Here is a 56,060-nt window from a genome sequence, read left to right as displayed (position 1 = left end):
CAATTTCTTTTGCTTTTGCATGCGTTCCTGGTTGTTGGTCTTCGTAAATATACACTTGTTGGCCTGGGCCTACCAATTCACCTAGTACATAACCGGTTGCTACCCAGTCGCGAAGTGATTGATAACTTGGTAGTGAGTCGTTATGAAAGTGGTTTTTGGCCCAGCAGCGGGCTTTCATTAATTTAGGCTTTTTCATATGTCACCTTCCTCTCGTTTGGCTGTGTGTTTTTTACTGTATGTCTACGATTATAAAATTGGCGTATGCGGGCCCGTTGTTGGGCTACGCTGTGGCGTTTAAATTTGTGCATAAGTGACTAGCTTTAGTTGTTTAAATACATCGCTTACATATTTAGCCTGGTGTTTAGCATCGTCGAGAGCGTTGTGGGGTTTACCGGTAAATTTATTCGATTTTTTAGGGTCGATTCCTAGTAAGCGCCGGCCAATATCAACAACAGTACGGACGTCGCGGTCGTTACTAAAATGCCAGGCTTTGGTCATTTTGGTTGCGGTGTAGGCGTTTGATAAAATAACGTTGTCGAATGTGGCACCATTACCCCAAATAATACGGTTTTTATAGCCTTCAATTTGGTATAACCAGTCGTTAAGTTCGAGTAGGGCGTCTTTTAATGGCATGGTGTCTTTGTCATTAAAAATAGCGCGGGCTTCGTCGCTTTTTTTCATCCACCATTTAAGGGTTGCGCCGTCTACTGTGCCGTATTTCATAGCATCTTCTATGTCGATGACTTGGTAAAATTCTGCACCAATGTTGCCTGTGATTGGGTTAAAGAATACGGCGCCAATAGAGACGATGACCGCGTTTGAGTGCTGGCCTATGGTTTCTAGGTCGAGCATTACGTCGTTTAGTTCTGTGTTCATGGTGGTTCCTGTTATTCCCATGGGACTAAGCCCAGTTGTTTACGTTTGTCGTTCCACTTTTTAACTAGCTGGCAGGCTTCTTGTTGAAGCTTTTTGTTAGTTAGTAAGCGGCTGATCTCTTTTTGGTCTTTGGCTTTAAAACTGACCAAGGTTTCGAGCGTTGCTTGCTCAAAGCTGTTCATTAGTCGGCACGGTTGTATTTACGGCCGCAATAACAACAATGGGTAGCTATTATAGAAACATCGTTTTTACGCAAATTGCGGGCGTGTCCACCACCTTTTTTTGGTGCTCTAAATTCGATATTTATTTTTGGATTCACTGGTGAAAAATCACCTTCACTTAAAATAAAAACTTGGTTTTGCCAATGCACTTTAATATCAATAGCGCCTTCAGGTATTGCTCCCGATTCAGTTAAATGATTTTTAACGCGTTCTAAATTTTCAGTGAAACAGTTGCATGTATCTTTCATAGTGTTTGCCTTTCAGTTCAGGAATATATGGGTTTTATTCAGTGCTAGTCGTTACTGTTTGCGAGTGCTTCAAGGTCTTTTACGTCTATTTTCCAACCTCTCGCTTTTGCGCGGCGTAGCCAGTTGCCGCAATGTTCTAGGGTGGCTTTGGTTGGGCGCAGGCCACCTTTTGGGGCTTCGACTAGTTCTGCTTCGTCGTCATTGTTTAGCAGTATTAACCCGCCGCGGCCACTTTGGTGTAAGTAGAGTAGGGGCGTTTGTTGTTCGTCGTGCCCTTCAACCATGCCGCCTAGGTGGTATGGGTAGGTTTGCACTATGTCGTTACCACTTCTGTAAATTTGGTTTATTGATGCAACATCTAAGCGGTTTTCAAGTTCAGCTATTTGTGCTTTTAGTTGCTTAGTTAGCTTGCGCTCATCTTGGTAGTAGCGCTTTTGCTGCTCAGCTGCTAGGCGCTGGCTTTCAAGGCGCTCTTTATAGCTTTTAATTTTGTCGCGCAGCTTTTTAGGTGTGCCGGCTATTTCTTTAAAGGCATTGAGCATAATGGTTAAATCTTGATTTTTGGTTAATGCCTGGTCGCGTTCTCGGTTTGCTTGCGCCAGCTTTATTTCGGCATTTTCTGTCTTTTTTAACAATACAGCCGCGCCTTGCTCGTAGTCTTTTACCAAGGTGGTTAGTTTGTCGTTTTGTTCTTGTAGCTGGTCGACTTCGGTGACCATTTGATCAAACTCGGCTACTTCTTGGTTGTATGCACCGACAAGGTTTTCAATTACATCGACGACTGATAAAGGTTGGTTACTCATATTCATTATCCTGGTGTTTAAATAACTTCAGTTCGGCCCACTCGTTGAGTGAGCTGTCAGAAATTACTGGTTAAACTCATTACTCTAGGGCTTGTTCAATAATTAGCAGTGCAATGAGTGCGATTACCCAGAGCATTGCGATTAGGTTTTTCTTTAGTGTTTTCATGCGGCCTGTATTGTTTTTGTTGTGCGGGTGTTTTCAATTAGGCTTAAAAATGCTTTGGTCATGCATAAGTCGCGACGGGCGCTGGCATTTAGTGCGGTAGTCGCTAATACCTGGTTGTTGTGAGTATTTACCAGCATGATTACGCAATATTTGGTGCCTGATTCATAAATGCGCAGCTCTTCGCCATTTAAACGCTGGTTTATAAAGTTGATACGTTGCTTTAGTTGGTTTATTACGAGTGCTGTAAATACGTTTAGCATGGTTGTTCGTCCTTTTATCCTGTTGTGTTGTTGGTTGCTTACGGCAACCACTCGGCTGGGCTAGTTGGGCAAGTGCGCGCCAGCAGGTTGTGAAACTTTTACCCTGAGTTATGCCGCGGTTGGCGGTGGCTCAGGGTATGGGTTATTGGCCGCTTTTAGCTGAGGTATCACTAAATGAAATGGACTTACCTGTTGTGCTTGTTTTAGCTTGTGAAGTAACGGGGTCGTGGCGGCGTTATTTCGGGCTGTTGGGAATAAAAATACTTTGGTCATGGGTATTCTCCTTGTGCCGTTAGGCTTCTAGTAAGTCGTTTTGCAGCTCACGCATGCGGCGTAAGCGGGTGGTGCGAACTGTTCGGGCTACCCGAATAGTTCTAAAACTGCGCTCTAGGTCGTTATTTGCAGTACTTATTAGGCAAAGCAGTATGCATACTGTGTAGCGCAACACGCCTTGCTTGATTGCTTGGTGTACCGTTTGGCGCATGGAATGGGTGTTAAATTTAAAGCTGAGCTCGTTACATGCCTGGCGAACGGTACACAGCTTTACGCCCAGCACGTTGGCTATGCTTTTTTGTGGTAGGCCTTTAGCTACCAGTAACAAAGTACGGGCTTGTTGGGTTGGTAAACGAGAATACGGCTTGGCATTAACGTGCATATCGTCAAGCTGGTATCCGGTTTCTGTGCGAATTGTGTTCATGGTGGCTCAAATAACAAATTGATTTGTTATTTAATTTACTTGTAGCTTTGTTTTTAGTCAACTAAATAAAACAAATAAATTTGTTTTATTTTAAAGTGACTTTAATTTAGGCATAAAAAAACCGCCGTAGCGGTTTAGTTATAAACTGAATTATAAATATAATAGTTAGTGAGATGCTATTTTGTAGACTAACTCTGTAGATGAACTTGACTCAATAATTATTCTATAATTTTTAAATCGTATTTCTTTTGAATCAGCAGGGTATATAAGTTCTTGCTTAAATGCTTGCTTTGCCATATTTTCAAAAGTGTACTCACGGTAGATAAAATGTAGCCCATTAGAGCCTTTGCCTGTAAAAATTAATTCGTGATTTATATATCCACTTTCAGTAAGTGGCGTCACACTTTCAACAACAGTAAATTTAGTTGTATCAGGAGTCATTGTGTACGGAGAGCCACCACCCACGGGAGAGCTCCAATAGCTAGCGCTGGCCATTGTATGATCCCAAAGTCCATTCTTATCAATTCCAAAAGATAAGTGACTGCCAGGTACAGCGATCATCCTATTCCCACTTTCATTGACTCCGACGATTTGAAATTGATCTCCTATATTTGCATGTAAGGCAATTGCGACGTTAGCTAAGCCTCCTGTCAGCTGAAAACTATTTGATGGTGTTACCCTCTTTTTTTCTATGTATGCTTTATACGCTTTCCTTGTCAGAACAGGGTCTCCAACATAGCTAGATGATGTTTCATCTAATTTATAGCTTTTGAAATCTATCGTAGTCACTTTGCCAGATTCAGGTGGAAGAGCTGTCATACTATTGGTACAACCAGATAGCAATATAGTAAGCGCAATTACTTTTAAGTATTTCATAAACCGTATTTCCTTTTGGTTATTAATGATATGTATTTAAAGACGCTTACGGTAACTACCAATTACCACACCACATATTACAGCGTCGGGGAGCATTTCAATTATAGGGTTTGGCCAGTTTGGGTTTAATGCTTTTAAGTATTTTTGAGAGCCATCAATAATTAGCTGCTTAAATGTAGCTTCGGTATTGCCGTTTTGACGCACAACTACACATGAGCCATTGCGGGCTTCAACTTCAGGATCAACAAATATTATTTCACCATTAATAAAATCGGGTGACATAGATTCACCATGAACTTCGAGTGCATAAGTAAGTTTGCTATGCTTTTCAGGACATGGATAAAACTCTTCTACATCGCCTAAGTGAATATCTGTCCAATGACCAGCTTGTATCCAACTAATCAATGGAATACTCGATAGTACTTTATAATTGGGTAATACATTTTCTGGGTCAGCCTCCATTCGACCAATGCCTTTTTCTAACCAATCAGCAGATATATTTAGAACTCTGGCTATAGATGCGGTATTACCTGACTTTTGAGCTTTACCAGAACATAAATATTGAATTGATTGCTGACTAACACCAATTTCACTGGCGAGTTTTGATTGAGCCATCCCTCTTGTTAACAATGCATGTTTCAGACGTTCGCCTAAATTATTCATATCAAACCTAATGAAATTTTAATAATTATAATGTTACAAAATAATTTGTATTGTGTATCCACAAAAATACATGTTGCAAAATAACAAAGCTGTTTGTATTATTTGTGCCTAACAATTATTTATAGAGATGAATTATGAACTCTAACTACCCAGCTTTAGAGAAAGCAATCAAGATCGCTGGTGCGCAAACTAAGTTATCAAAAGCAATTAATAGTTCTCAACAAAATATCTCTTACTGGCTAAGAACAGGCAAAGTTGCACCTGATAAAGTGATTCTTATCGAAAAAGTAACGGGAGTTTCTCGCTATGAACTTCGGCCTGATATTTATCCGCTTGAGGAAAGTAAGCGCGCTGCTTAATTTTGTGGTTTTCATGAGGTTTGTTCCTGTGTTGTTGTGTGGTTAATTTTAGACCAATAACAATAAGGGCATGCAGAGCGTGTGATATATGTTTTTTTATACAGGTGATTTATGGCGGTTAAAAATTTAAAGGTTGAGCTATCGGTTGATAATTCTGAGTTGCAACAAGCGATAGCGGGGTATGAATTAATACTGACAAAATTACCTGAAAATATTTTTGCCGATCCCATCAAGTATTTTCTTGGCTTCCTTTTCCGCTTGGGCTTGAAGCTCTCCGTATGTAGAGGCTGCACCACAGCCGGCACACGTAACTTGGTCGTTAGGTTTCGGTCGAGCTGGATACTCAAAATCTTTGCTGCCACAGGCAGTACAAATTAACTTTAATTTATCTGACATGGTTTTGCTTCCTTTTTTTGGTTTGTTGGTTTGGTTACTGAACATACTAATTTAAGGGAGCGCTTTAATACAACAACACAGGAATAATAACAATGCAGCAAACAAGTTTGCAGGATTTACAAGATGCGTTGCAGTACCTTGACCCTAGTTGCTCACGCGATGAGTGGGTTAAAGTGGGTATGGGTATTAAAAATGAGTTTGGTGATACAGGCTTTGATGCGTTTGATAGTTGGAGCGCTGGCAGTGAGCAATATAAACCGAGCGATATTAAGAGTACATGGCGCAGTATTAAGGCTGGCGGCGGTACGACCATTGCGACTGTTTTTAAAATGGCGAAAGATAATGGTTTTGTTATGAAGCGTGAACCGGTATCGCCGGAAGAGCAAGCCAGACTTAAAAAGGAATTTGCAAAACGTGCTAAAGCGCGCGAAGCGCAACAAGAAAAAGAAGAAGCTGAGCGCCAGCGTTGGCAGGGGGTAATTGCTGATTTTTCCAAATTATTGGTTGAGCAATTTACTAAACCGGTTAACTCTAATAAATATTTGGCTACCAAAAAGGTGGCCAGTTTTGGTTTAAGCAGCTTTAAATGTGCTGTTATTGTGATTTTTAACCCTGACTTTACGACTGAGGCAGTAACGGGGGGTAAAGAGATTAAACAATTTTTTGCTGATTTACCTGATAAGGAAACCCGCGATTTTAGTTTTTTACATTTTAAGCGGGGAGATTTAGTGATGCCGTTAATTGATATTAATAAGGCGCTTTGGAATGTTCAGGTTATTAATGAGCAAGGCACTAAGTTGTTTTTAAAGCATGGCCGTAAGGCTGGACTGTTTCATTTTATTGGTAAGGCGAGCAGCTGCAATATTTTGGCAGTGTGTGAGGGTTATGCTACTGGAGCCAGTATTCATATGGCGACTAATTGGCCGTGCGCTGTGGCACTGGATGCGGGTAATTTAATGGCGGTGGCGACTGAGCTTAAACACAAGCTTACTGATAAAACATTTATATTTTGTGCTGATGATGATGCTAATACCAAGGGCAACCCGGGTGTAACCCTAGCTAATGATGCGGCAGCTGCGGTGGGTGGTTTGGTTGCTATACCAGACTTTGCTGCTGTTGTTGATAAGGCGGCATGATGGCGGGGTGCACTTTAAACGATTGGAATGATTTACATGTTAGTGCAGGGCTTGATGCGGTTAAAACACAGCTACTTAGTGTAGTTAACAAACCGAGTGCTAATGATGGTAAAAAAGAGGGGATACCGGCGCCGAAAAACGCTGACGCGCGACAGCGTTCAGTGGGGGATGAGCAGTGGCAAGCTCATTTCCAAAGAACTAATTCGGGTATGCCTCAAGCGAGTATTAGTAACACTAAGCTGGTGCTTGAAAATGACCCTGCTTTTGAGGGCGTTTTGGGTTACTGCGACTTTAGTTACCGTATTATTAAGCGTAAAAAGCCACCTTTTAAAATGGGTAAACCGGGTGAGTGGACCGATACTGACACTGAGCGTTTACGTATTTACCTTTCTGAAACCTATGGGTTTACGCCAAGAGCAAGTGATGTGATTGGTGCTATTGTTGTTCATTCTGAGGAACATGCTTTTCATCCTGTGAAAGAGTATTTAAATGCTGTTAAGTGGGATGGTACGCCTAGGGTTGCTGCGTGGTTACATACTTATTTAGGTGCTGAAAATACTGATTATACGGCTATGGTTGGAACATTCTTTTTGGTGTCGGCAGTTGCGCGGGTTATGCGGCCACCGGTTAAGGTTGATTCGGTGTTGATTTTGGAAGGTTCGCAGGGGTTGGGTAAATCGACTATGTGCCATAACTTATTTGGTGATTGGTTTACTGATACCCCTATGGCGCTTGGTGAAAAAGATACGTTTCAGCAGATGCAGGGCATGTGGGGTATTGAATTGGCTGAACTTGATTCGTTTAATAAGGCTGAAAATACGAAGGCGAAACAGTTTTTTGGTTCGCAAGTTGATAGGTACCGACCTAGCTATGGGCGTATGGTGCAGGAGTTCCCTAGACAATGTGTGTTTGTGGGTACCACTAACCAAGATAGGTATTTAAAGGACTCAACAGGTAACCGACGATATTGGCCTGTGATGTGTACGAACATATGCCAGGATGCGATTGCCCGTGATAGGGACCAGCTTTGGGCTGAGGCTTTACATTTATTTAATGAGGGTATGCCGTGGTGGCCTACTGATGAGTATAAACATTTGTTTGAAGAGCAGCAGGAAGATAGGTTTGATTCTGATGTATGGGAAGGGCTTATTTATGATTGGTTGCTTAAAAATATGCGTGGGGATTATTCGCTGGCCGATATTATGACTGAGGTACTTGGTATGGATCCTCATGCTATGCGTCCGCCTGAACAAAAGCGTGTTGGCCAGATTATGCATAGGCTTGGATTTACTAAGAAGAAAAAGCGTGTTGATGGTAAACGGCCTGCGTTTTATGTGCCGCCTGAGGGGTTTTGGAATGCTAAATAAGCTTTTTAGTATGACCATGACCAGTAGCGGTGACCGCTGCAAGGTGCGTGGTTGTTGGGTTGGTCATGGTGGTCACGGTGGTCACGGTATTTTTGCGCACACATACGCGCGCGGGTGCGAGCGGGCACGCGTGTTTTGTACTTCTATTTATATGTTTGTTCTTGTGTATGTAAAAACACTATGACCAGTATGACCACTATGACCAATACAGTAATAGCAAGGGTTTCAGCGGTCACGGTAGGTGGTCACAGTAAAAATAAGGGTGACCAAGATGTTTTATTTAGTTTTTTGGCTTTAACGGGGAATGATGATGCAGTTAGTTACGACTATTGATGATTTGCTTAATGAATGGGGTGTTTGGTCTCAGGCTGGCTTAGGGCTTACGCTAAGCTCTGCATCGAACGATGTCATTACCGCGATTGATGATGATATGGGTTTGTTGATAGACCAGGCTGTGGCCATGCTAGGCCAGTATGCGCCAAAGACTAAGAAGGTAGTGATGATGAGCTACCGTTCGCAGCTGAGCACTAGGCAAATAGCTAAAAATTTAGATATTGGTGAAACGAAAGCAAGGCAGTTACTGTTAAGTGGTGCGGCTTGGTTAGAAGGTCATTTAATGGCTAAAGGGGTTTTAATTAAAACTGCAGCATAGTAAATTTTTATGTTGAATTAAGGTATTCGTAGTTTGATACAAAATATTTGCATAAATATGGGTACTGTGTTAGTAATTAATTGTGGTGGCAAATTTTATACATATGTGTACAATTCGCCGCAATTAATGGAGGAGTCATTATGTTTTTCTCACTATCAGGTAATGGTCACTTTAAAAAAGAACAGCTTGAAACTGTTAATATTGATAAAGATGGGATTGTAAGCCTGAATCATCAAAATGATGTTGTTAAAGCTAAAATTAAAGAACAGATCCTTAAATTAAAGCAGTTAAACGACGAGAATAAAAAAGTTAATAAGTAAAAGGATTTTATGGGTGCCTTAGTTTTAGGGGTTGTGTTGATACTAGGGTACTTTTACCAAAGCTATCATCCTCATCGTCGACTTCACTTAGTTAGAAGTGCTGGATATCATATCTACTTTAAAGCTGGCTTATCTGGCTTGGCTTTTGTCTTACTAGCAACTATCACATGGTTAATTATCGATTTTTTTGATCTTCCGTCTAGTTTGGTAGATAGAGTTCAAGATAAACCAGAATTAACGTTTTTAGAGCAGAGCACTTCCTATTGGGAAGTAATTAAAGCTGTTGTTATTTTTCTAATCGCATTTTTATATTGTTCAATAAATATTTTGTTTTGTATCTGGCATTCAAGTAAACAAAATGTTTATAAAGAACTATCAAGAATTGCTAATGATCTTGAAATGCTAATTGTTAACTCGACTATCGAAGTTAAACCGATACGAGTGGAGCTAGATTGTGGGAAGGTATATGTTGGCTTACCCGAAACACCTGATTTTGAGTCTGGCGAGATTAAATATATTACGTTATTGCCACTTTTGAGTGGCTATGTAGATGAAAAAAAGAAAATTGTTTTCAACAACAATTATTACTTACATTATGAAGAGTATTTTGATGATGAGAGCGATGAAGAGTCTGAACATAATAGTATTAATGACTTTTCTATAGTTATACCAGTAGATGAAATAGTAGTTGCAAGCCGCTTTAGCATTGATGCGTTCATTGCGTTTAGGAATGCTAAAGAGTCTGTATTGACTGGCCCACTTAACCCTAATGGGTAATTTATAAAAATAGTTTGCAATTGCGCGCGCAATAACTATACTAATTCAGGTAAGCTTAGCAAAGCTGCATCATAAAGCCCGAGGTTAACACCTTGGGCTTTTTTGTGCCTGCTTTTTGACCCTTACATTCCTGTTGTTGTAACCCGCTTAGGTTTTTGCCTAAGCGGGTTTTTTGCTTTGAGGCCTTAAATGAAAGTTAACAAACTATTAGCTGCTGGTGTTACGGGCGTTATTGCTCTGGCTGGTGTGATGGTTGCTGAATTTGAGGGTGAGGCAAGAACAGGTTATGTGGATCCTGTTGGTGTGGTTACAGCTTGTTTTGGACATACCCAAACGGCTGAGCTTGGAAAAAGCTATACAGAGAACGAATGCTTAAACCTGTTTGCTATGGACTTAGGTGATCATAATGAGCAGTTACTAAGAGCGGTTAAACAGCCGCTTTCTATTGGTGAGCATGCCGCTTATTTGTCGTTTCATTACAACGTGGGTGCTGGGAACTTTCGCAGTAGTACGTTGCTTAAGCATTTAAATAGGGGTGAACGCTTTAAGGCATGTAATGAATTACCCCGTTGGGTTTATGCTGATGGCCATAAGTTAGCTGGCTTAGTTAAGCGCCGAGAGCTGGAGCGACAATTATGTTTGAGTGAGTTAACTAATGCTTAGTTTAAATAAGGTTGTTTTTGTTGGCTTGGCTAGCATGCTGGGTTTTGCAGTAGTTAAGTATGTAGGCCTTGAGTCTGACTTAACTAAGGCGCTTGATGATAATAAGCAACTTAAAGCGTCTGTTCAAAGTTATAAGACTCATGCTGAATACTTAGCTAATAGCCTGGCAGATGCTAATAAACAGAATAAGCAATTACTTAAGGAACGTGACTTACTCGCTAGATTAAGAGCTGATCACCAGCAGCAGCTCACTTCTATTCAAACTCAACTTCAATACTCTACTGCGCAGCTTGATGCGTTAAGGCTTTCATCTGATGAGACAACTAAGAGCTGGGCTAATGATTGCGTGCCTATTGCTGTTATCAGCGTGTTCAAGTACGCAAGAGTTGAAGCCTGTAGTAAAGACGGTGGTTCAGACTAAATATGAGTTTGTGCTGATGCCTGATGAGTTTATACAGCCATGTAATGTTGTGGCTCAGGTCATTGATGATAATGCATCACACAGCCAGTATACGGCTTATTTAGAGTCGGTGATTGGTAAATGTAATGAACAATTATTAAGAGCAAGAAGTTGGAATAATGCGAATAGAGACTAGTGATATAGCTATGCAAAAAGCAGTAAGTGCAACGACTTACAGTGCAAGCTTAGGCACAGCAGCTGGAGGGATTTTAAGCTTGAACGAATGGGCCATATTACTGGGGATTGTATTTGCTGCGTTAACGTTCTTAGTTAACTGGCGGTTTCAGCATAAGCGTAATGAGCGTGAAGATAAAAAGCATGAGGATGATAGAGAGTTCCATCGTGCAAGAATGGAAGCGCTACAACAGAGCGACCAATCACAACTGCTATGCCAGGATAAGTTAAATGGCAAGTAAGCCGGGTTCTTGGTGTAGCAAATGCCGTAAAGTACACAAGGATGAACCTTGTCCTAAGCGTATACCTTTCGGCCGTAAGCGCGCTGGTAATAAACAGTCAGGTCGAGGAGGCCGTGTGTGGCAACGAACAAGAGAGTTTATATTTCATCGTGACAACTTCTTATGCCAAATATGTAAAGCCAAAGGTGTCTTAACTTCAGTTGAGTTACATGGTGCTTATCATGGGGTTTGTGATCACATGATTCCGCTTAGTCAAGGTGGCGATGACCGGATAGATAACCTGCAAACAATTTGTCAGTCTTGTGATAAAGAGAAGACATCAGCTGAATCAAGACACAGCATTGACCGGGGGTAGCTAAAGTTTAGCGCTACCCGCCGAACACCGCCCCCTCAATTAGATTTTTATGCGGGGCAGAAATGAAATGAAAAAACCCACTTATAGAGATTATTTGGTTAATTATGGCAGGTAGATACCCAGCAGTCGCAGAGGACGTAACTAATAAAGTTGTTAAGTTCCCTAATGCTGCTGAAAACAAGGAAATTAGTGATAAAGACGCGAAGAAGATCGCGATCAAATCGCGTCCGCGTGGTATGTCAAAGGCTGAGCAGCAGGTATGGAATAACGATATGCCTGAATATGTAAAGATTAATCGCTTCAAGCCTCACTATGTTCGATTTTTTAAAGAGTACTGCATTGTAATTGCGCGCATGGAAGCGGCTCTTGCTTACTTAGAAGAGCACGATTGGAAATATACAACGGAAGGTCGTAACGGTATTCAACATAAAACTAGGCCAGAGGCCAGCCAGTACAATGATGATTGGCGCAAACTAAATAGCTTGATAAATCAAATTGGCGGCAGCCCTGCGACAGACCAACGATTTAATAATTTACAGCCTGGCTTATTTGATGATGTGTATTAAGTGAGTTTGATAAATGCAAAACCGTAGTGATTACCCAACATTTCATCGTGATCATTTAGCTGACATTGAACAATATGCATCAGACGTACTCAGTGGTAAGCGCCCAGCTAATAAATATGAAATTCTAGCTGTTGAGCGTGAAAGCCATGACTTAGCAAGAGCGGCTAGTAAAGACTTTCCGTATTACTTTGACCCGGAATCAGCACTTAAAGTTATTTGGTTTTTAGAAACTTTTAGCCACGTAAAAGGAAAATGGGCCAGAGCAAAAGGCCAAGAGGGGTTGCTTAGCCTAAGTGGTTGGCAAAAATGGATTACAGCGCAAGTATATGGGTGGAAACATGTAACCACTCACCGCCGCCGTTTTCGGACCGCGTTTACTTTGGTACCGCGAAAAAATGGTAAATCTACATGGGTTGCACCTATTGGTTTATACATGCTGGCTAATGATGGCGAGCCAGGTGCCGAAGTTTACTGTGGTGCTACTACACAAAAACAAGCCAACGAAGTATTTCAGCCAGCTAAAAAAATGGCATTAAAACAACCCGTATTCAGACGCCGTTTTAATATTGAATTGTTTGCTCAGCAAATAGAAAAAACAAACGATGGCGGCAAGTTTGAACGCTTAATTGGTAATCCGGGTGATGGTGGCTCGCCTAGTTGTTATTTATGTGACGAATACCACGAACATGACGATGACGACCAACGCGATACGATGATCACCGGCATGGGCGCACGAGAACAACCACTTGAATGGATAATATCGACAGCTGGTTCTAACTGGTTTGGACCATGTGGACAATACCAAAAAGAATGCCAAGAAATACTTGAAGGTACCCGTACCGACGAAACTGTTTTTGCCATGATCTACACCATTGATAAAGATGACGACTGGCAAAGCGAAGAAGCACTGCGCAAAGCGAACCCTAACTTTGGCATATCGGTTGAAGAAGAGTTTCTACTAAACCAGCTTTCAAAAGCTAGGCAGTCAGCCCGCAAGCAAAACGCATTTAAAACTAAACACCTAAATTTATGGGTGGGTGCACGCGAGTCCTGGCTAAATATTGAAGATTGGTTAGCTGCCGGTGATTTAACGCTAGATATAGAGCAATTCACAGGTGAAGAATGCACAAAAGGCGTCGACCTTTCTGAGTCAGACGACTTAACCGCCGATGTAACCTGCTTCACACGGCCAGTAAACGGTAAATTACACTATTACTTTTTTGCTAAAACCTACGTAACAGAAGCAAAGGCTAACGAAATAGACATATACCGAGACTGGGTTAACCAAGGGCACTTAATTGAATGTGAAGGTACCAGCATAGATTACGACGAAGTAGAACGCGCTATCGAAACCGATAACGAAAACTACCAAGTAACCGGCTTATTTTACGACCCAGCAGGTGCAGCACCAATAGCACAGCGGGTACAAAACAGCACTGGTATAGAGCCCATTAAAGTATCGCAAAATTACACCAACTTTTCGCCAGCCATGCGCGAGTTTGAAAACTTACTCAGGCAAGGCCGTATACACCACAATGGTGATCCAGTTCTTACTTGGTGCCTTGGCAATGTCATAGCCAAAGAAACCATGGACGGTAAATATATCCGCCCAGTAAAAGAACATAAAGACAACAAAATTGATACCGCAGTCGCTAAATTACTGGCCTTCATAGGTTCATGGCAACCTGAAGAAGACGACGGTTCTAACCAAGAGTTTTTGGAATTCTAATGTTTAAAATCCCGTTTTTAAGTCGTAACAGCAGCAAAAGTGCACCTGCAGTTAACAATACTGCAGAGCAAAACACAGCAATGCAGGATATAAATAGTTTATCTGACCTGTTTGGCGTTATGCCCTCACTTGCAGGCCCCGCGGTTACGCCTAAAACATCAATGAAAGTGTCGATAGTATTTGCCTGTGTGCGCTTAATTGCCGGCGCAATAGCACAGATGCCCGTACATATTTTTGAACGCAGTGATAACGGCGATAAAAAACGCCTTGCTAACCACAATTTAGCCAGCCTTTTTAACCTACAGCCCACAGCAGTATGGAGCGCCGCTGCTTTTTGGGAGTACATAGTGGCCAGCATGCTGTTGCATGGCGATGGTTACGCGGTGTTATTACGCGATCGCAACGGCGACATAGAAGAAGTTTTACCCATTAGTCCCGTAGGCATGAACGTAGTAAATAACAACGGCCGGCTAAATTACTTTTTTACACTAGATGGCATCGCCCGCGGCTTTGACCAAGACGATATACTGCACTTTCCTGGCTTTGGCTTTAACGGCCTTAAATCAATGTCGGTTATTCAGTGGGGCGCGTTTAATAGTATTGGTTTAGAGCTTGCCATGGAGCAACACAGCGGCGAGTTCTTTAAATCAGGCTCAACGCAACGTGTAGCCGTGGTAAAGCAAGGTAAGTGGGACGAAACACAAAAAGACTCATTCAGAAACGCATGGGTTAAAGCCTACGGCGGCATTGAAAACTCAAAATTCCCACTCGTGCTTGATAACAGTACCGATGTAAAACAGCTTAGCGTATCAGCAAAAGATTCACAGCTGCTTGAATCGCGTGAATTTCAAATTACCGACATAGCCCGTGCATTTGGCCTACCAAGTTTCATGGTAAACCAAGAGCAAAAATCAACATCGTGGGGCTCAGGTATTGGCGAAATCGGTTTATCGTTCTTGCGTTTTACGCTTGGCCCACACCTAAACCGCTTTGAGCAAGAGATAAACCGCAAACTGTTTTTAAACAAACCCATGTTTGCCGAGTTTATAGCGGCAAATTTAATGCGCTTAACGCTTAAAGACAGAAACGAAGCATACCGCCAAGCCATTGGCGGCTCGCNNCAGGGGCCCGGTTGGATGAGCATAGACGAAGTGCGTAAGCTCGAAAACCTCCCCGAAATGGGTGGTCGCTACGCATTGCCATACGACCCTATTGCCAATAATCAACAAATGGAAAACGAATCATGAATAACAGCCGCAAACTAATGCAGTTAGTTAAAAATAACTGCCAAAACCGTGACCAAGTTGGTTATCAAGTAAAGCAGCAATCACCACTGGCCAATGCAGGCGAAAGCCGCCCCGCATTTTTAATTTACGATGTAATCGATCCATGGTGGGGCGTATCTGCCGAAATGATAAAACGCGACTTGCTTAGCATTACTGATGCAACCGACATCGATGTGTATATTAATAGCCCAGGCGGTGACGTATTTGAAGCCACCGCCATTTACTCAAGCTTAAAAGCGCACCCAGCAAAAATTCATATTCACATCGATGGCATCGCAGCCAGTGCCGCAACACGCATTGCCTTAGCCGGCGATACTATCGAAATTGCTGATTCAGGCTTTTACATGATCCACTATGCCTGGACACTAGCACTGGGTAACGCACAAGAAATACGCGACACCGCCGACATGCTTGATAAAGTCGACAACACCATAGTAAACGACTACGAAAAGCGCACCGAAGCAGGCGAAGCACAAGTACGCACCTGGATGAAAAACGAAACCTGGTTCACCGCACAAGAAGCCCTAGAACATGGCTTTGTAGACAGCATTATGCAAGATACACCAAGCGAGCAAACCACCAATAAAGCGTGGGACTTAACGTCTTATCAAAACGCACCAAAACCACAACCACCGCAAGATAAATTTGTGCAGCGTGAACGGCTAGAACGATTTGCCAACATGCTGCTAACTACTGGCTAGCTCCGCTGGCAACACTATTTAAAGCACCTTAGGGTGCTTTTTTGTACTTAAAATTGAGGAAATTAAATTATGTCTATCCAACAAAAGCGTGAGCAGCGAAAAGAGTTAGCTGTAACCCTAAACCAGTTAGTAACGGATCACCCAAAAGACGAAGCGTGGGGCGATGACAAGCAAAAAAAATACGACGACCTCGTTAATAAAATCGATGCACTTGATGGTGACCTAGACCGCCAACAAAAAGTACTCGACTTACAAGCAAAGTCAAAGCAAACCATTCAAGACCGTGCCGATAAAAACGGTATCTCTGCTGATGAAGCTGAGCATCAAATTCACCAAGAAAAAGCCGCTTATGCATCCTGGTTGCGCGGTGGCATGTCAGCACTTAATGAAGAGCAACGCAGTGCAGTACAAGCACGTATCGACAGCCCTAAAAACGCTATGAGTACAGGCCAAGGCTCAGAAGGCGGTTATTTAACCGCTGACGAAATCGCACCCGGTATTTCACAAGCGCTTAAAGCGTACGGCGGTATGCGTGAGCTGGCAACCGTAGTGCCCACAGCAACCGGCTCTACTATTCCATGGCCTACTGCTAATGCAACGGCTGAGCAAGGTGAATGGTTAGCCGAAAATACAGAAGCTGGTGATGAAGACACCACCTTTGGTGTACGTAACATCGATACACACATGGTCAGCTCTAAAGTTATTGCGGTGCCGTTCCAACTACTGCAAGACACGCAATTCGACCTAGAAAGCTATATAAATGAGCAAATAGGCATGCGTATTGGCCGCACCTCAGAAGATGCGTTTATAAATGGGTCAGGCACCTCAATGCCGCACGGTATTTTAGCCGACACCACGGCAGGTAAAGTAGGGGGCTCAGGGCAAACATCTATTATCACTTTAGAAGATTTAATTGACCTAGAGCACAGCGTTGATCCGGCTTACCGTCGTAGTGCGCAATGTGGCTTTATGATGAACGACTCCACAATCAAAGTCGTTAAAAAGCTTAAAGATACACAAGGCCGCCCACTTTGGTTACCCGGTATGGAAGCCTCAGAGCCTAACACTATTTTAGGTAAACCGTACGCCACTAACCAACATATACCCACCATGGCGGCTAACGCTAAGTCGGTTTTATTTGGTGATTTTTCTAAATACATTGTGCGCGATGTATCGCAAATGTTGTTCTTCCGCTTCACTGACAGCGCATACAGTCGCAAGGGCCAAGTTGGTTTCTTAGCGTTTATGCGTACCGGTGGCCGCTGCATTGATGTGGGTGGTGCTGTTAAGTACTACCAAAATGCAGCCGCTTAATTGATGCTCCTCTAGCCCCTTAACCGGGGCTTTTTTATTTAAGGAATATAACCATGGTAGCTAAAAAACTAATCACCGCACGTGTACTTGTTGCATGTGTCATTGCAGATCACCATTTTGAGCCAAATGCACTCGTAAAAGGCGATGCAGAATTACTAAAACCGTTAATAGACGTCGGCGAACTAGCCTATGACAAAGCCGCTATTGATTACTGTAGTAAAGAGCTAGAAGTTGACACTGTTGATCTTAATGGCATCGATGAAGCCGCTGATAGCAACCCTGACGACACCGATAGCAAAGAGTAAACAGAATGAAAATGCTCCGAAAGTTAATACAAGCGCCAAGTATAGAGCCAATCACTGTAGAAGAATTGGCAGCACATACCAATGCTGATGATGATCACCATGATTATTTGCAAAGCTTGGTGCCCAGAGCGCGTAAACGGTTTGAACAACGTAGTGGCCGGTTATTAGTAGAACAAACATGGCAATTTGCATTGCCAAAGTTTTGCAACGAAATACACCTGCCTTTTGCGCCGCTTCGGAGCATTAATTCAATTAAATATATTAATAACTTGGGGCAGTTTGTCACACTCGATTCAAGCGACTACCGAGTTATTGAGCATGGTTTAACTGCCACAATCACCCCTAAATTAGGCGGTCGGTGGCCAGCAGTGGGGTTTAAAATAGCCGATGCGGTACAAATTGAATGCGTATTTGGTCATGGTACCCTCACAAATGAGGGTACCAGCATAGATAACGAAACACTCATAGACCAGGATAAGTACGACCTAGCAAAACAAGCCATTTTGGTATTAATTGCCGACTGGTTTCGTAACCGCGAAGACACCGCACCGGTGCAGCTTTACGATATGCCTAATGCCTTTAAAGCCATTGCAGATGAACTCGCGGTTGAACTGTTATGAAATCGCTCCCAGCAGCTAAATACAATTGCAAAGCCAGCTTTGGCACGGGCATAAAATCAAATGATGGCTACAACACCACTAGCCATCAGCATGCGTTTTATAAGTGGGTAAATATACAAACCGGTGCAGCGAAAGAACTCGAGCAAAGCGGCCAGTTAATGGGCGAAATCACCCATACAATTACCTGCCGTTACAGCAATAAAATAATCGCAACTCACCAAATTAGTTATAAACAACGGCTATTTGAAATCATTGGTACACCCGTAAATCAAGACTTTGCCAATGTACAAACCATTATTGCCGTTAAGGAGCTCACCCATGCTTAATACAGGTATCGATATATCGGGCCTTAAAGAAATGGAAAAAGCGTTGCTTGAAATAGGCAAAGAAATCGGCGCTAAAAAGGCCAGCGGTTTAATGACCAGTGCAATAAGAGATGGCGCTATTAAATATCAACAAGGCATGCAGCGCAATGCACCAGAGTCAAACGTAGCCCGCGTGGTTAAAACCAATCAAGGCCAAAAAGTTGAAATCCGCCCAGGCTTTTTAAAATCACGCATTAAAGTTAAAGCCAGTACTAATCGCCAAGGTAAAGAAACACGTCGCTTTGGTAAAGGGGTTGTATCGCTAGTGCGTGTGGGCGTATTTAAAGTGCCTTACATAGTGCAAGTTGAATATGGCACAAACACGCAAAAGGCTAATCCATTTATTCGTCAAGCCTTTAAAAAACGCACCAATCAAGCGGTGGTAGTTATTAACCGTGGCTTAGCTAAACGCATCAATTTAGCGCAGCGCCGCATTGCCAAAAAGAACAAACCAGCATGATAGAAAACAGCATACGTACCAAGGCACTCGCATCATCTGCATTAACGGCTTTAATTGGCAATAATCTGCATTTTACTACCGCTCATAACTCAGACGATAACTATGTTTTGCTCAGTGTGATCACCGACGAAACGCCTATTGAAATACACATGGAAGATAACCAAAGCGAAGCACTCATTCAATTTGATTGTTATAGCAAAACGCCAGCAACCGCTAAAGCCATAGCCAAAGAGCTTGCCACCATTTTTAACAAACAAGGCTTTGTTGATGGTGTTGTAAATGTGCAGTTTGCGCTAAAGCAAAACCGTATCCCCGACTTTGACACCGGCTCGCATTTATACCGCGAGTCATACGAATACATTTTTAAGTATCACACCATAAATAACGAGGTTTAACATGCCAGAACCAACACCAGTAACTACCGCAGCCGCTGATACGGTTGACTCTCATAAATCCACACTACAGTTTTGTACTACGGGTATCGGTGAGGTTGATGCACTGCTACCAGGGCTCGACATTATCCCACAAATTAACTCGGGCAAAGTGTACGAAGACGACACTGACATAGCAGCGGCTAACCGTTCTTACAGCGAAAAGTGCCTCCCCGAAGATCAAGATTGGGAGCTCACATTTCGCCATAAACCTGCTAACACAGAGCAAAAAGCCTTTTGCGATATGGTAAAAGCAGGTACACCCATTGCAATAAAAGTGACGCGTGCCAGTGGCGAAGTGCAAGACGCAGTGTATTTACCACACGACTATTTTAGTGGTGAATCGGGTAAAGACTCAGGTAAGCAAATGTTTGCCTGTATTGGCAAGCTGCAACAAGTGGTATTTTCAACGTTAGCGGTGGGAGTGTAAATGATTACTGCAGCACAAATAATGGCGGGAAAGCTACCTACTTCCTCCCGCGAATTTGATATTGAAGGCGTAGGTAAAATAGTTTTGCACCGTCTTCCCGCCATCGATGAAGTAAAAGCCAGAGAGCTGTTTACCGACAAAGATGCCGACCCCAAAAAGCTTGAAAAAATGGCGCAGCGCAATACCTATTATATGCTGCATGGCAAATTTGACGATAAAGAAGCCGCCAAACTGCCTAGTTTAATCGATATGCAACAGCTAGGTATGATCCACACCACAGGGTTGTTTTTCACCAACCTCGCTCAAGAAAACCTTGAGGCGATTGAAAAAAACTAAAACAGCAACCTGAGTTACAAGCGCTCTGCAATTTAGCAGATAACTTGGGTTGCTCACTCTACGATCTGCATAAACGCTTATCTGCTGATGAACTGGAACTGCGCTTAGTCCATCAAGGCTTAAAAATGGGCCTGACATTCGACAGAAGCGAACAACGAAAAATTGAATACGAGCAAAAACGCCGTGAAACCGAAGCGTTTTTAAATACCTGTCCTTGGCGTAAACAAAAGAGAAATTAACACATGGCATCAATTGCAACGCTCACTATCGATTTAATCGGTAAAAGTGGGAAGCTGACTGCTGAGCTCAATAAAGCCAATAAACAAACCGCATCATGGGCTGATAAAACCCGCAAAATGGTGGGAGGGAGCGCTAAAGTAATGGCGGGGTTTGGTGTTACAGGCGTCGCCGCTTTTGCTTCTATTTATGCAAAAAATGCTGAGTTTATTGATCAACAAGCAAAAACAGCTGACCGTCTAGGTATAACCACGCAAGCGCTTGGCGGGTTGCAACATGCTGCTAATTTATATGGCGCCTCAAACGAAGAGCTAAATAAATCACTGCAAACCATGCAAAAAAACTTAGGCCAAGTGGGGCAAACTGGCACCGGTGAGGCTAAATACGCTCTTGATGGTTTAGGCTTATCGGTTCAAGAATTACAAGGCCTCGCGCCTGAAGAGCAATTTAAACTCATTGCCGACAAACTTAAAGGCGTTGAAGACCAAAGCCAAAAGGTGTACCTAGCACAAAGCTTAATGGGTAAATCGGGCGCTAAGATGATCAACGTCATGGACGCCGGCGCTGATGGCATAACCGCCATGATGGCAGAAGCCGACGCGCTGGGCATGACCTTCGATCGCATTGATGCCGCCAAGGTCGAAATGGCAAACGATGCATTCGATAAAGCGCAAAAAACCACCCACAGTTTTGGCCAAACACTGGCAATAGAAACAGCGCCGATCATTGGCGCGCTATCTGACATGTTTGTTGAGTCAGCAAAAGAAGCCGGCGGCTTTGGCAAATTTGCGCAACAAGCAATTACACAGGTTGCAAGTGGTGTTGGTGTTATGGCTGATGGCATACAAGGTATAAATGTGCTCTTTAAAGGCGCTAAAGTTGTTGCTATGGGCTTTTCTTGGGCACTTTGGGAGGGGTTAGCATTTGTAGTAAATAAAGGAATTGTGCCATTTGCTAATAGTGTTACCAACGGCCTTTTATATCCAATTCGTAAAGTGCTAGAGCTTTCACAACATATCCCTGGTATTGGCGATTATGCAAAGTCGGCATTAGCTCAATTGAATCAGTTGGGTAAAGCAGAGGGATTTAAAACACTCGATAGCATTGGCTCCCAAGCTTTAAAAAATTTAGCGCAAGCACAAGACGACTTTCACAACGCAGCCATGGAGCCAATGCCCTCAGAGAAAATAAATACATGGATTAGCGATGCACAAAAAAAATTCCAAGCCGCAGCAGAAAAACAAGTTGATAACGCTAAAAAGCCAGGACTAAGTGATTTACTGCTAAAAGATGATCCTGAGGTCGTTGATGAAAAGTCGCAAAAGTTAATAGATGCGGCCCGTAATCAATACCAACAAATATTTGATGCCCAGCTACAGCAAGATGGCAAAGAAGTAGAGCTCGAAAACCGTCGTTTTGAACGTAAGCAACAAGAAATGGAACGCGAATTTCAGTTACTGCGTGATAAAAACCTCATCACTGCTGAAATAGAGGCCGAGTACACCACCGCAAAAGAGCAAGCACTAGCACAACATGAGCAAAATATAAGCCTGATTAAGCAAGAGCAGCTAGAAGCCAGAAAAGAGGCAGAACGCTTACATCAAGAGCAATTAGCAGAGCAGAATAATGGCTTTTGGACTAATTACATGGAGTCTATTAGAACCACTGCAGAAAACACCGACCAACTATGGGCAGATACACTCACTAATTTTAGTCAAACCATGTCGAGCAACATTACTCAGGCTATTACCGATTGGCAGGGCTTTGGTAATTTAGTGAAAAACATAGCATCTAGCTTTTCAAAGGCCGTTATTCAATCGCTTGTTGAAATTGGCACGCAACGTTTGGTGTTATGGGCCTTAGAAGCGACGTTAGGCAAGGCCTCTGGCGTTAGTTACTTAACTCAAGTAACAGGGCAAGCACAAGCGGGTGCCCACCTTGCTGCTATTAATGCCTTTGCTTCTACAGCAGCCATACCTATTATTGGCCCAGCCCTAGCGCCGGGCGCAGCATTGGCTGCTGAAGCAGTAACGCAACCATTAGCTGCAGCAGCAACAGCAGCAGCCGCAGGAACCTTAGCTTCATTTGATGGCGGTGGGTACACATGGGATGGCCCACGCAGCGGCGGCCTTGATGGAAAAGGCGGCCAGTTGGCCATGCTGCATCCCCAAGAAACCGTTGTTGATCACACTAAAGGCCAAAGCCTAGGCTCAAATGTCACTGTAAACGTGATTGAAGATGCATCCCGTGCAGGTTCACAAAGCCGTAGTGGTTTAAATGGTGAAGACGTCATAAACATATTTGTAAGTAATATCCGCCAAGGTGGCGATGCATCCTCTGCACTTGAAAGTACCTATAGCTTACAACGCCAAGGGATATAAACGTGTTAGTAAAATACCCGAAAGATTTAAAACTGCCACTCGTTTCAAGCCATCGTTTATCGCAAAACTCAAACTTATTACGTACAGACATGGCAAGCGGCCGCGCAAGGCAGCGCAAACGTTTTCAGTCAGTACCCAGCACCATGAGCGCAACGTGGAAGCTAAATCCGTATCAAGCACAGCTACTTGAAGGCTTTGTAACGCACGGCGTTAACGATGCGGCGAACTGGTTTTTAATGCCAGTTCTCACCCCACAAGGACTGATAGAACATGAAGTGCGTTTTATTAAAAGCCCCTTAGAGTCATGTACCTACAACGGAGGCTTTTGGAACTACAGTGCCAATATTGAGATAAAAAAACGACAAGTTGTGAGTGAAGAAGCAACGGTAAATCAGTTGCTTGCCCCAAACACGGCTGAACAATTTATTAACGGCGTTGCAAACGCTTTAGACATTTACCAGGAATAATCATATGAGTAATTTTTTTAGTTTAGTGACAGAGCTTGAAACGTTATTAGGGCAGTTGAATACAATTTTAGCGGGAGCTGATGATGAAACTGTAGAAGTGAATGGTGTCAGTAAGGATAGTATTTCAAAAGCAATAAAAGATAACTTTGCTTTTATTCAGGCAATGGTTCAAGGACGCCTTACTTATGAAACAAAAGCTGCGTTAGATACTGCTGGCGCACCACCTAACGGAGAGTTAGCAGAAGTTTGGAATGACTCAATTCCTATAAACAACGGCCTGTATGGATGGGGGGGATCTGCTTGGGTTAAAAGTGAATTTAACAGTGCCTCAATAACGTTTGATAAACAGGATAATTCTAATTCGGTAACTCCAAACGCCATTTGGCGATTTGTAAAAGATGAACTTTTAAAAGTAGATTCAAAAAACCTTGTAAATAAAGAAGAAATTCGTGCTGGACGTTATTATAGCCCAGCAAGTAATCGAATTAATGGCTCTCCGCAATACCGTATTAGTGGGTTTGTGCCTGTTGAAGAGGGTAAAACGTATATTCAATCTGGTGGCAACGGCATTGGCGCGGGTGGTTATTTCTCAGCCCCCGCTGATGATTCAGCAATCTCAGATATACTGAGCAACCCATTCACCGTTCCAACAGGTCAAGGCATTAAATTTGTAGCAATAAATATTACAAGTGATGGTGATGCTAATTTTGATAATACATTTCAAATCGAAGAGGGATCAACTGCAACTGAATATTCAGAATACAGCCGTAATATACCTCTAAGTATTCTGGAAGACTCTAATCAGTTAGTGAAGTTTGATTTTGTAGAAAAATTTATCAAGTCTTTGTCATTAAACTTATTTGATAGAAACGCCATTCAATGGAGCAAACGCTTTTCTCCCGGAGGAAATAAGCTACAACCTTTAGACACAACAAAGTTGGTTGCAACTGGTTTTATACCTGTTGAAGAGGGAAAAACTTATGCCATCGGCGGCCAAGCATATAATGCTAAATATTTAATAGATTCAAAGGTTGGCTTTTTTGTATCAAGTAGTAGCATAACTGCAATTAATGATTTATCTGATTTTAAATTAACAGAAACAGATGACCAAAATTACGTGTTCACTGTACCAATTGGATTCAATGCTAAGTTTGTAATTTTAAACTTAATTGCAACAGATGATTTTCCCTATAGCGAAATCAAAGGTAACATCCAAATCAACGAAGGAAAAACACCTTTAAATTACACAGAATACAAAGAAGTAAATACACTTAAGCCAGAATCCCTGCCACCATTAAGCTTATTTTCAGATGGCCAATTTATTTTCGAAGTTGGTAGCCATAACTTAATTAATCCGACACTTATTGATTATGAATACCGTTATTCTACAGGCGAAAAAAGCTTTAAAATTGATGTTTTAGGTATTGCTTGTACAGCAGCAATACCGGTAAGAGAGGGAGAATGGTATGTGGCTTCTGGTGACGCAATATATGGTCAAGGTGGTTACTTATTAGGCGAAGAAAGAATAACCTCGAATATCATTGATAATATCACATTTGTAACACCTGTATCCGGAATTGGAAGAGCATTTCAAGTACCTCTTGGTATGGGCATTACCCATGTAGTTTTGAGTTTGCATAAAGAAAATAATCAAGCATCAAGTAAGTCTTTAAATGGCCAAGCTCAGCTTGAAAAAGGAGAGGTACCTACGAACTATGAGGAATACAATCAGAAGACGACGATAAAAGAAGACTACTTACCGTCACAAAGTAAAGCGAAGTTAAGCCAATCTATTGATCAAGAAGCTTGGTTTAAGTTTATTGAAGCCGACGCAGGAAGTTACTTATCTGATAAGTTGCCAGCTTTCAAGAAACACTGGTTAAAACGAGATAAAGATTTGGTTGTTGTAAACACTGGTACATCCTTAACAGCCCGTTCAGTAGAGCATTGTACAAATCACTTTGAAGCTAAATTTAGACCGCCATTGATGCATAGCAATAATTTCGCATCACATTTTTGGGATAAAATTCGGTGGGATTTGCAAGAGTACCGTCGATATGACAGTGGTTTTTTTGTTGAAAATGGTGAGTTTTCTTTATCTTCAAATTTACCTGAATGGGATGATGGGCCATATCGACATGGACTAACCAAATACTCTGCTGATTTAGAAGCCTCTATTGCATTTGATGTTCCTATTGATGCTTGGCAGTTTAATTTTATTTATCGAACAGATACGACAGGAACTGAAACTGCGATTGTTTCTATTGCCGAGGGTGATGGAAAAATGGAAGTACTTACCGACAATGATGAATGGGTTGAAGCAAATGGCTTTGTTTTTTCAATGCGAGAAGAAGAGCCATTATTACGCAATGTTAGCGTTCCGAAAGCTAGTGACAACACATATGTTAATAGAAGTATAGCATCTAAAGGTAATACTACTTATCAAAAAAGATTAAAAATGCGCTGTAAATCAGCCACCTTTGATAGCCGAGGTGAAGTGAAAAATATCACTATTACTAATAGTGGTGCCGGAGGCCGTTTTTTATACTGGGGTGTTGAATGGTCACCAAGACAGTACATGATAACTTATATCAATGCAGCTAGAGGCAGTCACAACACCCAAGCTGAAAACACTCGCGGATTACCACGTTATGCAGATAATGAAGTATGGGGCTTTAAACCAGATTTAATGTTCTTTGAGTTACCTATCCATAACGATGGTGCTGCTGGTAGTAATAGCTATAGCACAGCTGACTATTGGGGATGTTTAACGAACCACTATGTGTTTGATGAAAATTATGAATTAAGCATGAAACAGCGTGCCGCGTACTTTGGCTTAGAACCAGAATTAGCGATGTTCACCAGTTCAATTTCATGGAATTTTGGAGGAATAGCTGATGATGGTTCGCTTAAATACAGCGAGCAAGGAGATGGCACAATATTAACCGCTTTGGATAAGTTCACATTAGCTCATCAGTGGGTTTTGGAGAATCATCCAGAGGCTGTAAGTATAAACGCTGCCGCGAGATGGGTTGAAGCAGGAATCGCCATCCACGGAGACTTAAAGGAAGCAACGGTCGCTAGCGGAAAATCCGGTAACACCTTCACAAATGAAGGTAGCCACTGGAATGATACTGGTAGCCGAATAATTGCTAAAGCAGTGTTACCAATAATTAATTTTGAGATCTAGTCTTATGAGCCAAGTACTCCAACGCGTTTACGCCAGCGCTCCGACTAACGACCTGCCAATCCACACATTAGAGCTTCAGGCTGATTCTTTATGGACATTAAGAATTTGTGACGGCTTTGATGATGTAACGGCAGGCATTGAAGGGGGTGAAATGGTGCCATTTTTAGCCAGCGGGATGGGGGTTTCGCTCCCTACCCGCGGGGTTAAAGGACGCCAAGACTTACAATTTCAAATTGATAATGTCACTGGTGAAGCACTCTCTAAAGTAACGCAAGCGATTAATGCTGGTGTGCCAATTGCCGTAATTTACCGCGTGTATACGGCAAGTAATTTAACGCAGCCAGCTGAACCTGCCGTTGAAATGAAAGCGGTGGATGTTCAGGCCACTGCGCTAAGTTTAAATGTAGTGGCATCGTTTAACGATTTAGTTAATAAAGCATGGCCTAAAAACCGTTACACTCCATCCATTGCCCCAGGGCTCAAATACTTCAGTTAATTATGAAACACATAAATGATTACTTAAGCGTACCCTACGTTGACGGTGGTCGAGATATGGGTGGCCTCGATTGTTGGGGCCAACCGCGACTTGTGCTGCACAACGTATTTGGCAAACCCTTATTTAAATCGTTTGGCCATGTAAGCCCAGACGATAAAGCCCACCTCACTAGCTCATATGCACAGATAGTTGACCAGTTTAAACCTTGCGCAGCTAAAGAGCAGGCGATTGCATGCGGCTTTAGAGGACAAAATTTAATACATATGGGGTTATGTGTAGTTGTTGATGGGCAGTTGCAAATACTGCATACCTCACGGAAAAAAGGCCCGTCAATTGTAACAATCGCAGATTTTAAACGGTTATTTTTTAAGGTTAAGTTTTATGAGTACACAGGTTGAAATTAAGGTTTACCCCAATAAGTTAGATAAAAAATTATTTGAAAGTTGTATAGGTGTGGTGGGGCAAACATTAGATATCTGGTTAAAAGAAAGCGTCCCAGCGTATGATGATCGCGAACAACCGTTATTTAGTGCCGCTGTAAATAGCAAATACTTACCACCTTCTGACTGGCCTACATACATATTTAAACAAGGGGATAATATAAGCTTAACTGTAGAGGCAAAAGATCCTGCAACAATTGCCTATGCCATTATTGCGATTGTGGCGGTGGGTGTTGCTATTTACACCGCCAACCAAATACCCGACAACTACAACTCAACCACGCCCGATGGCAGTAGTATCTATGATGTAAATACACAGGGAAATAAACCACGGCTAATGGGTATTATTCCCGAAGGTGCCGGCCGTCATTTAATCTATCCTGATTACTTAACCATGCCACGCCGTGAATACATTAATAACGAGCAGTGGCTGTATTTAATGTTAAGCGTTGGCAGTGGTGAATATGAAATACTGCCCGAAGAGGTGTTTATTGCTAATACTCCAGTAAAAAGTTACACGGGCGATGTGTTTTATGAAATATTTGGCCCCGGTGAAGATGTGAGTGGTCATGAAGGCCATCGTAATGTTTATACATCAAGCGAGGTGGGTTCAACATCAGGGAGCACTGGTATCGAGCTAAAAGGGCGAGTAACCAGCGCCGGTGGTAGTGAGTCAAGCAAATATAGCTATTCATTTTCAGCAAAAGAAGTGGTGGTTCACTTTGAAGAATACGAACCTGAAGTGGGTAAATGGAAACACAAATCGCACTTACCGTTTACGCTAGGTGAGATCATAAAAGTAGAGGGGGCCAGCAACGTTGAGAATGATGGTTATTACGAAATTATTACCAAAGATATTGACGGCAGCGAGCTTAAAAAGCTGGATGGTCAATACCAAGAAGATACCACATGGACGGGGTTTACTCCCGAAGCGAATACCTATGCCAAGGTTTACACCGAAGATGGTGGTGGAGATGGCGAATTTAACGGGCCGTTTTTTGCGGTACCAGAAGGGGAGGTGACCGACCAATTATGGCTTGATTTTTCCTTGCCGCAAGGTTTGGGCGAGCTTGATGATCAAGGCAATTTTTTAACACGCTCAGTGAACCTGGTAGTTGAGTATCGAGCTGAAGGCGCACTTGAGTGGATTCAAGCACCCGTGATTTCATTTTCTGGCAAAACGAATGATCAACTGGGTAAAACTATCCCTATTAGTTTATCTGAAAAAATCCGCCCAGAAGTGAGAGTAAAACGCAGCACCGCGGCTAATGATGATACCCGCATTTATGACGATGTGTATTGGACAGCCTTAAAAGCAGAGCTTGAAAGCGCCACAACATACCAAGGCATGACAACCCTTGCAGTAAGAATACGCGGAACCAATAATTTAGCGGGTTCGGCCGAAAACAAGTTTAACCTTATTGCTACGCGTGTGTTACCCGTTTTTGAGAATGGCGCTTGGAGCGCACCAAGGCCAACCACCGACATTGCACCATTTTTTGCGCATGTAATAAAAAGTGCAGGGCATGGCGATAGTAAAATAGGTTTAGACGCACTTGAAGCACTGCACCCTATTTGGCAAGCCCGGGGTGATGAGTTTAATGCGGTATTCGACAGTGAAAGCACTATGTTCGAAGTAATAAAACGGGTACTGGCTGTCGGGTTTGCTGAGCCAACCATTGATTATGGTCAGATCACCCCTGTGCGCGACCAAAAGCGAACTATCTATAAACACATGTATCAGCCAGATAATTACATAGGCATGTTAAAGCGCTCTATAAAATTGATTGATGATGACGAACCTGATGGTATCGAAGTCGAATATTTCAGTCCAATCACATGGAAATCTGAAACAATCCTATGCTTATTGCCCGGTGATTTAGGTATTAATCCCGAAAAAATAAGAGCGTTTGGTATAACCAGTCGCGATAAAGCCTACCAATTTGGCATGCGTAAACGCCGTACACGCCGCTATCGCCGTACACGCTTTGACTTTAAAACAGAAATGGACGCACTCAACTCACGCTACCTAGACTACTGTGCCTTAGCTGACGACATACCAGGCTTTGAACAAACAGGTAGAGTACTTTTAGTAAATGGCCGCTCAATACTTGTTGATAACGATAACTTAAATTGGCAAACAGAAGAGTCACATATTCTGGCCCTCAGAAAACCAGACGGCACATTATCCGGCCCATATAGCGCAACACCAGGCACAATACCTAATGAAGTGATCATTAACGCCGATTTAGACTTTACCCCAGTATTTGATGGCTCAATAGAACCTCCTTTGTACATGTTTGGTATTAACGAACGTTGGTGCAACGGCGTCTTGATTAGAGATATAAAACCATCATCCACAGACAAAGTCTCAGTGACAGCAGAATTAGATGATGCTAGGGTTTATTTAGATGATGATTCTTTAGCAATGTAAATAACGACAGAGGATGTGTTATGAGTGAACGTGAAAAAAACCTTAAGCTACTTAATGATATGAGCGAAAAACCAGGAGGGGGGCAAGCTCTCAGAGTCGCTTTGCATTCTGCTAGTAGTTTGATACCAGGTTTGAGTGGTTTAGCTGCAGGTACAATCTCCCTTCAGGCAGAAAAAGAGCAACAAGCATTTAATGATACTATTGTTGGATGGAGTAACTTAGCCGATGATGAACTATCATCAATTTCTTCGAAGTTAAGAGAGTTAACAAAAGAGCCTTCAGAAGCGAGCCTTGCCTTGTTGCTTGGTCAAATACTAGGTGATCAGCTTTCAATTTCTCTTTTTCAGAATGAAGGGGCTTCAGTACCAGTCATATTAAACGCTAACACTGTTGCTGAGTTAGAACCTTATATTGAGCGAAACTTTATAAAAATAGAGCCTACAGGGTCAATTTGCTCAATGGGTGCTGGAAATAGAGTCGGTAACCATATAGAAGAATTGAAGAGGCCTTACGGACAAGGAAGTGGCTTTATAGTTAGTGTAATTAAAAAATGAGTACAAGCCGCTGATAAGCGGCTTTTTATATTTATTCCACCTATTGAACATTCCGTTCAAAATGAGAGCAATACCTATGCGTATCAATATGCCGATAATATTGTAGTCAATAGTCAATAGTCAATACAGCAATTTACGTTAATAAAAATACCGCCACTATAATTTTTAAATATCTGGTTAGTAGAGTCATTTAGGTTTTTTATTACCTAAGCATATACGCCGTATTATACAAGTTTGATTTTAGCTACAGCTGAGTCGGTAATTGGTAGGACTAATAAATATTTCTAATGCCTAAAAGAGTGTTTTTGAGTAGCGGTAAAAATTAATAATACAAACGTAATACAAATCAAATACAAATGGATTTTTAGAAGTTGGCTTTGGATTTTATGTAAGTGCAAGATATTAAAGGGGAATGAATGGTCGGTATGGAGAGATTCGAACTCTCGACCCCTGCCACCCCATGACAGTGCGCTACCAAGCTGCGCCACATACCGATTTGTATGCAATAGTACGTGTATTTTTTTAAAAATCAATAAGCGATTGTTTGTTTGGGTGTTTATTACGCAAGAGACCTAAAAAGACACTCTTGCGGTATATTAATTGGCTAGTCTTTATTTAACCACTTTTTGATCGAGTCATACATCTCATCGCGTATTAATGGCTGAGCTTTTTTGTTAGGGTGTAAACTATCGTTTTGCATTAGCTCAGGTTGACCAGCAACATCGAGCATAAAAAAGTTCATTAAATGCGCATTTGTCTCTTCGCTAACGCGCGAGAAAGTGTCTGTAAACATTTTACTGTAACGCGGGCCGTAATTAGGGGGAATGTAAATCTCCATTAAGGCGGTCATCGCATTAGCTGCTTGGCTTTTTTGAATAAGAGACGTTAAGTTAGTTTGCATTTTTTTGACAGGAAAACCACGTAAACCGTCATTAGCACCTAGCTCAATAAGTACATGAGTGGGTTCGTATTGCTCAAGCAATGTATCTAAACGGCGTAGGGCTCCACCAGATGTTTCGCCACTAATACTGGCGTTGATAAGTTCAATGTCGGCTTGTTCGTCATCGTATTTATCTTGTAACAATTTTACCCAGCCTTCTTCTTGTTGAAGTCCGTAGGCTGCGCTTAAACTGTCACCGAGTATTAAAATCGTGTTGTCGGCTGCTGCGCTCAGCGGTTTGATAACTAAAAATAAAATGAATACTAAACGAAGGATTGAATGAGTCATATGTCAGCGCTTTCTCAATTAAATATAATTCAGGTTAATGGTTTGTCTAAAGTAGTCTCTACCTTTGAAGGTGAGCTGCCCATCCTCAGCGACATCAGCTTTAATGTCAAGCATGGCGAGTCTGTTGCTATTGTTGGTACGTCGGGCTCTGGTAAATCAACGTTACTCAGTTTATTAGCAGGGCTGGATACCGCAAGCAGCGGCGAAATATTTTTAGATGGCGAGCCATTACACAATTTAGATGAAGAAGAGCGTGCTGCACTGCGCGCGGCTAAAATTGGATTTGTGTTTCAATCGTTCATGTTAGTACAAAGCTTAACTGCACTAGAAAACGTTATGCTACCAGCAGAACTTGCTGGCGAAAGTGATGCAAAAGAGCAAGCAATTGCTTTGCTTGAAAAAGTAGGCTTGAGCCATCGAATTGATCATTACCCGTCGCAACTCTCTGGCGGTGAACAGCAACGTGTTGCTATTGCGCGAGCATTTATTGGTACGCCTAAAATATTGTTTGCTGATGAGCCTTCGGCTAATTTAGACAGCAAAAACGGTAAAATGATTGAGTCGTTATTATTTGATTTAAACACGCAACACGGCACTACGCTTATTTTGGTGACTCACGATGAAGGGCTTGCACAAAAATGTGAGCACATTATTCAAATAGAAGCGGGCTTACTGGTAAAAAGCCAAGTAGAGGACGTTGCTAATGTGGGTTAAGTTAGCGCTTAAGTTATTTTCGCGAGAATTTCGCCGTGGTGAGCTAACAGTTATAAGCGCAGCTATCGCCCTTGCTGTTTTAACCGTGCTTACACTGTCTATGGTTACTGAGCGAATAGGGCAAAGTATTGCGCAAAAAAGCAGTGCTTTTATTGCAGCAGACCGTGTACTTGCAAGCGATCATGTTCTCGACACTGCTTTTATTACTAAAGCACAGAGCCAAAATTTAAAAACGGCGCAAATGGTGTACTTCGACACTATGTTGTTTGCCGATGATGAAATGCAGTTTAGCTCAGTAAAAGCGGCATCTAATGCGTACCCGTTAAAAGGGCAGTTAAAAGTTAAAGATACCTTAACAGGTGAAACTAAGGTTGCTAATAGCGGACCAACGCCTGGTAATGTGTGGCTAAGTGAATCAGTATTTTACAGTTTAAATATTGATATAGGCGCGCAAGTAGAGCTTGGCGCTGCATTATTTAATGTTTCAAAAGTTATTGTAGAAGAGCCTGACGCGCCATTTAATGTATTTTCGAGCAGCCGTCGTGTGCTTATTAATATTGACGATGTGGCAAAAACCGAAGTTGTGCAGCCAGGTAGTCGTGTTTATTATCGCCAACTTTATGCAGGTAGTGAGGCCGATATAAATAGCTTTTACGAGTGGCTTAAACCACAAATGAAAGAAAACCAACAATGGTACGGCGTTAAAGACCGTCAATCACCTATTTCAAATAGTTTAAACCGTGCAGAGAGCTTTTTATTACTTGCCGGCCTATTAGGTATTATTTTAGCCGCAGTGGCTATAGCCGTTTCAGCAAAACGTTATTGTGAACGCCAATACGATCCAGTAGCGATGATGAAAACGCTAGGCGGTAGCCGCTCAATGATCCGCAAAATATACATGCTCCATTTATTGCTTGTATGTGCAATGGCGGTAAGTATTGGGCTGTTAATTGGTTATGGCTTGCAAGAAATAGCAACAAGTTACTTATCAAAAAGTATGGGCACAGAGCTACCTTTAGGTGGCTTTAAACCTTGGCTGGTGGCTATAAGCACTGGCGTAATTTGTGCCGTTATGTTTTCTATTAAACCGTTATTTGATTTATTTGATATTCCACCGCTTAGAGTGCTGCGCCGTAACTTAGGTGACAAATTGGCAGTTAGTCGTGTGCATTTAGGAATGAGTGCGCTAACCGTGTTTTTATTAATGTGGTTATTCAGTAACAACATAAAAATAACGCTTATTTTGTTTATATCAACACTTGCGCTAATTGGTGTGTTGTTTTTGATATCTAAATTAATATTTGGTGGCGGTCGAAAATTAGGGCTTAAGCCAGGTAACAGTTGGTCGCTTGCAATTGCATCTATTCAAAAGCGTGCAAATGTGAACGCGGTACAGTTAATTAGTTTTTCATTAGCGATTAAATTACTGCTGTTTTTAGTGGTACTTAAAAACGACATGATATCTGATTGGCAATCGCAACTTCCTGCCGATGCGCCTAATGCGTTTTTAGTTAATATTACGCAAAATGAGCTTGAGCCAATTAATGAGTATTTAGCTCAAAAAGATATTCAGGTATCAGAGTTTTATCCCACTATTCGTGGACGCGTAAATGCGGTAAACGGCGAGTTGGTAGCACGTTCTGTATCGCTGCAAGACAACGAGAAAAAAGACGAAGAAGCACGTGCAGGTATTGGCCGCGAGCTAAACCTTACATGGCTTAAAGATGTGCCTGACCAAAATGAAGTAACACAAGGCACGTGGTTTGGTGAAAATGCGATGGCTGAAGCCTCAGTAGAGGAGTCGATGCTTGAGCGTTTAGATGTTGAGATAGGCGATACGCTTACATTTTTAATTGGTTCGCAATCGTTCGACGCTAAAATTACCAGTGTGCGCAAAGTTAATTGGGCCACGCTTAAACCTAACTTTTTTATTATTTTAAGCCCAGATGTACTTGCAGATTTTCCGGCGACGTATATTTCGTCGGTACGTATAAACCCAGATCAAAAGCGTGACTTTAGCCAGTTATTGCGTACTTACCCTACTATTACAGCGATTGATATTGACAACTTTGTTAAGCAAATACAAACAACTATTTCGCAAGTATCACTCGCCATTGGCTTTGTACTTGCCATTGTTGTGCTGTGTGGCGCGCTTGTACTTATATCGCAAGTGCAAGCTAGTTTAGGTGAGCGTATGCAAGAAATTGTAATACTGCGAACACTTGGCGCTAAAAGCCGATTGATTAAAAACGCGACCTTGTACGAGTTTTTATTACTCGGCGGTTTAGCTGGCTTAGTGGCTGCATTTTTTAGTGATATAGCGCTTTTAATTGTGCAGCAGCAAATGTTTGATTTAGCAGGTAAGTTACATCCGCATATATGGATTATTGGTCCGGTAGCTGGCGGTGTATTTGTGGCTGGTTTAGGCTATTTAATGATTGCCCGAACACTTAAACAAAACACCCAAGGATTAGTGCGTGCCCTAGGGTAAGTTTAAACTAACACGCTCCTGCAAATGCCCACCTAATACGTGGGCATTTTTGTTTTTCTTTGTACTGGTAATTTATACAGTGCTCTGGCATTATTAGCGTAATTTAAAAATAATAACAATGGAGCGCTGTTTGGCCATCATTTTAGGGATCGATCCTGGTTCACGTTTGACCGGATATGGCGTTGTTGCCCACCAAGGTTCTAAATTTACATACTTAGGCAGTGGTTGTATTAAGTTAGCCGATCATCCTTTTCCGGTTAGGCTTAAAATGATCTATCAAGGCATTACACAGCTTATTGAGCAGTTTTCGCCAGAAACCTTTGCCATTGAAAAAGTATTTATGGCGCATAACCCCGATTCAGCTTTAAAGCTTGGCCAAGCTAGAGGCGCGGCGATTGTTGGCGCTGCAATGGCCGACTTACCCGTATTTGAATATTCAGCTAGGCAAATTAAGCAAGCAGTAGTAGGTAACGGTGGCGCTGATAAAACACAAGTGCAGCACATGGTAAAAAATATTTTAAAACTACCCGGTACGCCACAGGCCGATGCAGCTGATGCACTTGCTATTGCGATTTGCCACGCTCACTCAGAACAAAATTTAATTAAACTAGCGGGTAGCGCAAGCAAAACCGTTAGAGGACGTTTAAGGAAATAACTATGATAGGCCGCTTAAATGGTATTTTAGTCGAAAAACAGCCACCAGAAATATTACTCGAAGTAAGTGGTGTCGGTTACGAAGTACAAATGCCAATGACCTGTTTTTACGATTTACCAAAAATTGGTGAAAACGCGATTGTTTACACCCACTTTGTAGTGCGTGAAGATGCTCAATTATTATTTGGTTTTAATAATAAAGTTGAACGCGCCTTGTTTAGAGAGCTATTAAAAGCAAATGGCGTTGGTCCAAAACTTGGCTTAGCTATTTTATCGGGCATGTCGGCAAAGCAATTTGTAAGCTGTGTAAATAACGAAGACTCAACGTCGCTTGTTAAATTACCGGGTGTAGGTAAAAAAACAGCCGAGCGTTTAGTACTCGAAATGAAAGACAGATTAAAAGATTGGGGTAATGATTTATTTACGCCATTTAGTGACAGCGCGGTAATAGAGCCGATGAGCGATGCGACAATTGCTAATAATGCAGCCGATGATGCCGTATCGGCATTGGTTGCGTTAGGTTATAAATTGCCACAAGCGCAAAAAGCAGTAAAATCGATAAGCAAGCCCGATATGTCTACTGAGGTTCTTATTAGAGAATCTTTAAAATCAATGTTGTGAGTAACCCATGATTGAAGCGGATCGCTTAATTGATGCGACTGAAAAAACAAATGAAGACTCTATAGATCGTGCAATAAGACCAAAACTTTTAGCCGACTACAGAGGCCAGCCTCATGTTAAGCAGCAAATGGAAATTTTTATTGAAGCTGCCCGAACCCGTGGTGAAGCGCTCGATCATTTATTAATATTTGGCCCACCAGGGCTTGGTAAAACCACGCTTGCAAATATTGTAGCCAACGAATTACACGTAAGTATTAAAACAACATCCGGCCCTGTACTTGAAAAAGCAGGCGATTTAGCTGCGTTACTTACTAATTTAGAAGAAGGCGATGTACTGTTTATTGATGAAATACACAGGCTAAGCCCGCAAGTTGAAGAAATACTGTATCCAGCAATGGAAGACTACCAGCTTGATATAATGATTGGTGAAGGCCCAGCTGCGCGTTCTATTAAATTAGACTTACCTGCATTTACGCTTATTGGTGCAACCACCCGAGCAGGATCGCTTACATCGCCACTACGTGACCGTTTTGGTATTGTGCAGCGATTAGAGTTTTATTCTGTAGAAGATTTGTCGCACATAGTAGGGCGCTCTGCACATTATCTTGGTTTAGAAATGTGTGACGACGGCGCAACCGAAATTGCACAACGTTCACGTGGTACACCACGTATTGCAAACCGTTTATTACGCCGTGTACGCGATTACACACAGGTAAAATCTGACGGTACAGTAAACGCCGAAGTAGCTAAGCAAGCGCTTGATATGATTGACGTAGATAAAAGTGGTTTTGATTATATGGATCGCAAATATTTACTCGCCATAATTGAAAAATTCATGGGCGGCCCAGTAGGACTCGACAATGTAGCTGCAGCTATTGGTGAAGAGCGTGAAACAATAGAAGATGTAATAGAGCCGTTTTTAATTCAGCAAGGGTTTATTCAGCGTACTCCGCGTGGGCGAATAGTGTCTGACAGTGCATATCATCACTTTGGTTTACTTCCTAAAAAAGACTAGCCTCATCATATACATTACTTGCTGTGCTTTATTGCGCAGCAGGTAATTGACTTAGTATCCCTTTCTTTCAAATATTTATACGGCTGGTATTTTACCCAAAATCTCAGCACACTGTTGCAAATGTTATTTCAAAATACTTATACGCTTTATAGTTAACTGTTAATTCACAGGGCGTTAAGACTCGCGAAGCTATCCTGCGTACCATTCAAACTAGTAACCGAATTACTTATTGTAAAATAGGTAGGGCAATTATTAGTTTATAAATAAAGTATGTAGCGCACCAAATTGCAGGCAAAAAAAAGCCCGCAAAAAATGCGGGCAAACAACAAGTTGAAGGAAGTAATCCAGGGAACTACGTTTTACTGAATTTGGTTTTATCCAGAAAGAGTAAAACAATGTAATACGATAAAATATCCTATTACTAAGAACTTGGCTTAATGAAACTATCTCATTCAGTGCGCTAGTTCGGTATGGGAGAATAATACGTAAGATCACCTTTTTATTCAAACTAGAAAATTTGTATTTTCAGATTAGAAAAACTAATTCGGTGAATTTTATTGTTGTTTGAATCTTGCGCGTTAATTAATCGTTAAATTTATAAGTTAATGAAATTTCTAGCTTAAGTAATTTCTTTTGATGTGGCTCGGTATTAGTTTTACTGTTATGTGAAGGTGAGGCTTATAGGTTTTGAGTGTTTATGCTCTTATTTTGAATAAACGGCGCATTTTATGACGTTTTACTTATATATTTACGCATATTTATAGTTAGCGAGTTTATTTAAAAGATTAAATAAAATACTGAGGCAAAGGAAAATGCCAACTAAAGCTGTTTTTTAACGTTTTTTGTTGCCTATTCATAGCAATACCGTTGTCAGCTTGAAATGGACTAGATACACTAGATGCAACTTTTGACCGTATAAACGGTCATATTTACACAAATTAACCAATTTGCCGTATTTTGAAATTACTTAGGAGTTTAACGTGGGATCAGGGCTTAATTTTTTAGACCTAATTTTAGAAGCAAGCTTGCTTGTTCAGTTAGTGATGTTAGGGCTAGTTGCCATGTCTGTAATGTCGTGGACAATTATATTTCAGCGTAAAAAAGCAATATCAGATGCACTATCAAATGCTAAGAAATTTGAGCAAAAATTTTGGTCTGGTATTGATCTAAGTAAATTGTATAACGAAATATCGTCACGCAGCGGTCAGTCTCAAGGTATTGAAGCTTTATTTACTTCAGGCTTTAAAGAATTTGCTCGTCATAAAAAGAATACATTTCAAAGTGCGAGTATTGTTATGGAAGGGACGCATCGTTCTATGCGTGTTGCGCTTTCTCGTGAAATTGAAAAAATTGAATCTAGCTTATCGTTTTTAGCAACGGTAGGTTCTATTAGTCCGTACATCGGTTTGTTTGGTACAGTGTGGGGTATTATGAATGCCTTTATTGCACTAGGTGAAGTTAAGCAAGCTACATTACAAATGGTAGCACCCGGTATAGCAGAGGCACTTATTGCGACTGCTATGGGTTTATTCGCGGCAATTCCGGCTGTTATTGCTTATAACCGCTTTTCAAACAGTGTTGAAAAGCTTGAGTCTCACTATATTAACTTTATGGAAGAGTTTGCTAATATTTTACACCGTCAAGCAGCTACACAAATAGAGGCACAAGCGAATGTATCAGCGTAAAAAGCGCCGTCCGGTCGCAGAAATTAATGTAGTACCTTACATTGATGTAATGTTGGTATTACTTATTATATTTATGGCAACAGCACCGCTTATTACACACGGTGTAAAAGTTGATTTACCTAAAATGGAAGAGTCTGATTTAGTTGATACTAAAGATACTCCTCCCATTATTGCTTCAATTGATGCAGAGGGTAAATATTATGTAAGCGTAGGTACTGATCCTGAAGAGCCTATGGAAGCACTTGATGTTGCTGCGGTTATAAAATTACAGTTAATGAAAAACCCTGACGTGCCAGTCATGATTAAAGGCTCGGGTAAGGTGTCGTATCAAGAAGTATTATTACTAATGGATTTTTTGAAAAATGCAGGCGTACCATCAGTAGGATTAATGACTGAATCCTTTGAGGGGAAGTAGCTGTATGAATAGTTCAGTAGTAAAATCGATAGTACTTCATTTAGGAATTGGTGGTTTTTTGTATGCGTCTGCAAACATTCATCCGCCAGCACCTAGAGTAATGGAAGTAACGCTTAATTCGGCTATACCTACGCCAGATAAAGCAGTATCAGCCGTTACAGTTGATCAAAAACAAGTTGAGCAAAAAATTGCTGAACTTCAAAAGAAAGAAAAAGATAAAAAAAGTGCTGAAGACAAACGTATCCGCGATTTAGAACGCAGAGCGGCCAATGCACGTAAGCAACGCGAATCTGAATCTAGGCATATTAAAAAGCTAGAGCAAGAACGTAAAGCTAAAGAAAAAGAAACAGCCGAGGCGCAAGCACAAGCTAAAAAAGCACGTGCCATTGAGCAAAAAGAGCGCGCTAAAGCTAAGCAAGCCGAAAAGCAAAAGCAAGAAGCTGAAAGCGCAGCAAAAGCTGCTGCTGATAAGCGTAAAACCGAAGAAGACGCACTTAAAAAAGCAGAAGCTGAACGTAAAAAACGTGAAGAAGAAGCAAAAGAGCGTGCAGCCGAGGCAGAACGTAAACGCCAGCAAGCAATGCAAGAGCAAATGTTACAAGAGCAACTTGCCAAAGAGCAGGCTGCCCGTAGTAAAATACGTCAACAACAAGTGGTAAGCGAAGTTGATAAGTACCGTGCATTAATTATGGCGCGTATTCAGCAAAACTTATTGATTGATGAAAAAATGAAAAACCAACAGTGCCGAGTAAATATTCGTTTAGGTTTTAATGGTTTAGTAACGCAAGTTAAATCATTAGGTGGCGATAAGTTGGTATGTGAAGCTGCATTAAGAGCAGTGCGCATGGCCGACACATTACCGGTATCTAAAGATAAAGACGTATTCGAACAACTTAAGAATATTAATTTAACAATCAAGCCAGAATTTTAAAGGAATGATATGTTCAACAAAATAAAAATAGCCTGTTTAGTTTTACTGTTTGGGTTTGTGGGTGTTGCTAATGCAGCACTTGAAATTGTAATAACTGAGGGTGTAGACGGTGCAAGGCCCATTGCTATAGTACCTTTTAAGTATCAAGGTGTTGGCCCGATCCCTGAAAAATTAAGCAGTGTTATTGCTGCCGATTTAATGCGCAGTGGTAAATTTAAACCTGTAGATGTAGCGCAGATGCCACAACAGCCAACCAAAGATAGCGAAATTGATTACGCATCTTGGGTTAATAAAGGTGTGGAAGCGATATTAGTGGGCGAAGTTGAGCAGCAAACTGATGGGCGTTACTTAGTGCGTTATGAGTTAGTTGACGTGATCCGCGGCCAAATTACCGGTGGCAACACACAAATGATGAGTAATGGTAAGCTAGTTAAAAGCCAAGATCATATTTTGGAAGCGCGTGAAAGTGTTATTGGTGAAAGTGGTTTTCGCCGTTACTCTCATCGAATCAGTGACGTTATTTATGAAAGATTGACTGGTGAAAAAGGCGCATTTTTAACTAAAATTGCCTATGTAATAGTACGTGATAATGACCCTAAGCCTTATCAGTTAGTTGTTGCAGATTATGACGGATTTAATGAGCAAGTATTACTTCGCTCAAAAGAGCCTTTAATGTCGCCAGCGTGGTCACCAGATGGTACTAAGTTAGCGTATGTAACGTTTGAAAACCGTCAAAGCCAAATTTACATTCAAGATATATACACAGGTAAACGCGAAATAATAGCAAGCTACCGTGGTATTAATGGTGCACCGCAGTTTTCGCCAGATGGTAAAAAGCTATTGTTAGTGCTTTCTAAGGACAAGACGGGTGCAACAGAAGTTTACATGCTTGACCTAGCTACACGTAAAGAAACACGCTTAACAAATCACCGTAGCATAGATACTGAGCCATCTTGGCACCCTAATGGTCAAGATATTGTGTTTACATCTGAAAGGGGTGGTAATGCTCAGATTTATAAGTTAAATTTAAAAACAGGTAGGTCACAACGACTCACCTTTGATGGTGATATGAATCTTGCTGGTTCAATAACACCAGATGGAAAAGAATTAGTGATGGTTAACCGTACCAACGGGCAGTACCATCTTGCTAAGAAAGAGCTGGCTACAGGCGCGTTCCAAGTATTAACGAGAACACGCCTAGATGAATCACCGAGCATAGCGCCAAATGGTTCGATGATTATATATAGCACGCTTCATAATAATAAACAGGTACTTGCGCTAGTATCGATGGACGGCCGCTTTAAGGCACGGTTACCTGTGCTAGACGGACAAGTAAAGGCACCAGCTTGGTCGCCATACTTACAGTAATATTACTGGTTTACTCAAAATAGGAATCTACTCAATGCAACTTAACAAAATACTTAAAGGCCTGCTAATTGCTGTGCCAGTAATGACATTAGCAGCTTGTAGCTCATCTTCAGATATTGATGAAGGTGCTGCAAACCAATCAAATCAAGGCGTTGTTGAGCAATCAACTAACACTGATACAGTTGAAGTAGCTACAATCTCTCCTGAGCAACAAGCAGAAGAGCAACTTCGTCAAAAGTACGAAGCACTTCGTCAAGAGCAAGTAATCTACTTTGATTTTGATACTGCGACAGTTGAAAGCAAGTACGCAGACTTACTTCGTGCACATGCTGAGTTTTTAGTTCAAAACTCATCAGTTAAAGTACTAATTGAAGGCCATGCAGATGAGCGCGGTACTCCAGAGTACAATATTGCACTAGGTGAGCACCGTGGCCAAGCAGTTGAAAAATACTTATTAAGCTTAGGTGTTTCAGCTAGCCAAATGTCAGTGGTAAGCTACGGTGAAGAGAAGCCAATGGTTAAGTCTCGCACTGAATCAGCTTTCGCTAAAAACCGCCGTGCGGTACTAGTTTACTAAGATAAGAGATATTATGAAGCCGAAAATTATTTTGGCAGCCATGATATTGAGCGGGAGCACCCAGTTAATGGCTGCTCCCGCTCCTGTTTCAGAAGCTGCGAGTTCACAATCAAGTATTGAGAAGCGATTAGCGTCGCTTGAGAATATGATGCAACAGCGTAACTTTTTGCAGGTTGAGTTACAGCAACAGCTTAACTTGTTACAAGACGAAGTAAGCCAAATTCGAGGTGTAACCGAAGAGCAAAGCTACAAGCTTGAAAAAGTACTGCAGCGTCAGCGTGAGTTGTATCAAGAAATTGAAAACCGCGTGAGCCAGGCTTATACACAGCCAGCAGCAGCTCCCGCAACTGATTACACGCAACAAAGCAATGCACAGACCTATAGCAGTGACTTATCTGAAAACGAAGCCTATGAGCGCGCTGTTGCGTTAATAATGAAAGATAAACGCTATGACCAAGCGATTCCTGAATTTCAAACGTTTTTAACTACCTACCCAAACTCTGTCTATGCGTCTAATGCGCATTATTGGTTAGGGCAGTTGCTTACTATTAAAAATGATGGTGTAAAAGCAGTAGAGCACTTTAAAGTCGTTGTGAACGAATTTCCAAATTCTAATAAACGTCCAGATGCAATGCTAAAGTTAGGCACACTTTTACAAGATCAAGGTTCAGCGGCGCAAGCACAAAAAATATTGAGCGATCTTATCAATCAATACCCAAGTACAACCGCTGCAAAACTAGCAACTGATCGTTTAGGAAACTAAAGTTCACTAGCGATTAAATTTCTAGTTAGGGCGAGCAAACTACATGGAAACTCTCGAAGAATCTTGGATTTGCATGTAGTTTGAGCACAAACGGTTTAATTTTGTGCATCTAGACATAAAAACTTAAAAAAAGAGACAATTTCGGTTGCACTCATTTTATAAATAAGTATTATAAGCGCCCGCAGCAAACGAATGGTTACCCCACTCGAAATGCGACAAAAAGAGCGGGTTATTAGCTCAGTTGGTAGAGCAGTTGACTTTTAATCAATTGGTCGATGGTTCAAATCCATCATAACCCACCATTCTTTGAATGGTCTTTTATCGGCGGATTTACGTAGAATACTAAGTTGTTATAAAACGCAACGTCAGAGCGGGTCATTAGCTCAGTTGGTAGAGCAGTTGACTTTTAATCAATTGGTCGATGGTTCAAATCCATCATGACCCACCATTCTTTATTCCTTGTGAATAGTGTGTGGCATCAATCGGCGGATTTACGCAGGCTTTAACTTAGAAATAAGTTAGCAACTGGAACGGGTTATTAGCTCAGTTGGTAGAGCAGTTGACTTTTAATCAATTGGTCGATGGTTCAAATCCATCATAACCCACCATTCTTTATTCCTTTGAATAGTGATTGGTTCCAATCGACGGATTTACGTAAAGTAGTAAGTTGCATTTAAACGCAACAATAGAGCGGGTTATTAGCTCAGTTGGTAGAGCAGTTGACTTTTAATCAATTGGTCGATGGTTCAAATCCATCATAACCCACCATTCTTTATTCCTTGTGAATAGTGTTTGGCATCAATCGGCGGATTTACGTAAGCTTCATTCATAATTGAATAAGTGCATAGAGCGGGTTATTAGCTCAGTTGGTAGAGCAGTTGACTTTTAATCAATTGGTCGATGGTTCAAATCCATCATAACCCACCATTCTATGAGTAGTTTTAATCGGCGGATTTACGTAAGTTTATTCAAAATGAATAAGCGCATGAGCGGGTCATTAGCTCAGTTGGTAGAGCAGTTGACTTTTAATCAATTGGTCGATGGTTCAAATCCATCATGACCCACCATTCTTTATTCTTATGAATAATGTTTGGCATCAATCGGCGGATATACGTAAGCTTCATTCTTAATTGAATAAGTGCATAGAGCGGGTTATTAGCTCAGTTGGTAGAGCAGTTGACTTTTAATCAATTGGTCGATGGTTCAAATCCATCATAACCCACCATTCTATGAAATTTTTAATCGGCGGATTCACGCAGCTTTTTACAAAGCAGATTTATATTAGAGCGGGTCATTAGCTCAGTTGGTAGAGCAGTTGACTTTTAATCAATTGGTCGATGGTTCAAATCCATCATGACCCACCACTCTCTAATACTTTCCTTTATATTCTTTTTTAAATTCCTATTCTAACTTTTATAAACAGCTTTACTAGTTTGCTGTTATTTGTGTTTATATTCTCGTATAATTCGCCCTAATTAATGCACTGTAGATAAGTGGTCGAGAACATGAGTCTAGCTCAAACTATTATGCCTGAAGGTTATATTTTCCCCCCTAAGCCAGCACCGTTAACAAATGACGAGCAAGGCGAATATAAAGCGCGTATAAAACAATTACTAAAAGATAAAAATGCAGTACTTGTTGCACATTATTATACCGATCCTGAAATTCAAGCACTTGCTGAAGAAACCGGCGGCTGCGTTGCCGATTCGCTAGAAATGGCGCGTTTTGGTGCACGTCACGATGCAGATATGATCATCGTCGCGGGCGTGAAATTTATGGGTGAAACAGCCAAAATTTTAACGCCAAATAAAACGGTTGTTATGCCAACGCTTGAAGCGACGTGTTCGCTAGATATTGGTTGCCCGATAGACGAGTTCTCAGCGTTTTGTGATGAGCACCCTGACCGTAAAGTGGTTGTGTATGCAAACACCTCTACCGCAGTTAAGGCGCGTGCAGATTGGATTGTAACCTCATCATGTGCACTTGAAATAGTAGAGCACCTTGATGAGCAAGGCGAAAAAATCATTTGGGGCCCAGATAAGCACCTTGGTAGTTATATTCAAAAAAATACCGGTGCTGATATGCTTATGTGGAATGGCGCATGTATTGTACATGACGAATTTAAAACTAAAGCCCTAAAAGATATGAAGGCGCTACACCCAGATGCAGGCGTATTAGTTCATCCTGAGTCACCAGCAGAAATTGTTGCACTTGCCGATTCGGTTGGATCTACGAGCCAATTAATTAAAGCTGCGCAAACAATGGACAATAAAAAGTTTATTGTAGCAACCGATCGCGGCATCTTTTATAAAATGCAGCAACTATGTCCAGATAAAGAGTTTTTTGCGGCTCCAACGGCAGGTGAGGGCGCTTCATGTAAAAGTTGCGCACATTGCCCTTGGATGGCAATGAATGGCTTAAAAGCGATTGAGGAAGCCCTCATAAGCCCTAAAGGTAAAGAAGTATTCGTTGATATGGATTTACGCGAAGGCGCACTTAAGTCGCTTAATCGCATGCTTGAATTTACTGCGAGCATGGCTAAGTAATTTTAAAAGTATAAATTAAAACGGTTAGGTCTTAGATTTAGCCGTTTTTTGTGCCTATAGATAAGCTATTGCTTGATAAGTAAGCATTTAAAGGCTCATATTTAAAAATGCCTTGCACCTTAAGGGTCTATTTCATACTATAGCGCGCTGTTGCATTACACAATTGCAGCACTGTGGAGGGATGGCTGAGTGGCTGAAGGCGCACGCCTGGAAAGTGTGTTTAGGTTTATCCCTAACGAGGGTTCGAATCCCTCTCCCTCCACCATTATTCTTAGAGCCCAGTTACTAATATCGAAAGGTATTAGTAACTGGGTTTTTTAATGCCTTCGCAATGACTAACTATTAACTAAATAGAGTGTTGATAACATGCCGACAAGCTCATGTTTTTCAATTGGCTTTGAAACGTAACCATCAAATAACTGCCTGTATATTTCTTTTTGCTCTGTAAAAACATTAGCGGTTAACGCGATAACAATTTGTTCGTTATTAAGCGCCTTAATTTTTTTACATGCCTGAAGACCATCCATTTTAGGCATTTGAATGTCCATAAAAATAATGTCTGGCTTGTGTGACTCGTATAATGAGATTGCTTCTAAACCATTGTTAGCAATAATAATGGTGGCTTTTGTAGGCTCAAGCATCGCAGATGCAACAAGCTGATTTATTTTATTATCTTCAGCTAATAAAATAGTTTTTCCAGATAGGTCAGGAAGCTCAACATTTTTTGTTATTAATGTGCTTTCATCAATCTGTGCTTGTTTTAATGGTAAGTACACATAAAACTGACTACCTGAATCTAATTGGCTTGTTACTTTAATTTCGCCATTCATTAAACCTATTAATGATTTAGTAATAGGTAAACCAAGACCTGTACCGCCATATTCACGCGTAGTTGATTGCTCTGCTTGTTCAAAGCGCTCAAACAATCGCTCTATAGCCTGCTCAGAAATTCCAATTCCGGTGTCTGATATACAACAACATATTTTGTTTTCGTCGGTTAGCCTAAACGTTACTGTAACGCCACCTTGCGAGGTAAACTTAATCGCATTAGATATTAAGTTTAAAAATATCTGTCTGAGTCTAACGGGGTCGCCTACCCAATACTTATGCTCAATATTAATTATAAATTTGAGATATATATTTTTATCACTGGCTTGCAGGCCAAGATCAGACTCTAAGTGGTGAATAAGTTCAAAAAGGTCGAATGATTTATATTCTAATGAAAGCTTCCCAGCTTCAATTTTAGAAAAGTCGAGGATATCATTAATAATAGTGGTGAGTGAGCGGGTCGAATAAAGTGATTTTTTTAAATACTCTTTTGATTTTTCATTCAATGGCTGCTCTTGCAGTAACTGTAATGTACCTAGTATGCCGTTCATAGGTGTGCGTATTTCGTGACTCATATTTGCTAAAAATTCAGATTTAGCTTGTGATGCCTGTTCAGCTAATTCTTTAGCATGTCCGAGAGCTTGTTCGTGATTAATTTGTTCGGTCAAATCGTATGCTACACCCAAATAGCCAACAATTTCATTTTCGTTATTTAATAAAGAGGTGACACTTATATTAACTTGTATGTGCTCGCCTGTAGAAGAAATGTATGTCCACTGATTGATATCAGGCTCTGTAGCCGTTGCTTTTAAGATAAACACTTCAAAACCAGGGAAAACAGGTTCATTTAACTCTGCACTAAGCTGTTTGGCTTTTTTTATAATTTCTTCTTTTAAATGAAAAATACCCGGATTTTCAATTCCAATAACGTCTTGCGCTTTATAGCCTAATAACTTTTCAGAGGCGGGATTAAACAAAGTAATTAAGCCATTTATGTCGGTCGCAATAATAGAGTAACTGGCACTGTTTAAAATACTTTGTTGAAGCATACTTATATCGGCAATTTCTTTAGTACGTAATTTTACTTCTTTTTCTAATTTTAAATTTGTTTGCTGCAGCATATGCTTATTTTGTTTAGCTTTGATAATTCTTCGCTGTGTTCTTTGTGCTCTACGATAAAAAAACAGCTGAATTATTAAAGTTATAAACATACAAATAAGGGTATAAAAAACACCATTGACAATAGCTTGATATTTACTCGGTAAGTGTAGTGATTCAATAAATGTGTCTGAAGCACTAAGTGTGATTTCCCATGTTCTTCCCATCACTTTAATTACTTTATTTAACTGATAATCAGCCGTGTTGCTTTTAATGCCGTAGCTAAAAAAGTCAGTTTTAACGTTGTTACTTATGTCGCTAATGACTAACTTATTTTCATCAGCTTGGGAAAGAGAGTCTAAAATATTGTTTATTAATAAAGGGGAGTAAGTCCATCCAATTAATTGCTCTAAACGCTGGATTTTATCAGTTGGAATAATAATATTTTTATAAACTGGTAGTAAAATTAAAAAGCCTTGTTTCGATTTGTTATCCGCTTGGATTAAAGTAATAGGCGCTGATAATTGAACTTGGTTATTAATTGCAGAGTTTAATGCTGCTTTTTTACGTGTACTTTCCGATGCAATATCGAGTCCTAGAGCCCGTGAATTACTTTGCTCAGGAAATATATACTGAATAATAAAGTGCTCATCACTTTCGTTAGCTAGTTTATTTAGTTTGAATATTTGGTTAGGTCGATCGGATTTTGCAGTTTTTAAGAATTGAGCTAAGTTTTCGGCATTCACTTTTCTTATAAAACCAATACCATTTGCTCCAGGGAATTCTTGGGCGTAGTTACGACTGTTAGAGTAATTAGAAATTGTTTGGTAGCTTAAATTATTAACGCCAATGCCGTGTATAAATCCTTTTAAACCGTATAGCCCATATTTATACAAGTCGAATCTGCTAGTAACGCCTGTTGAGAGTGAAGAAAGGCGGTTGTTGAGGGCTTCATTTATTTTGTTATTAACAGCATCTTGATGTGCAGCGTGGGCAAAGTAAGTTAATACAACACCACTGATGAAAAAAATAGCATGAGTAAGCACCGAGATTAATAACCTTTTACTAACCGGTCGTCCTGAAAACATTAACTCATCCTTTATTATTAATATACTGACAGTATATCTATTTTATCATCGAAATAAATATAGCACTTATTATTCAGGATACAACTTTGTTATTAATTAGAATATATATATTTTATAAAGGTTTAGAGTGGATGTAATATAAAAAGTTGATTTTACTCACCAAGTTAAGACGAACATGTATATAAATATAATAATTTTTATGTTCTTTGCTACTTTATAGCGAACAACAAAAGTATTAGCTAAAGGTGCTGGTTTTTATATTAATCGATTTTTTAGTAGATATTAGGTGCTCAAAAAACAACGGATAGCTTTTAGTTTTTGCTCATAACTTTACTTTGGTAAGTTTAAATCAAGTAAAATTCAATTAATATTATGATGTTTTTTTAAATAAAATTAGCGACTTAGATACGAGTGAGCAAGAGGTAATCTTTACCTACTTTTACAATTCATCCGAAACAAAACAAACTCTTAATATTTTATAATATAGAAATTAAAACATTATAAATTTATATTGTTCTATATTTACTAGCATGAAAGAAAACGTGATTACTTAAAATGTAATTACCTTATGACATGTTTGCCGTGTAGGTCGAAAAAATACACGCTGCTATGCACTGCACAGTGAAAACTTAAAAAAAACAAGGTAACGGAGATAACTATGGCTCACCGAGTATCTAAATTACTTGCGGCAACAGGCGCAGTATTAACATGTATTTCTATTCCTTCGTATGCCGCTCTTAATGGGCTGACAGAACAAGATGAATTTAATATAAAACTTAGATCAATTTATTTTGACCGTGACTACGATAACGACGCAAGTGACGATTCAACTTTTGCTCAAGGTATAGAGCTCAATTACACATCGGGTTATATAAACGATTTAGTGAGTGTGGGTGTATCGACTTACACCGTGATGGATATTAATTCTACGGGTTCAGCCGCAGGTAATATTTTACCAGCGGGTAATGAGAGCGGTGGAGTTGACGATAGCTTTTCTAAATTTGGTCAATATTTTTTAGATTTTAAATTGGGCAACAACGGTCACGTTAAAGTGGGCGGGCAAAAAACCAAAAGTATGTTGCTTAAAAGCTCTGGGAGCCGGGCTATTCCTAATACTTTTAGAGGTGTTTTTGGTGATTACAAAATTGGCAACACTAAATTATACGGTTACGTTTACGACAAATGGAGCCGTCGACACGATGATAGATGGGAAGACTTTTCTACCGATCAATCGGCAACAGGCGCCATTAACGTAATTTGGGGCGTAGGTGCTACGCATAAAAAAGACAATCTAATATTAGAGGCTGAATATTTAAATTCTCACAATTATCTAAGTAAAATGGGATTAAAAATCAGTTACGACATTAAACTTGAGCAAAGTAAGTTAACCCTTTCAACTGGCATATTTACCTCACAAGATGATGGTGATTTATTTGTAACAGGCGCAGAGGGCGGCGATTTAGATGATGAAGATGCAACTGGCGCTTTAACAGGTTTAACTAAAAGTGAAAACGATGGATTTGCCTATTACTTAGATGCTGATTGGAAAAAAGATATTTGGAGTGTAGGTGCGGCATTTACTAAAGTAAGTGATGCTTGGATTGAAGATAATTTCAGTGGCGACCATGGTACAAACCCATTTCCAACTCGCTCATTGATTGGTGCCGATTTAACAAATCAAAACGAGGTAACGTGGCAGGCACGTTTTGGTATTGATTTAAAAGCAGTATCGCCAGGTTTAACAACAAAGTTTTACTACACAAGCGGTAGCGATGCTGAAAACTCTGCGCTGGGTAAGTTAGCTGGCACAGCTGACGAAAAATATTGGGCTGTAGATACGCGCTATAAAGTTGAGAAAATAAAAGGCTTAAGTTTGCGCTGGTTATTTGTAGATTATACAACCGAAAAGTTAGGCAGTGTTGATGGTGTTAAAGGCGACAGAGCCGACCACCGAGTTTATGTAGATTACACTATTAAATTTTAAAATGACGTTTAATAAGCCAATGCAAATTATACATTGGTTTTATTTCCTTTTTTAATTACCTTTATGATAAAACTAACAAATAAATAATAAAAATAAAGCTAATATATGTTTTCTCTTCAACAGTGGCAATCACAGGGTCAATTTACTCAAATTAGTGGCCATCAAATTTTTACTAAAACAGCTGGCGATATAAGTAAGCCTGCGCTGCTTTTGATACATGGCTTTCCAAGTGCTAGCTGGGATTGGGAAGGTATGTGGCAAACGCTTAGTGAACATTATTTTGTAATTACGCTCGATATGCTAGGTTTTGGTTTGTCAGATAAACCAATAAACGCTACTTATAAAATTACCGAACAAGCCGACTTATATACTCAATTTTTAAAAACGTTAAATATTAATGACGTACATATTTTAGCTCATGACTATGGCGATACAGTGGCTCAAGAGTTATTAGCAAGGCAAGTACATAATCAAAGTGCCATAACGATCAATAGTGTTTGCTTTTTAAATGGTGGACTGTTTCCAGAAGTGCACAAACCATTATTTATACAAAAGCTTTTACTTTCAAAGCTAGGTTGGATAGTGCCAAAATTAATGAATAAACAAAAATTTGGCAATAATCTACTTACTATTTTTGGTAAGAGTACACCGCCTTCAAAACAAGTGGTAGACACACTTTGGGAGCTGCTAATTTATAAAGATGGCTTAGCCGTAATGCCCAAACTCATTAGTTATATAAAGCAGAGGCAGCAAAACCGAGAACGCTGGGTTGGTGCCATCATAAATAGCAATATACCACTTACGTTTATAGCAGGCGCAGAAGACCCCATCTCTGGTAAGTACATGATTGAGCATTATAAAAAGCTTATTCCCAATGCGCGCGTACAAGAGTTTGTAGAGCTTGGGCATTATCCGCAAGTAGAAAATCCAGATGCAATTACGCAGGCTTATTTGAATTTTAGATATTGCAAATGAAAACGCGGCTACTAAATTAAGTGCCGCGTTTATAAATTTTAGAACTCTGAGTATTTGGTCTCTGAGCCTTAATATTTTTGCTTTGGCGCTTTTAATTGTTTTTCAAACTCATCTGAAAACAATATCGTGCCATCATCTTCCTCTGTAGGGAAGGCAGCAATAAGTAAGTCATCTTCCTCAAGACCCGGTGTCCAGCGACTAAACCAGTCAGCAAGTGGGATTGCTTTAGCGCTGCAGCCAGCCCATTCGCCAGTTGCCCATGCTTCTGCAAATTCACGAGTTGGCCAAACTGGCACACAGTCGTCATCTTCGTTGGCAAGCATAACGCAGCCATCATCATCGTTTAAAATCCATACTTGCTTGAACTGTTGTACGGTTTCGAACATATAGGCTAGGCGTTTTTTTGCTCCAAGTCCTAAAATTACTGCGTGTTCTTCGCTTAAATTTGGCGTTGTCATAATTAGCTCACTCTTAATTACTATTGATATTAATATATCTAAATTATATGCACACAAGTATAATTTAGATATATGACAGAGTGTTGAAAAGTTGCTATTTAATTTCAGCAATGCAGATCTAATTTGTAGATTGATCAGTATAATTTCTCACTAATTTGAGCGATCATTCAAAAATAAACTTGAATGTTTGCAAAAAGGCCACATTGTAGTAAGCATATACTTAATGAAGGATTGAAAAATGACAACTGATCTACTTGCTCCGTTTAAATTAAATAACACGATTGAGCTTAAAAACCGCGTACTTATGGCGCCACTAACACGATGCATGGCTGATGATAACTTAGTGCCAACACAAGATATGGTTGAATATTATGCTCGCCGTGCCGAAACCGGTTTAATTATTAGCGAAGCAACTATTATTCGTCCAGACGGACAAGGTTACCCAAATACTCCGGGTTTATTTACCAGCGAGCAAATTCAAGGTTGGAAAAAAGTAACTGACGCTGTGCACGCTAATGGCGGCAAAATGTTTGCACAACTTTGGCATGTTGGCCGTGTTGCACACCCTCACTTTTTTGATGGCGATGTACTTGCTCCATCGGCAATTGGCGTTGAAGGTTCTGTTCCTCGTATGCGTGAGCTTACATACATAACACCAAAAGCAGCCACTACTGATGATATTAAAAGTCTAGTTGCTGATTTCGCAAAAGCTGCTGAAAACGCAATTGAAGCGGGTTTTGATGGGGTAGAGATTCACGGTGCTAACGGTTATTTAGTTGACCAATTTTTACATTACGCTGCAAATACACGCAGCGACGAGTACGGGCAAACGCCTGAAAATATGTCGCGTTTTGCACTAGAAGTAACCGATGCGGTTATTGCAGCTGTAGGCAGTGATCGTACTGCACTTAGATTAACACCGGGTGCTTACTTTAATATGAGCGAAGATAGCCGCGATAAAGCGGTATTTGATTACTTATTAACAGAACTTGAAAGCAGAGAATTAGCGTACTTACACGGCGGTATTTTTGACGACAGCATGCGCTTTGACTCGCTTGAAGGCAAAAGCATCTCTGAATTTTTACGTGCAGGCTACAAAGGTACATTAGTAGGCGTAGGTAGTTATAGTTTTGAGTCAGCAAAAGAGGCTATTAACGATGCTAAGTTTGACTTAATCGCTATTGGTCGCCCACTTATTGCAAACCCAGATTACATTAGCAAAATTGCAAACGGTGAAGATTTAGTACCATACAGCGATGAAATGCTAGCTGAATTGAAATAAATTACTATTTGTAATAAGTTCTAGAAAATAATTAAGACACCCAAAGTTAAACCTTTGGGTGTCTTTTTTTGTACATATTCCCGCCATAAATCTTCCATATTTGTTTAATTTTTATGTAAATAAAGTTCATCCTCGTTGTCATATTTAAAATTCATACTGTCTGCGTTTTCATATTTCATAATTAAAATCAAACGGGACAACAATGTACGCTTTAAAAAACAAATCGCTTTTGAGCATGGCAATTGCCATGGCGGTATCAACATCTACTTATGCTAACGACAACACCATAGAAGAAGTAACCGTGGTTGCTAAACCAACCAGCTACGCTAACAATGTTATTGAGCCTGCAATGCTTGAGCAACAAAGTTCGGTATCGAGCATATTATCGGTTATTGATAACTTACCAGGTATTAGCATAAATGAAGGTGATGCATTTGGTGGCGACGATTGGTCTACTACAATCACCATGCGTGGTTTTAGTATTGATGGGAACCAACAACAATTAGGTATGACCGTTGATGGCATTCCCAATGGTGGCTCTAATTATGGCGGTGGTGCTAAAGCTAACCGTTACCTAGATAGCGAAAACCTGGCAACGGTTGAAGTTGGTCAAGGTACGTCTGATATTAAGTCGGCTTCACTTGAAGCACTAGGCGGGACATTTAACTTTGTAAGTAAAGACCCAAGCCTTGAAAAAGGCACTACCTTTGCTTATACCTCAGGCAGCCACGATGCCACGCGTTATTACTTTAGACACGAAACAGGCACTGTTTTTGATAACACACAAGCGTACGTAAGTTACTCGCAAACAGATACAAGCCGCTGGATTGGTTCTGGCAGTAATGGCGGTAAAGACAACCAACACGCTGAGCTTAAGTTTGTATCTAATTTTAACGACTTAACACTTACTGGTCGTTTATCTTACGATGATGTAAGCGAGACAAACTATAACAGCGTAAGCCTTGAGCAGTTTGAACAAACACCCGATTGGGATCAGCTAACATGGAATTGGACGGGAGTTCCGCACTTTGACCAAATGTTTGCAGAAGGTTGGGGGACGCTCCGTGAAAATACCTTAGGCTATTTAAAATTTGAATATGCGATTTCGCCAACTTCATTATTAACCGTCAGCCCTTATTACCATAAAAATTCAGGTCGTGGCGATTGGATCCCACCTTACTTAACAACGCCCGTTGATGAAAATGGCGACCCAACAACCGAGGGCGGTACTAATGCAGGCTCTTATGGTTTTGCTGATAGTGAAGGCAATCCGCTTGCACCAAATGCCGATTGTACGCAAAGTTTGAGCTGGCCATGGGAGTCGGGTCCTGGTTTAAATCCTGCGTGTTACGATGCAACAGCAACGCCGGTTATGTCTTACCGCCATACGCATTACAACAAAGATCGCTTAGGTGTAACGGCAAATTACCAAGCTACATTTGGTGATCACGATATAGAAGCGGGCTTTTGGTATGAGCAAAGCGAGCGTGACGAGTCGCGTGATTGGCACAAAGTAATTGATGCGCGTATTTATCATCACTTTGATAGCACGCCTTACTGGACACAATACAAAAACACTTTTGATACCGATACATTCAAATGGTACCTACAAGACTCGATTAATTTTGGTGACTTAACATTAAATATTGGTGCAAAACAGTATTTAGTTGAATTACAAAAGTACGACCACTTTGCTAACGAAAGATCAGATAAAGTAGATAGCGACTCAGACGTGTTATTTAGCGGGGGTGTATTGTATCAGCTAAATAACAGCACAGAATTATTTGCCAGTTACAGCGAGAATTTTTCCGCAATAAAAGACGGTGTACTTGAGCGAGACAGCTCAACACTTACAAACATAGAGCCAGAAACTGCCGACAATATCGACTTTGGTGTACGTTACCAAGCCGACAGATTAACCCTTACAGCAACGGCTTACAGTGTTAAGTTTGATAATCGCATTACCTTTATTGCCCCTGGTAGTGGCACAGACGGCATTGATTACACGATTGGTACAAATGGCTCGTACGTAAATGTAGGAGGCATTGACTCAAATGGGCTCGAGCTTGCAGCAAGCTATATGTTAACACCAAGCTGGAGCGTGTACTCGTCGTATACTAATAGCAGTTCTGAGTATTCATCCGATGATCCAAATGCATACGATTCACAGGGCGTAATATTAAAAGACGAAAGTGGTAATGAGGTAGCACCAAGCTTTAGAAAAGGCGACAGCATAATAGATTCATCAGAGGATTTATTTGTGGTATCTACCGATTACTTTAGCGATGGCTTTCGTGTTGGTTTATCGGCTAAATACACCGGTGAGCGCTTAGGCGCATGGCAAGACGAAGACACTCGCACGCGTAATAAAGTAGACGGCTACACCGTACTTGATTTTAATGCAGGTTATTCAACTGACGTAGATGCAGGCCCGTTTAAAGCCATTGACGTATCGTTTGTTGTTTATAACGTTACTGACAAAAGCTACTTAGCAGGTGGTACCGGTAACGGCGCTACTTATTACATTGGTGCGCCTCGCACCGCAGCAGTTACATTTACCGCTGACTTTTAATTAGGTTTTAGTAATTGAATTAAAATAAAGCCCATCATTGATGGGCTTTATTATATGAAAGGGCGCAAACGCGATGAAAACAATTATAAAAGTAATACTATTTAGCTTAAGTGTATTAGCGAGCAACTTTGCAACAGCAGCGCAAAATGTAGTGCTGATAACGCTTGACGGAGTACGCTGGCAAGAAGTATTTAATGGGGCTGATAATAGCTTAATTAATAATACTGATTTTGTTGAAAAGCCTGAGCATTTAAAGACCCAATTTTGGGCAAAAACAGCAAATGAGCGCCAGCAATTACTTATGCCTTTTTTAA

At 40.8% G+C, this 56,060-nt stretch carries 63 protein-coding genes and 10 tRNA genes (2 of these 73 cut by a window edge); 58 read left to right on the top strand and 15 right to left on the bottom strand.

All coding sequences use genetic code 11. The features are described 5' to 3' along the window. From L659_RS0110565 to L659_RS0110515, 10 genes are all read right to left on the bottom strand, one after another. On the bottom strand, nucleotides 1-196 hold the 5' portion of the coding sequence (locus L659_RS0110565; protein ID WP_024590523.1) for a hypothetical protein. Its footprint begins 26 nt before the window's first position; the window shows 196 of its 222 coding nt (coding positions 1-196); it begins with the start codon at nucleotides 194-196; its stop codon lies beyond the left edge, outside the window. Nucleotides 197-294: 98 nt separating this feature from the next. After that, on the bottom strand, nucleotides 295-876 hold the full coding sequence (locus L659_RS0110560; RefSeq protein ID WP_024590522.1) for a 3'-5' exonuclease: 582 nt from the start codon (nucleotides 874-876) through the stop codon (nucleotides 295-297). Nucleotides 877-887: 11 nt separating this feature from the next. After that, a complete protein-coding gene (locus L659_RS1000000123710; RefSeq protein ID WP_155945823.1) occupies nucleotides 888-1,058 on the bottom strand; it encodes a hypothetical protein in 171 nt (56 codons plus the stop codon). After that, the gene (locus L659_RS0110550; protein WP_024590521.1) at nucleotides 1,058-1,345 is read right to left on the bottom strand and encodes a hypothetical protein; all 288 of its coding nucleotides are present in this window, start codon (nucleotides 1,343-1,345) and stop codon (nucleotides 1,058-1,060) included. The genes L659_RS1000000123710 and L659_RS0110550 overlap by 1 nt, the downstream gene beginning before the upstream one ends. Nucleotides 1,346-1,389: 44 nt before the next feature. Beyond that, complete coding sequence (locus L659_RS0110545; RefSeq protein ID WP_024590520.1) at nucleotides 1,390-2,148, bottom strand: hypothetical protein; 759 nt, start codon at nucleotides 2,146-2,148, stop codon at nucleotides 1,390-1,392. A gap of 162 nt (nucleotides 2,149-2,310) precedes the next feature. Further along, nucleotides 2,311-2,574 (bottom strand): hypothetical protein, encoded by a 264-nt coding sequence (locus tag L659_RS0110535; protein ID WP_024590519.1) that lies wholly within the window; start codon nucleotides 2,572-2,574, stop codon nucleotides 2,311-2,313. A 108-nt stretch (nucleotides 2,575-2,682) separates the two neighbouring features. After that, on the bottom strand, nucleotides 2,683-2,847 hold the full coding sequence (locus L659_RS1000000123705; RefSeq protein WP_155945824.1) for a hypothetical protein: 165 nt from the start codon (nucleotides 2,845-2,847) through the stop codon (nucleotides 2,683-2,685). Nucleotides 2,848-2,866: 19 nt separating this feature from the next. Beyond that, on the bottom strand, nucleotides 2,867-3,271 hold the full coding sequence (locus L659_RS0110525) for a helix-turn-helix transcriptional regulator (RefSeq protein ID WP_024590518.1): 405 nt from the start codon (nucleotides 3,269-3,271) through the stop codon (nucleotides 2,867-2,869). A 165-nt stretch (nucleotides 3,272-3,436) separates the two neighbouring features. Further along, nucleotides 3,437-4,147, bottom strand: coding sequence for a hypothetical protein (locus tag L659_RS0110520; protein ID WP_024590517.1), 711 nt, complete (start codon nucleotides 4,145-4,147; stop codon nucleotides 3,437-3,439). A gap of 36 nt (nucleotides 4,148-4,183) precedes the next feature. Continuing rightward, a complete protein-coding gene (locus L659_RS0110515) occupies nucleotides 4,184-4,810 on the bottom strand; it encodes a LexA family protein (protein WP_024590516.1) in 627 nt (208 codons plus the stop codon). Nucleotides 4,811-4,944: 134 nt separating this feature from the next. Here L659_RS0110515 and L659_RS0110510 point away from each other — a divergent pair, with 134 nt between their 5' ends. Next, nucleotides 4,945-5,169 (top strand): transcriptional regulator, encoded by a 225-nt coding sequence (locus L659_RS0110510; RefSeq protein WP_024590515.1) that lies wholly within the window; start codon nucleotides 4,945-4,947, stop codon nucleotides 5,167-5,169. A 201-nt stretch (nucleotides 5,170-5,370) separates the two neighbouring features. On the opposite strand, the gene L659_RS0110505 is transcribed toward L659_RS0110510, so the two are convergent. Next, complete coding sequence (locus L659_RS0110505; protein ID WP_024590514.1) at nucleotides 5,371-5,565, bottom strand: ECs_2282 family putative zinc-binding protein; 195 nt, start codon at nucleotides 5,563-5,565, stop codon at nucleotides 5,371-5,373. A gap of 92 nt (nucleotides 5,566-5,657) precedes the next feature. On the opposite strand from L659_RS0110505, the gene L659_RS1000000123220 reads away from it, so the two are divergent. From L659_RS1000000123220 to L659_RS0110360, 31 genes are all read left to right on the top strand, one after another. After that, nucleotides 5,658-6,701 carry a PriCT-2 domain-containing protein gene (locus L659_RS1000000123220; protein ID WP_050581767.1) on the top strand — a complete coding sequence of 348 codons (1,044 nt, stop codon included), beginning with the start codon at nucleotides 5,658-5,660 and terminating at the stop codon, nucleotides 6,699-6,701. Further along, on the top strand, nucleotides 6,701-8,068 hold the full coding sequence (locus tag L659_RS01000000122985; RefSeq protein WP_050581768.1) for a virulence-associated E family protein: 1,368 nt from the start codon (nucleotides 6,701-6,703) through the stop codon (nucleotides 8,066-8,068). The genes L659_RS1000000123220 and L659_RS01000000122985 overlap by 1 nt, the downstream gene beginning before the upstream one ends. Then, a complete protein-coding gene (locus L659_RS0110495) occupies nucleotides 8,058-8,252 on the top strand; it encodes a hypothetical protein (RefSeq protein WP_024590513.1) in 195 nt (64 codons plus the stop codon). Before L659_RS01000000122985 ends, L659_RS0110495 begins: the two co-directional genes overlap by 11 nt. A 126-nt stretch (nucleotides 8,253-8,378) precedes the next feature. After that, nucleotides 8,379-8,720 (top strand): antiterminator Q family protein, encoded by a 342-nt coding sequence (locus tag L659_RS0110490; RefSeq protein ID WP_155946443.1) that lies wholly within the window; start codon nucleotides 8,379-8,381, stop codon nucleotides 8,718-8,720. Between the two features lie 140 nt (nucleotides 8,721-8,860). Continuing rightward, the gene (locus L659_RS0110485; RefSeq protein WP_024590511.1) at nucleotides 8,861-9,040 is read left to right on the top strand and encodes a hypothetical protein; all 180 of its coding nucleotides are present in this window, start codon (nucleotides 8,861-8,863) and stop codon (nucleotides 9,038-9,040) included. Between the two features lie 9 nt (nucleotides 9,041-9,049). After that, the gene (locus tag L659_RS0110480; protein ID WP_024590510.1) at nucleotides 9,050-9,817 is read left to right on the top strand and encodes a hypothetical protein; all 768 of its coding nucleotides are present in this window, start codon (nucleotides 9,050-9,052) and stop codon (nucleotides 9,815-9,817) included. A 189-nt stretch (nucleotides 9,818-10,006) separates the two neighbouring features. Next, nucleotides 10,007-10,480 (top strand): lysozyme, encoded by a 474-nt coding sequence (locus tag L659_RS0110475; protein WP_024590509.1) that lies wholly within the window; start codon nucleotides 10,007-10,009, stop codon nucleotides 10,478-10,480. Beyond that, on the top strand, nucleotides 10,473-10,901 hold the full coding sequence (locus tag L659_RS0110470) for a hypothetical protein (RefSeq protein WP_024590508.1): 429 nt from the start codon (nucleotides 10,473-10,475) through the stop codon (nucleotides 10,899-10,901). The genes L659_RS0110475 and L659_RS0110470 overlap by 8 nt, the downstream gene beginning before the upstream one ends. After that, nucleotides 10,888-11,076, top strand: a complete 189-nt coding sequence (locus L659_RS1000000124115) for a hypothetical protein (RefSeq protein ID WP_196812470.1) — start codon at nucleotides 10,888-10,890, stop codon at nucleotides 11,074-11,076. Before L659_RS0110470 ends, L659_RS1000000124115 begins: the two co-directional genes overlap by 14 nt. Beyond that, nucleotides 11,060-11,356 (top strand): phage holin family protein, encoded by a 297-nt coding sequence (locus L659_RS0110465; protein WP_029769877.1) that lies wholly within the window; start codon nucleotides 11,060-11,062, stop codon nucleotides 11,354-11,356. Before L659_RS1000000124115 ends, L659_RS0110465 begins: the two co-directional genes overlap by 17 nt. After that, on the top strand, nucleotides 11,346-11,711 hold the full coding sequence (locus L659_RS1000000124110) for an HNH endonuclease (RefSeq protein WP_024590506.1): 366 nt from the start codon (nucleotides 11,346-11,348) through the stop codon (nucleotides 11,709-11,711). The genes L659_RS0110465 and L659_RS1000000124110 overlap by 11 nt, the downstream gene beginning before the upstream one ends. Nucleotides 11,712-11,815: 104 nt before the next feature. Beyond that, nucleotides 11,816-12,277: a P27 family phage terminase small subunit gene (locus L659_RS0110455; protein WP_024590505.1), complete on the top strand. Its 462-nt coding sequence runs from the start codon at nucleotides 11,816-11,818 to the stop codon at nucleotides 12,275-12,277. A gap of 13 nt (nucleotides 12,278-12,290) precedes the next feature. Next, the gene (locus L659_RS0110450) at nucleotides 12,291-14,006 is read left to right on the top strand and encodes a terminase large subunit (RefSeq protein WP_024590504.1); all 1,716 of its coding nucleotides are present in this window, start codon (nucleotides 12,291-12,293) and stop codon (nucleotides 14,004-14,006) included. Continuing rightward, complete coding sequence (locus L659_RS0110445) at nucleotides 14,006-15,253, top strand: phage portal protein (protein WP_024590503.1); 1,248 nt, start codon at nucleotides 14,006-14,008, stop codon at nucleotides 15,251-15,253. Before L659_RS0110450 ends, L659_RS0110445 begins: the two co-directional genes overlap by 1 nt. Beyond that, entirely contained in the window at nucleotides 15,250-15,993 is a 744-nt protein-coding gene (locus L659_RS0110440) for a head maturation protease, ClpP-related (RefSeq protein ID WP_024590502.1), read from the top strand. Before L659_RS0110445 ends, L659_RS0110440 begins: the two co-directional genes overlap by 4 nt. Before the next feature lie 69 nt (nucleotides 15,994-16,062). Beyond that, nucleotides 16,063-17,307 carry a phage major capsid protein gene (locus tag L659_RS0110435; RefSeq protein WP_024590501.1) on the top strand — a complete coding sequence of 415 codons (1,245 nt, stop codon included), beginning with the start codon at nucleotides 16,063-16,065 and terminating at the stop codon, nucleotides 17,305-17,307. Between the two features lie 53 nt (nucleotides 17,308-17,360). Further along, nucleotides 17,361-17,612, top strand: a complete 252-nt coding sequence (locus L659_RS0110430; protein WP_024590500.1) for a hypothetical protein — start codon at nucleotides 17,361-17,363, stop codon at nucleotides 17,610-17,612. A gap of 5 nt (nucleotides 17,613-17,617) precedes the next feature. Then, nucleotides 17,618-18,232 carry a head-tail connector protein gene (locus L659_RS0110425; RefSeq protein WP_024590499.1) on the top strand — a complete coding sequence of 205 codons (615 nt, stop codon included), beginning with the start codon at nucleotides 17,618-17,620 and terminating at the stop codon, nucleotides 18,230-18,232. Then, on the top strand, nucleotides 18,229-18,558 hold the full coding sequence (locus L659_RS0110420; protein WP_024590498.1) for a phage head closure protein: 330 nt from the start codon (nucleotides 18,229-18,231) through the stop codon (nucleotides 18,556-18,558). Before L659_RS0110425 ends, L659_RS0110420 begins: the two co-directional genes overlap by 4 nt. Beyond that, nucleotides 18,551-19,057 carry an HK97-gp10 family putative phage morphogenesis protein gene (locus tag L659_RS0110415; RefSeq protein ID WP_024590497.1) on the top strand — a complete coding sequence of 169 codons (507 nt, stop codon included), beginning with the start codon at nucleotides 18,551-18,553 and terminating at the stop codon, nucleotides 19,055-19,057. The genes L659_RS0110420 and L659_RS0110415 overlap by 8 nt, the downstream gene beginning before the upstream one ends. Continuing rightward, nucleotides 19,054-19,452, top strand: a complete 399-nt coding sequence (locus tag L659_RS0110410) for a hypothetical protein (protein ID WP_024590496.1) — start codon at nucleotides 19,054-19,056, stop codon at nucleotides 19,450-19,452. Before L659_RS0110415 ends, L659_RS0110410 begins: the two co-directional genes overlap by 4 nt. Nucleotide 19,453: 1 nt before the next feature. Further along, on the top strand, nucleotides 19,454-19,918 hold the full coding sequence (locus L659_RS0110405) for a hypothetical protein (protein WP_024590495.1): 465 nt from the start codon (nucleotides 19,454-19,456) through the stop codon (nucleotides 19,916-19,918). Then, entirely contained in the window at nucleotides 19,919-20,254 is a 336-nt protein-coding gene (locus tag L659_RS0110400) for a hypothetical protein (RefSeq protein ID WP_024590494.1), read from the top strand. A 44-nt stretch (nucleotides 20,255-20,298) separates the two neighbouring features. Beyond that, the gene (locus tag L659_RS0110395; protein ID WP_024590493.1) at nucleotides 20,299-20,493 is read left to right on the top strand and encodes a hypothetical protein; all 195 of its coding nucleotides are present in this window, start codon (nucleotides 20,299-20,301) and stop codon (nucleotides 20,491-20,493) included. 3 nt (nucleotides 20,494-20,496) lie between these two features. After that, nucleotides 20,497-22,872: a hypothetical protein gene (locus L659_RS0110390; RefSeq protein ID WP_024590492.1), complete on the top strand. Its 2,376-nt coding sequence runs from the start codon at nucleotides 20,497-20,499 to the stop codon at nucleotides 22,870-22,872. 2 nt (nucleotides 22,873-22,874) lie between these two features. After that, nucleotides 22,875-23,339 (top strand): hypothetical protein, encoded by a 465-nt coding sequence (locus tag L659_RS0110385; protein WP_024590491.1) that lies wholly within the window; start codon nucleotides 22,875-22,877, stop codon nucleotides 23,337-23,339. Nucleotides 23,340-23,343: 4 nt separating this feature from the next. Beyond that, nucleotides 23,344-26,529, top strand: coding sequence for a hypothetical protein (locus L659_RS0110380; protein ID WP_024590490.1), 3,186 nt, complete (start codon nucleotides 23,344-23,346; stop codon nucleotides 26,527-26,529). Between the two features lie 4 nt (nucleotides 26,530-26,533). Then, nucleotides 26,534-27,025 carry a DUF1833 family protein gene (locus L659_RS0110375; RefSeq protein ID WP_024590489.1) on the top strand — a complete coding sequence of 164 codons (492 nt, stop codon included), beginning with the start codon at nucleotides 26,534-26,536 and terminating at the stop codon, nucleotides 27,023-27,025. A gap of 2 nt (nucleotides 27,026-27,027) precedes the next feature. After that, nucleotides 27,028-27,423, top strand: a complete 396-nt coding sequence (locus L659_RS0110370) for a hypothetical protein (RefSeq protein ID WP_024590488.1) — start codon at nucleotides 27,028-27,030, stop codon at nucleotides 27,421-27,423. Beyond that, a complete protein-coding gene (locus L659_RS0110365) occupies nucleotides 27,407-29,899 on the top strand; it encodes a host specificity factor TipJ family phage tail protein (RefSeq protein ID WP_024590487.1) in 2,493 nt (830 codons plus the stop codon). Before L659_RS0110370 ends, L659_RS0110365 begins: the two co-directional genes overlap by 17 nt. A 20-nt stretch (nucleotides 29,900-29,919) precedes the next feature. Then, nucleotides 29,920-30,453: a hypothetical protein gene (locus L659_RS0110360; protein ID WP_024590486.1), complete on the top strand. Its 534-nt coding sequence runs from the start codon at nucleotides 29,920-29,922 to the stop codon at nucleotides 30,451-30,453. 417 nt (nucleotides 30,454-30,870) lie between these two features. Here the strand turns inward: L659_RS0110360 and L659_RS0110355 are convergent. After that, nucleotides 30,871-30,947: transfer RNA gene (locus L659_RS0110355), tRNA-Pro, on the bottom strand. 110 nt (nucleotides 30,948-31,057) lie between these two features. Then, the gene (locus L659_RS0110350; protein ID WP_024590485.1) at nucleotides 31,058-31,681 is read right to left on the bottom strand and encodes an arylesterase; all 624 of its coding nucleotides are present in this window, start codon (nucleotides 31,679-31,681) and stop codon (nucleotides 31,058-31,060) included. Between L659_RS0110350 and L659_RS0110345 the strand changes: the two genes are divergently transcribed. The 21 genes from L659_RS0110345 to L659_RS0110245 all read left to right on the top strand — a co-directional run bounded on the left by L659_RS0110345 (nucleotide 31,682) and on the right by L659_RS0110245 (nucleotide 45,726). Next, nucleotides 31,682-32,395, top strand: coding sequence for an ABC transporter ATP-binding protein (locus tag L659_RS0110345; RefSeq protein ID WP_008137049.1), 714 nt, complete (start codon nucleotides 31,682-31,684; stop codon nucleotides 32,393-32,395). It begins immediately after the preceding gene. After that, a complete protein-coding gene (locus L659_RS0110340) occupies nucleotides 32,385-34,886 on the top strand; it encodes an ABC transporter permease (protein WP_024590484.1) in 2,502 nt (833 codons plus the stop codon). The genes L659_RS0110345 and L659_RS0110340 overlap by 11 nt, the downstream gene beginning before the upstream one ends. A gap of 130 nt (nucleotides 34,887-35,016) precedes the next feature. Then, the gene (gene ruvC, locus L659_RS0110335; RefSeq protein ID WP_002960649.1) at nucleotides 35,017-35,541 is read left to right on the top strand and encodes a crossover junction endodeoxyribonuclease RuvC; all 525 of its coding nucleotides are present in this window, start codon (nucleotides 35,017-35,019) and stop codon (nucleotides 35,539-35,541) included. 2 nt (nucleotides 35,542-35,543) lie between these two features. Then, nucleotides 35,544-36,161 (top strand): Holliday junction branch migration protein RuvA, encoded by a 618-nt coding sequence (gene ruvA, locus L659_RS0110330; protein WP_024590483.1) that lies wholly within the window; start codon nucleotides 35,544-35,546, stop codon nucleotides 36,159-36,161. A gap of 7 nt (nucleotides 36,162-36,168) precedes the next feature. Further along, nucleotides 36,169-37,176, top strand: a complete 1,008-nt coding sequence (ruvB, locus tag L659_RS0110325) for a Holliday junction branch migration DNA helicase RuvB (protein WP_007580382.1) — start codon at nucleotides 36,169-36,171, stop codon at nucleotides 37,174-37,176. 980 nt (nucleotides 37,177-38,156) lie between these two features. Further along, the gene (gene tolQ / locus L659_RS0110320; protein WP_007580384.1) at nucleotides 38,157-38,861 is read left to right on the top strand and encodes a protein TolQ; all 705 of its coding nucleotides are present in this window, start codon (nucleotides 38,157-38,159) and stop codon (nucleotides 38,859-38,861) included. Continuing rightward, a complete protein-coding gene (gene tolR / locus L659_RS0110315; protein WP_007580386.1) occupies nucleotides 38,848-39,276 on the top strand; it encodes a protein TolR in 429 nt (142 codons plus the stop codon). The genes tolQ and tolR overlap by 14 nt, the downstream gene beginning before the upstream one ends. Before the next feature lie 4 nt (nucleotides 39,277-39,280). Next, on the top strand, nucleotides 39,281-40,207 hold the full coding sequence (gene tolA, locus L659_RS0110310) for a cell envelope integrity protein TolA (RefSeq protein ID WP_024590482.1): 927 nt from the start codon (nucleotides 39,281-39,283) through the stop codon (nucleotides 40,205-40,207). A 9-nt stretch (nucleotides 40,208-40,216) separates the two neighbouring features. After that, entirely contained in the window at nucleotides 40,217-41,575 is a 1,359-nt protein-coding gene (tolB, locus tag L659_RS0110305) for a Tol-Pal system beta propeller repeat protein TolB (protein WP_024590481.1), read from the top strand. A gap of 34 nt (nucleotides 41,576-41,609) precedes the next feature. Further along, entirely contained in the window at nucleotides 41,610-42,152 is a 543-nt protein-coding gene (pal, locus tag L659_RS0110300) for a peptidoglycan-associated lipoprotein Pal (RefSeq protein WP_024590480.1), read from the top strand. Between the two features lie 13 nt (nucleotides 42,153-42,165). Further along, entirely contained in the window at nucleotides 42,166-42,915 is a 750-nt protein-coding gene (gene ybgF / locus L659_RS0110295) for a tol-pal system protein YbgF (RefSeq protein WP_024590479.1), read from the top strand. A gap of 226 nt (nucleotides 42,916-43,141) precedes the next feature. Then, nucleotides 43,142-43,217: transfer RNA gene (locus L659_RS0110290), tRNA-Lys, on the top strand. 70 nt (nucleotides 43,218-43,287) lie between these two features. Continuing rightward, nucleotides 43,288-43,363: transfer RNA gene (locus L659_RS0110285), tRNA-Lys, on the top strand. 84 nt (nucleotides 43,364-43,447) lie between these two features. After that, nucleotides 43,448-43,523: transfer RNA gene (locus L659_RS0110280), tRNA-Lys, on the top strand. 84 nt (nucleotides 43,524-43,607) lie between these two features. Then, nucleotides 43,608-43,683, top strand: a tRNA-Lys gene (locus L659_RS0110275). Nucleotides 43,684-43,766: 83 nt separating this feature from the next. Continuing rightward, a tRNA-Lys gene (locus L659_RS0110270) sits at nucleotides 43,767-43,842 on the top strand. A gap of 64 nt (nucleotides 43,843-43,906) precedes the next feature. Further along, nucleotides 43,907-43,982 (top strand) — tRNA-Lys (locus L659_RS0110265). A gap of 82 nt (nucleotides 43,983-44,064) precedes the next feature. After that, nucleotides 44,065-44,140: transfer RNA gene (locus L659_RS0110260), tRNA-Lys, on the top strand. Between the two features lie 63 nt (nucleotides 44,141-44,203). Beyond that, nucleotides 44,204-44,279 (top strand) — tRNA-Lys (locus tag L659_RS0110255). A gap of 141 nt (nucleotides 44,280-44,420) precedes the next feature. Next, nucleotides 44,421-45,461: a quinolinate synthase NadA gene (gene nadA, locus L659_RS0110250; protein ID WP_007580396.1), complete on the top strand. Its 1,041-nt coding sequence runs from the start codon at nucleotides 44,421-44,423 to the stop codon at nucleotides 45,459-45,461. Between the two features lie 175 nt (nucleotides 45,462-45,636). Next, nucleotides 45,637-45,726, top strand: a tRNA-Ser gene (locus L659_RS0110245). Nucleotides 45,727-45,796: 70 nt separating this feature from the next. On the opposite strand, the gene L659_RS0110240 is transcribed toward L659_RS0110245, so the two are convergent. Beyond that, a complete protein-coding gene (locus L659_RS0110240; RefSeq protein ID WP_024590478.1) occupies nucleotides 45,797-48,475 on the bottom strand; it encodes a CHASE domain-containing protein in 2,679 nt (892 codons plus the stop codon). A 658-nt stretch (nucleotides 48,476-49,133) separates the two neighbouring features. Between L659_RS0110240 and L659_RS0110235 the strand changes: the two genes are divergently transcribed. Together L659_RS0110235 and L659_RS0110230 are read left to right on the top strand one after the other, a co-directional pair. Then, nucleotides 49,134-50,459, top strand: coding sequence for an OprD family outer membrane porin (locus tag L659_RS0110235; protein WP_024590477.1), 1,326 nt, complete (start codon nucleotides 49,134-49,136; stop codon nucleotides 50,457-50,459). Between the two features lie 105 nt (nucleotides 50,460-50,564). Further along, on the top strand, nucleotides 50,565-51,434 hold the full coding sequence (locus L659_RS0110230; RefSeq protein WP_024590476.1) for an alpha/beta fold hydrolase: 870 nt from the start codon (nucleotides 50,565-50,567) through the stop codon (nucleotides 51,432-51,434). 68 nt (nucleotides 51,435-51,502) lie between these two features. Here the strand turns inward: L659_RS0110230 and L659_RS0110225 are convergent, their stop codons facing one another. After that, on the bottom strand, nucleotides 51,503-51,892 hold the full coding sequence (locus L659_RS0110225; protein ID WP_007585609.1) for a DUF2750 domain-containing protein: 390 nt from the start codon (nucleotides 51,890-51,892) through the stop codon (nucleotides 51,503-51,505). Nucleotides 51,893-52,130: 238 nt separating this feature from the next. Between L659_RS0110225 and L659_RS0110220 the strand changes: the two genes are divergently transcribed. The 3 genes from L659_RS0110220 to L659_RS0110210 form a co-directional block, all read left to right on the top strand. Then, entirely contained in the window at nucleotides 52,131-53,174 is a 1,044-nt protein-coding gene (locus L659_RS0110220; RefSeq protein ID WP_024590475.1) for an alkene reductase, read from the top strand. Nucleotides 53,175-53,376: 202 nt separating this feature from the next. Continuing rightward, nucleotides 53,377-55,746 carry a TonB-dependent receptor domain-containing protein gene (locus L659_RS0110215; protein WP_024590474.1) on the top strand — a complete coding sequence of 790 codons (2,370 nt, stop codon included), beginning with the start codon at nucleotides 53,377-53,379 and terminating at the stop codon, nucleotides 55,744-55,746. A 73-nt stretch (nucleotides 55,747-55,819) separates the two neighbouring features. Beyond that, a protein-coding gene (locus L659_RS0110210) for an alkaline phosphatase family protein (RefSeq protein ID WP_024590473.1) crosses the window boundary here: on the top strand, nucleotides 55,820-56,060 show its start. Its footprint extends 887 nt past the window's final position; the window shows 241 of its 1,128 coding nt (coding positions 1-241); it begins with the start codon at nucleotides 55,820-55,822; its stop codon lies off the right edge, out of view.

Origin of the sequence: Pseudoalteromonas sp. S8-8, assembly GCF_000497875.1 — a bacterium.
Taxonomy (GTDB): Bacteria; Pseudomonadota; Gammaproteobacteria; order Enterobacterales; family Alteromonadaceae; genus Pseudoalteromonas; species Pseudoalteromonas arctica.
This window is presented reverse-complemented; position numbering and strand designations above follow the sequence as displayed.

What these genes read in the sequence shown, in the direction of transcription:
- L659_RS0110560 (WP_024590522.1), bottom strand. Translation starts at nt 876, where the DNA reads ATGAACACAGAACTAAACGACGTAATGCTCGACCTAGAAACCATAGGC.
- L659_RS1000000123710 (WP_155945823.1), bottom strand. Translation starts at nt 1,058, where the DNA reads ATGAACAGCTTTGAGCAAGCAACGCTCGAAACCTTGGTCAGTTTTAAA.
- L659_RS0110550 (WP_024590521.1), bottom strand. Translation starts at nt 1,345, where the DNA reads ATGAAAGATACATGCAACTGTTTCACTGAAAATTTAGAACGCGTTAAA.
- L659_RS0110545 (WP_024590520.1), bottom strand. Translation starts at nt 2,148, where the DNA reads ATGAGTAACCAACCTTTATCAGTCGTCGATGTAATTGAAAACCTTGTC.
- L659_RS0110535 (WP_024590519.1), bottom strand. Translation starts at nt 2,574, where the DNA reads ATGCTAAACGTATTTACAGCACTCGTAATAAACCAACTAAAGCAACGT.
- L659_RS1000000123705 (WP_155945824.1), bottom strand. Translation starts at nt 2,847, where the DNA reads ATGACCAAAGTATTTTTATTCCCAACAGCCCGAAATAACGCCGCCACG.
- L659_RS0110525 (WP_024590518.1), bottom strand. Translation starts at nt 3,271, where the DNA reads ATGAACACAATTCGCACAGAAACCGGATACCAGCTTGACGATATGCAC.
- L659_RS0110520 (WP_024590517.1), bottom strand. Translation starts at nt 4,147, where the DNA reads ATGAAATACTTAAAAGTAATTGCGCTTACTATATTGCTATCTGGTTGT.
- L659_RS0110515 (WP_024590516.1), bottom strand. Translation starts at nt 4,810, where the DNA reads ATGAATAATTTAGGCGAACGTCTGAAACATGCATTGTTAACAAGAGGG.
- L659_RS0110510 (WP_024590515.1), top strand. Translation starts at nt 4,945, where the DNA reads ATGAACTCTAACTACCCAGCTTTAGAGAAAGCAATCAAGATCGCTGGT.
- L659_RS0110505 (WP_024590514.1), bottom strand. Translation starts at nt 5,565, where the DNA reads ATGTCAGATAAATTAAAGTTAATTTGTACTGCCTGTGGCAGCAAAGAT.
- L659_RS1000000123220 (WP_050581767.1), top strand. Translation starts at nt 5,658, where the DNA reads ATGCAGCAAACAAGTTTGCAGGATTTACAAGATGCGTTGCAGTACCTT.
- L659_RS01000000122985 (WP_050581768.1), top strand. Translation starts at nt 6,701, where the DNA reads ATGGCGGGGTGCACTTTAAACGATTGGAATGATTTACATGTTAGTGCA.
- L659_RS0110495 (WP_024590513.1), top strand. Translation starts at nt 8,058, where the DNA reads ATGCTAAATAAGCTTTTTAGTATGACCATGACCAGTAGCGGTGACCGC.
- L659_RS0110490 (WP_155946443.1), top strand. Translation starts at nt 8,379, where the DNA reads ATGCAGTTAGTTACGACTATTGATGATTTGCTTAATGAATGGGGTGTT.
- L659_RS0110485 (WP_024590511.1), top strand. Translation starts at nt 8,861, where the DNA reads ATGTTTTTCTCACTATCAGGTAATGGTCACTTTAAAAAAGAACAGCTT.
- L659_RS0110480 (WP_024590510.1), top strand. Translation starts at nt 9,050, where the DNA reads ATGGGTGCCTTAGTTTTAGGGGTTGTGTTGATACTAGGGTACTTTTAC.
- L659_RS0110475 (WP_024590509.1), top strand. Translation starts at nt 10,007, where the DNA reads ATGAAAGTTAACAAACTATTAGCTGCTGGTGTTACGGGCGTTATTGCT.
- L659_RS0110470 (WP_024590508.1), top strand. Translation starts at nt 10,473, where the DNA reads ATGCTTAGTTTAAATAAGGTTGTTTTTGTTGGCTTGGCTAGCATGCTG.
- L659_RS0110465 (WP_029769877.1), top strand. Translation starts at nt 11,060, where the DNA reads ATGCGAATAGAGACTAGTGATATAGCTATGCAAAAAGCAGTAAGTGCA.
- L659_RS1000000124110 (WP_024590506.1), top strand. Translation starts at nt 11,346, where the DNA reads ATGGCAAGTAAGCCGGGTTCTTGGTGTAGCAAATGCCGTAAAGTACAC.
- L659_RS0110455 (WP_024590505.1), top strand. Translation starts at nt 11,816, where the DNA reads ATGGCAGGTAGATACCCAGCAGTCGCAGAGGACGTAACTAATAAAGTT.
- L659_RS0110450 (WP_024590504.1), top strand. Translation starts at nt 12,291, where the DNA reads ATGCAAAACCGTAGTGATTACCCAACATTTCATCGTGATCATTTAGCT.
- L659_RS0110440 (WP_024590502.1), top strand. Translation starts at nt 15,250, where the DNA reads ATGAATAACAGCCGCAAACTAATGCAGTTAGTTAAAAATAACTGCCAA.
- L659_RS0110435 (WP_024590501.1), top strand. Translation starts at nt 16,063, where the DNA reads ATGTCTATCCAACAAAAGCGTGAGCAGCGAAAAGAGTTAGCTGTAACC.
- L659_RS0110430 (WP_024590500.1), top strand. Translation starts at nt 17,361, where the DNA reads ATGGTAGCTAAAAAACTAATCACCGCACGTGTACTTGTTGCATGTGTC.
- L659_RS0110425 (WP_024590499.1), top strand. Translation starts at nt 17,618, where the DNA reads ATGAAAATGCTCCGAAAGTTAATACAAGCGCCAAGTATAGAGCCAATC.
- L659_RS0110420 (WP_024590498.1), top strand. Translation starts at nt 18,229, where the DNA reads ATGAAATCGCTCCCAGCAGCTAAATACAATTGCAAAGCCAGCTTTGGC.
- L659_RS0110415 (WP_024590497.1), top strand. Translation starts at nt 18,551, where the DNA reads ATGCTTAATACAGGTATCGATATATCGGGCCTTAAAGAAATGGAAAAA.
- L659_RS0110410 (WP_024590496.1), top strand. Translation starts at nt 19,054, where the DNA reads ATGATAGAAAACAGCATACGTACCAAGGCACTCGCATCATCTGCATTA.
- L659_RS0110405 (WP_024590495.1), top strand. Translation starts at nt 19,454, where the DNA reads ATGCCAGAACCAACACCAGTAACTACCGCAGCCGCTGATACGGTTGAC.
- L659_RS0110400 (WP_024590494.1), top strand. Translation starts at nt 19,919, where the DNA reads ATGATTACTGCAGCACAAATAATGGCGGGAAAGCTACCTACTTCCTCC.
- L659_RS0110390 (WP_024590492.1), top strand. Translation starts at nt 20,497, where the DNA reads ATGGCATCAATTGCAACGCTCACTATCGATTTAATCGGTAAAAGTGGG.
- L659_RS0110380 (WP_024590490.1), top strand. Translation starts at nt 23,344, where the DNA reads ATGAGTAATTTTTTTAGTTTAGTGACAGAGCTTGAAACGTTATTAGGG.
- L659_RS0110375 (WP_024590489.1), top strand. Translation starts at nt 26,534, where the DNA reads ATGAGCCAAGTACTCCAACGCGTTTACGCCAGCGCTCCGACTAACGAC.
- L659_RS0110370 (WP_024590488.1), top strand. Translation starts at nt 27,028, where the DNA reads ATGAAACACATAAATGATTACTTAAGCGTACCCTACGTTGACGGTGGT.
- L659_RS0110365 (WP_024590487.1), top strand. Translation starts at nt 27,407, where the DNA reads ATGAGTACACAGGTTGAAATTAAGGTTTACCCCAATAAGTTAGATAAA.
- L659_RS0110360 (WP_024590486.1), top strand. Translation starts at nt 29,920, where the DNA reads ATGAGTGAACGTGAAAAAAACCTTAAGCTACTTAATGATATGAGCGAA.
- L659_RS0110350 (WP_024590485.1), bottom strand. Translation starts at nt 31,681, where the DNA reads ATGACTCATTCAATCCTTCGTTTAGTATTCATTTTATTTTTAGTTATC.
- L659_RS0110345 (WP_008137049.1), top strand. Translation starts at nt 31,682, where the DNA reads ATGTCAGCGCTTTCTCAATTAAATATAATTCAGGTTAATGGTTTGTCT.
- L659_RS0110340 (WP_024590484.1), top strand. Translation starts at nt 32,385, where the DNA reads ATGTGGGTTAAGTTAGCGCTTAAGTTATTTTCGCGAGAATTTCGCCGT.
- ruvA (WP_024590483.1), top strand. Translation starts at nt 35,544, where the DNA reads ATGATAGGCCGCTTAAATGGTATTTTAGTCGAAAAACAGCCACCAGAA.
- ruvB (WP_007580382.1), top strand. Translation starts at nt 36,169, where the DNA reads ATGATTGAAGCGGATCGCTTAATTGATGCGACTGAAAAAACAAATGAA.
- tolR (WP_007580386.1), top strand. Translation starts at nt 38,848, where the DNA reads ATGTATCAGCGTAAAAAGCGCCGTCCGGTCGCAGAAATTAATGTAGTA.
- tolA (WP_024590482.1), top strand. Translation starts at nt 39,281, where the DNA reads ATGAATAGTTCAGTAGTAAAATCGATAGTACTTCATTTAGGAATTGGT.
- tolB (WP_024590481.1), top strand. Translation starts at nt 40,217, where the DNA reads ATGTTCAACAAAATAAAAATAGCCTGTTTAGTTTTACTGTTTGGGTTT.
- pal (WP_024590480.1), top strand. Translation starts at nt 41,610, where the DNA reads ATGCAACTTAACAAAATACTTAAAGGCCTGCTAATTGCTGTGCCAGTA.
- ybgF (WP_024590479.1), top strand. Translation starts at nt 42,166, where the DNA reads ATGAAGCCGAAAATTATTTTGGCAGCCATGATATTGAGCGGGAGCACC.
- nadA (WP_007580396.1), top strand. Translation starts at nt 44,421, where the DNA reads ATGAGTCTAGCTCAAACTATTATGCCTGAAGGTTATATTTTCCCCCCT.
- L659_RS0110240 (WP_024590478.1), bottom strand. Translation starts at nt 48,475, where the DNA reads ATGTTTTCAGGACGACCGGTTAGTAAAAGGTTATTAATCTCGGTGCTT.
- L659_RS0110235 (WP_024590477.1), top strand. Translation starts at nt 49,134, where the DNA reads ATGGCTCACCGAGTATCTAAATTACTTGCGGCAACAGGCGCAGTATTA.
- L659_RS0110230 (WP_024590476.1), top strand. Translation starts at nt 50,565, where the DNA reads ATGTTTTCTCTTCAACAGTGGCAATCACAGGGTCAATTTACTCAAATT.
- L659_RS0110225 (WP_007585609.1), bottom strand. Translation starts at nt 51,892, where the DNA reads ATGACAACGCCAAATTTAAGCGAAGAACACGCAGTAATTTTAGGACTT.
- L659_RS0110220 (WP_024590475.1), top strand. Translation starts at nt 52,131, where the DNA reads ATGACAACTGATCTACTTGCTCCGTTTAAATTAAATAACACGATTGAG.
- L659_RS0110215 (WP_024590474.1), top strand. Translation starts at nt 53,377, where the DNA reads ATGTACGCTTTAAAAAACAAATCGCTTTTGAGCATGGCAATTGCCATG.